Here is a 41,191-nt window from a genome sequence, read left to right on the forward strand (position 1 = left end):
TCGGCTTCCAGTACAACCGCCAAACCGCGACCGACAGCGAATGGCTCGCCGCCGCGCCGACGCTGAATCTTTACAACCCGGTGTATACGCCCGTCACGATGGGCGTGTTCTCGGATCCGGACGCCACGAGCCGCACCAACACGTACACGACGATGAACACGTTCGGGCTGTACGCGCAGGACCAGATCAAGTGGAACCGCTGGACGCTGACGCTCGGCGGCCGCGAGGACTGGGTCAACATGCGGCAGGACGACCGCGCGGCGGGTACGTCGACGAAGGCGGACGTCACGGCGTTCACCGGCCGCGTCGGCCTCACGTACCAGGGCGATTACGGGCTGTCGCCGTACATCAGCTACGCGACGTCGTTCAATCCGCTGATCGGCGTGAACCTGCTCGGCGGCGGGCTGCCGCAACCGACGCGCGGCAAGCAGATCGAAGCCGGCCTGCGCTGGCAGCCGCCCGGCAAGAACCTGATGCTGAACGCGGCGATCTACCAGATCAACCAGACCAACGGGATCACGCCGGCGCTGCCGAGCCAGGATCCGGGCGGCACGAAGTCGGTGCAGTCGGGCGAGGTGCGCTCGCGCGGGATCGAGCTGAGCGCGACCGGCAAGGTCACGCCGAACCTGTCGGTGGTCGCGTCCTATGTCTACCAGGACGTGAAGGTCATCCAGGCCAACGACGTCTCGCTGAACAACTGGCCGGTCGACATTCCGCGGCCGCGCCAGATGGCGTCGCTGTGGACCGACTGGACCTGGCACACGGGGCCGCTCGCCGGCTTCGGCCTCGGCGGCGGCATTCGCTACCAGAGCGCGTCGGCCGGTGCGGCCGACAACTCGCTGACGGTATCGAGCGTCACGCTGTTCGACGCGGGCGTGCATTACGACACGCGTAACTGGCGCTTCGCGGTGAACGGGACGAACCTGTTCAATCGCCACTACATCAGCGGTTGCCAGTCGACGAACGTCTGCATTTTCGGGACCGACCGCACCGTGATCGCGACCGCGAAATACAACTGGTGACGTCGCGCGCCGCGGCGCGCCGGCCGGCCTCGCGGCCGGTGCAGGTGGGCCGCGGCGCCGTCGTCCGCTTTTTCCACGACGCATCCATGCCGAAGAAAAATCTCGTCTACATCCAGTCGCTGCGCAACGGCGCGGCCGATCGCGCCGGCCAGCCGGTCGCTTATCGCGGCGGCACGCGCTACATGAAGGCGCCGCTCGAATTCCTCGTCGAGCGCCTGAACGATTCGCCGCTCGGCGAACGCTACACGCTCCAGGGCGTGATCGTCGACGACGACGAAGGCTCGCCTGCCGACCGCGCGAAAGTGGCCGACTACGGGTTCGCACGCACGCCGGGCCGCCCGTGGATCCTGCCGGAAGGCCTGACGGTGCAGGGCCGGCCGGTCGACGCGCTGTTCTGTTCGATCCCGTCGACGTACCGGCGGCTGCCGCGCGACGCACGTGAGCGCGTGGCCGGCAAACAGGCGTTCGAGCGCCGCCTGCTCGAGCGCCTGCTGGAACTCGACGCCGACATCGTCGTGCTCGACGGGCTGCTCGTGATCCTCGACGAACTCGTGCGGCCGGGCGCGCGCTTTCACCGGCGCATCGCGAACATCCACCCGGGCATCACGGCCGACGGTTCGCCGTACCAGCGGCGCGGCGCATGGGCGACGCTCGACGCGCTGCACGGTGCGCGCGGCGAACGCGTCGACTGGGCCACCGGCGCGACGTCGTCGATCGAACCCGTGACGATGACGGGTGCGTCGTTCCACTACGTCGACAACGGTATCGATTCCGGCGAGGTGATCTGCGACGTGCTCGACACGCCGATCGCGCCGGACGACACGATTCTCGAGCTGCGCTGGAACAACTTCCAGCGCAGCCTGTTTCCGGCGCTCGAGCGCGGGCTGCACGTCCTCGCCGATCGCCATGACGCGGGAGCATGCTGATGCAAGACACGCTGACGAAACCGGCCGGCGCAACCGACGCCGTCGAAGGTGAAGTGGCCGCGGCGCTCGACAGCGCCGCGCACGGGCAGGCGGCGGCCATCGTCGAGCATGCGCTCGACGCGTGGCGGCCCGACGACGCGCCGGACGCGCTGCTCGCGACGTTCGTCGCGCTGTTCAACACCGACACGCGGCACGACGCGGCGACGATCTCGGTGCCGCTCGGCGGCGCCGATGCGACGGCCGTCGCATCGTACGTCGCGCGGGCGGTGCGCGAAGGCGTGATCGACGGCGCGCAGGTCGCGGGCGACACGCTGCGGCTCACCGTGTCGCGCACGACGTTCTGGCAGAACCCGCGGCCGTGGCTGAAGGCGCCCGCGTCGGGCGGAATGCCGCTGCGCTACGCGATCACGAACGGCCATCGGCATCCGGTGCGGCCGCCGTCGCCGGCCGGCGAGATCTATGCGCGCAGCATGCCGCAGGTCGGGATGACGTTCAGCCTGCGCACCGTCGACATCGACGCCCACGCGGACCTGTTCAGCGGCTGGATGAACCTCGACCGCGTCGCGCATTTCTGGGACCAGCGCGGCACGCGCGACGAGCACGCGGCGTATCTGGCCGAACGGCTGGCCGATCCGCACATGCACCCGATGATCGGCTATTTCGACGACACGCCGTTCGGCTATTTCGAGTTCTACTGGGCGAAGGAGGACCGCCTCGCGCCGTTCTACGACGCGCACGACTACGATCGCGGGCTGCACCTGCTGATCGGCGATTCGCGTTTCCAGAGCGCCGGCAAGCTGCACGCATGGTGGAGCGGGGTGTTGCACTACATGTTCGTCGACGAACCGCGTACGCAGCGGCTCGTCGGCGAGCCGCGCGTCGATCACGTGCGGCATATCGCGTACATGCACCGGCTCGGGTTCTACACGCTGAAGGAATTCGATTTCCCGCACAAGCGCGCGGCGCTCACGGTGATCGAGCGCGATACGTTCTTCGACACCTTCCGGTTGCCGTGACGGGGCGGGGCGCGCGGCGTCGATGCGACGGCGTGCGCGGCCTTGCAACGGGTGGCAACCATGAGTTGCCGCCGCGACGACTTTCCGTCTGCCCGGTTGCTGCCGAATCGACTATCGTTGCCTGCATGTTCCCCATCGCACATCAGGAGACGACACCGTGACGCACAGCGTGATCCCCGCAGGCCTCGCCGACGAAATGATCGAGATCCGGCATCGCATCCACGCCCATCCCGAGCTGGGTTTCGAGGAATTCGCGACGAGCGATCTCGTCGCGGGGCAGTTGCAGTCGTGGGGCTACACCGTGCATCGCGGGCTCGGCGGCACCGGCGTCGTCGCCCAGTTGAAAGTCGGTGACGGCAAGCGGCGCCTCGGCCTGCGCGCCGACATGGACGCGCTGCCGATCCACGAGACGACGGGCCTGCCGTACCAGAGCACGATCGCGGGCAAGATGCACGCATGCGGCCACGACGGCCATACGGCGATGCTGCTCGCGGCCGCGAAGCACCTCGCGCGCGAACGCCGCTTCTCGGGCACGCTGAACCTGATTTTCCAGCCGGCCGAGGAAGGGCTCGGCGGCGCCAAGAAGATGCTCGACGAAGGGCTGTTCGAGCAATTTCCGTGTGACGCGATCTTCGCGATGCACAACATGCCGGGCTTCCCGACCGGCAAATTCGGCTTCCTGCCGGGCTCGTTCATGGCGTCGTCGGATACCGTCGTCATCGACGTGCAGGGCCGCGGCGGTCACGGCGCGGTGCCGCATCGGGCGATCGATCCGGTCGTCGTGTGCGCGCAGATCGTGCTGGCGCTGCAGACGATCGTGTCGCGCAACGTGTCGCCGCTCGACATGGCGATCATCACGGTCGGCGCGATCCACGCGGGCGAAGCGCCGAACGTGATCCCCGATCGCGCGCAGATGCGCCTGTCGGTGCGCGCGCTGAAGCCCGACGTGCGCGACCTGCTCGAAACGCGCATCAAGGAGGTCGTGCATGCGCAGGCGGCCGTGTTCGGCGCGAGCGCGACGATCGACTACCAGCGCCGCTACCCGGTGCTCGTGAACGATGCGGAGATGACGGCGTTCGCGCGCGGCGTTGCCCGCGAATGGGTCGGCGAAGCCAACCTGATCGACGGCATGGTGCCGCTCACCGGCAGCGAGGATTTCGCGTTTCTGCTCGAGAAGCGGCCGGGGTGCTACTTGATCATCGGCAACGGCGACGGGGAGGGCGGCTGCATGGTGCACAACCCCGGCTATGACTTCAACGACGCGGCGTTGCCGACCGGTGCGTCGTACTGGGTGAAGCTGGCCGAGGCGTTTCTGGTGTGACTGAGGATGCGAGACATGCGGCACCGGGCCGACTATCGGCCCCGCTTTGGAGGAGCGGAACGAGAAATGTACCAAAAATTGGTATATGATGGCCGCATCTAAAGGAGGTGACTCATGTCGCGAAACACATCCGTTTCCCTTGGCGATCACTTTGCAGAATTTGTCGATGCGCAGGTGCGATCGGGACGATATGGTTCCGCAAGTGACGTCGTGCGAGCCGGGTTGCGGCTCCTCGAATCACACGAAACGCAAATGCGTGCATTGCAGGAAGCATTGAAGGCGGGTGAAGGGTCGGGGACGCCCAAGCCCTTCGACAGCGAGGCCTTCCTGGCCCGCATGCGGGCCACGCATGGCGGTTAAAGGCAGACAACTTCGGCTGACCCCGTTGGCTGAATGCGATCTTGAAGACATTTGGCGCTATACCGCCGAGCATTGGTCGCCTGAGCAGGCAGAGCACTATTACCGCGATCTGATTGGCACCATGGAAGCGCTGGCGCGCGGCAAAAAAGCGGGGCGGATTTGCGTTGTTCGCGACGGATATTTTCGCTACCCCGCTGGTTCTCACGTTGTGTTCTATCGCGAAACGGATGAAACCATCGACGTCATCCGTGTCCTGCATCAACGGATGGACATCGAACGACATCTGTAGCCTCGCACGTCGGATGCCGTAATCGCTGCAAAGCGCTGCTCGATACCGACAGCATTGCGCCACGTCGACGCGGACACGGCACCGATCAGTCTAGAACGCTTCCCCACTGAACAACGCCACGACCGCATCCGGATTCGACGGCCAGTACATGTGCATGTACGTCGCGACGATCGCGCCGCTGCGATAGACGGCTTCGCCGCTGCCGGCCTTGCCATCGGGGCGGGCGGCGGTCGCGACCGGCACCAGCCGCGTTTCCAGCCGCGAATAGTGAAACGTATGTCCGCGCATCGGTCCGGTGCGCGTATCGAGTTGCTGCATGCCGAGCGCCGCGAACCGGCGCTGCATCGTCGCATGGCCCCGAAGCACGCCGAGCATCGGCGTCGTCAAGCCGTCCACGTCGGTCAGCGATTCGCACAGATACACCATCCCCCCGCATTCCGCGACGATCGGCCGGCCGGCTGCCGCATGCGCGCGAATCGTCCGTGCGGTCGCGGCATTCACGGCCAGCGTCGCCGCATGCAGTTCCGGATAGCCGCCCGGCAAAAACAGCGCGTCGCAATCGTCAGGCACGGGTTCGTCGGCAAGCGGCGAGAAGAACCGCAGCACCGCACCGAGCGCATCGAGCAGCACAAGGTTCGCCGGATAGATGAACGAAAACGCCGCATCGCGCGCCACCGCGATCCGCTTGCCGGCCAGCGCACGCGGCAGCGGCGCGGCCACGTCCGGCTCCGCGAACGCGACGGCCGGCGGTAACTCGGCCAGCGCCGTCTGCGCGAGCACATCGGCCGCGCGCTCGAGCCGCGCGTCGAGATCGTCGATGTCGGCCGGCTGATGCAGGCCGAGATGGCGCTCCGGCAGCGCGATGCCCGCATCGGCCGGCACGTGGCCGAGCCAGCGCAGATCCGCGGGTAGCGCCTGTTGCAGCAGCTCCGCGTGCCGCGCCGAGCCGACGCGGTTGGCCAGCACGCCGTGAAACGGCAGCCCGGGCCGGAACCGTGCGAGCCCGAACGCGATTGCCGCGAACGTCTGCGCCATCGCCTTCGCCGAAATCACCGCGACGACCGGCACGCCGAACGCGGCCGCGAGATCGGCGCTGCTCGGCGTGCCGTCGAACAAGCCCATCACGCCTTCGATCAGGATCAGGTCCGCGTCGCGCGCGGCGTCGGCGAGCAGCGCCCGGCAACCGGCCTCGCCGACCATCCCGAGGTCGAGCGCATGCACCGGCGCGCCGCTTGCCCGTTCGAGCAGCATCGGATCGAGGAAATCGGGCCCGGTCTTGAACACGCGTACGCGACGGCCGAGCCGGCGGTGCAGCCGCGCGAGGCCGGCCGTCACCGACGTCTTGCCCTGGCCGGACGCGGGCGCGCTGACGAACAGCGCGGGGCAGGCCGGCATGCTCAGAACTCCACGCCGCGCTGCGCCTTCACGCCTTGCTCCTTGTACGGATGCTTGACGAGCCGCATTTCGGTGACGAGGTCGGCCGCATCGATCAGCGCATCGGGCGCGTGCCGCCCGGTGACGACGACGTGCACCGACTCCGGACGCGCGACGAGCGTGGCGAGCACTTCGTCGAGCGGCAGGTATTCGTACTTGAGCACGGTGTTCAGCTCGTCGAGGATCACCATCCGGTAGTCGCCGCTTTCGATCATCCGGCGCGCCTCGTCCCAGCCCTTGCGCGCGGTCGCGATGTCGGCGTCGCGGTTCTGCGTGTTCCACGTATAGCCGTCGCCCATCGTCACGAAATCGCATTCCGCGACCGCGCCGAGGAAGTCGCGCTCGGACGTATGCAGCGCCCCCTTGATGAACTGCACGACACCCAGCCGCATGCCGTGGCCGAGCACGCGCACGGCCATCCCGAACGCGGCCGTGCTCTTGCCCTTGCCGTTGCCGGTGTGGACGATCAGCAGGCCTTTCTCCTGGGTGGCGGCGGCCTGCTTTTTCTCGTGGCCGGCGCGGCGGCGTTCGGCCATCCGCTGATGGGATTCGGAATCGGTCTTCATCGGGAATCGTCCTGTCGAAAGCGAAACAAGGGTTTTCAGAGCGGGCCGGCGAGCGCGACCGTCACGCCGTCCCGGATGGATTTGGGGCCGAGCAGCCGGCCATGCGGCGCGGCGAGCTGCGCGCACGGCTCGGCCACGCCCGCGATGCCGAAGCGGGCCAGCGCGGCGTCCGACGGGCCGCTCGCGGCCAGTTCCGGACGACTCGCGAGTTGCGCCGCGTCGAACGCGACGAGCGGCCAGCCGCGGCGCGCGCACAGCGTGCGCAGCGCACGGGCGCGAGCCTTGTCGACGAGCGTCGCGACGAGCGCCGGTTCGGCGGCCGGATAGCGCGCGAGCGCGGCGCGGATCGCGGCATCGAGTTGCGCGACCGTGACGCCGGCGCGAAAACCGACACCGAGCGCGACGCGCATCATGCGTGGCCGCCGAGCGCCGCACGCACCGCCGGATCGTCGGCGAGCGCCGCGACGCGGCCGATCACGACGATCGCCGGCGATCCGATGCCGGTTTCGCCGACGCGCGCGACGAGCGTATCGAGCGTCGCGTGGACGTGGCGCTGTTCGGGCCGCGTGGCGTTCTCGATCGCCGCGCACGGCGTGTCGCCGGGCAGGCCGCCGTCGCGCAACGCCGCGGCAATCGCGTCGAGCCGGCGGATGCCCATGTAGACCACGATCGTCATGCGTGTGGCCGCGAGCGCGCGCCAGTCGGGCTCGTCGGCCCCCGCGCCGTGGCCCGTGACGAAGATCACGCCCTGCGCGTCGCCGCGGTGCGTGACCGGGATGCCGAGCGCGGCCGGCGCGGCGATGCCCGCGGTGATGCCGTTGACGACCTCCACCGGAAAGCCCGCCGCGCCGAGCGCGATCAGCTCCTCGCCGCCGCGGCCGAACACGAACGGATCGCCGCCCTTGAGCCGTGCGACGCTGCGGCCCGCGCGCAGGTGCGCGAGCATCGCGGCGACGATCGCTTCCTGCGGCGTCGACGCATGGCCGCCACGCTTGCCGACGTGCTCGATCAGCGCATCGGCGCGCGCATGGCGCAGCACGTCGGGGTTCACGAGATCGTCGACGAGCAGCACGTCGGCCGCGCCGATCGCGCGCACGGCCCTGAGCGTCAGCAGATCGGCGTCGCCGGGGCCGGCGCCGACGAGCCAGGCGCGGCTCATCGCGCGCGGCACGGCGCGCACCGTGTCGAAACAGTGGAACAGGGAAGGCGGGCGGCGCATCGGCGGCCGGCGGACAGGCAGTGCATGGCGGATCGGGCGAAACCCGCGCGAACGCGGGGGAATGCGCACCCGGTCCGTCCCCCGCGGATCGGGCGTTCGGCGAGCAGCGCGCTCGCCCCTTGCGTCGGCCGGTATCCGGGCTGGCCGCTTGCCAGACCGCAGCCTTCCCGCCCGGTCGAAGGGCAGTGGCATCGCGGGCGGCCTGGGCGCACGCGCGAGGAAGCGCGCGGCGCGGGCGGCGTACCGTTGCGGGGACAGCACAGGCCGGGCGGATGTCCGCCTCCTGTTTCCCGTTTAACTGCATGCACCGAATGCGCATGCGAGCACCGAACGCGGCGCATACGATAGCACAGGCCTGCAACGCGCAAGCCGCCCGGCGGAGCGGCTGCGCGGGGCGCCGGCGCCGCCCGCGAGGTCAGAACTTGTATGCCGCCGTCAGCGTGAACGTGCGTGGCGCGCCGGGCACGATCTGCGCGAGGCCCGTCGCATTCGCGTAGTAGTCGCGATCGGCCAGGTTGACGGCCGCCAGCGTCACCTCGAGGTCGCGCGTGCGATAGCCGGCCTTGCCGTCCCAGCGAAGGTACGCGGGCAGTTCGAGCAGGTTGTCGCGATCGGCGTAACGCGCGCCCTCGTACACGACCCCGAGTTCGGCGAAAAACCCGCGCAGCGGCGCATGGCTGACGAACAGGCTGCCGTTCGACGCCGACACGCCCGCCGAGCGCTTGCCCGCATACTTCGGCTCGGCGTCGACCACCCGCGCGTGTTGCCAGCCGATGCCGCCGCGGACGAACCAGTCGCCCGTGAGCCGGCCGGCGACGCCCAGTTCCAGGCCACGATTGCGTTCGAGGCCGGTGAGGTCGAAAAAACCCGGGCGAACCGGGTCGGCGATGCGGCGGTTGTACAGGTCGAGCTGAAACAGCGCGAGCGTCGTGCTCAGCGCGCCATCGCGCCAGTCGCTTTTCACGCCGATCTCGTATTGGCGCGTGTATTGCGGGCCGAGATCGTTGGCGTTGCCGCGCGCGTCGGGCGTGATGCCGATCAGGTCGCCGCCGACCGGCGCGAAGTTCTTGCTGTACGACGCATACAGGCTGTGCGCGCCGACCGGCGACCATACGACGCCGAGCCGCGGGCTCCATGCCGTCGTCGTGCGCCGCGCATGCAGACCGTTCAGCGCGTTGGTCGAATCGACGTCGAAACGTTCCGCGCGCAGGCCGCCGAGCAGCTTCCACGCTCGCCCGAGGTCGACGCGATCCTGCGCGAACAGCGCGTAGTCGCTGACACGGTGGCGGTTCATCGCGTACGGGCGCGGCGTCGAGCCGACGAGGGCGAAGCGATCCGGTCCGGTCACCGGAACCGGCGCCGCGTCGGCCTGCCAGAGCGCCGGCGTGCGCTTCTGCCACCCGTATTCGATGCCGAACAGCAGGTGATGCAGCGCCGGACCGGTCGCGACCTTGCCGCCCAGTTCGACGCCGGTCTGCACGTTGAGCTGCGTCATGTCCTGCAGGTAGCGTGCGCGTTGCACGTGCCGGTAGTCGCGCGGCTTCGCGACGTAGCTTTGCGTGACGTAGGTATTGTCGAAGGTGCTGCGCAAATCCAGCACGCCGAGCGTATGGCGCAATTCCCAGTCGCCGTCGAGCGCATGCGTGAAGACCGAGCGCCAGTTCATGGTCTCGTCGCGGATCGTGTCGCGGCCCGCCGCGCCGAAGAAGGTTGCGCGTGGCGCGGACGGCAGCGAGAACGCGAGCGGCTTGCCGGCCGCATCGACGGCGGCGACCGGCGCCGGCATGCCGCGATCGGGCACGCGTCGGTACGTGTCGTATTCGAACTGCAGCAGCCAGCTTCGCCGCGCGTCGTGCCACTTGATCGACGGCGCGACGAACTGACGCGTACCGTCGACGTGGTCGCGGAAGCTGCCGGCGTGTTCGTGTCCCGCATTGAGCCGCATGCTCCACGCGCTGGACAGCATCCGGTTGAGATCGACCGACGCGCCGAGCCGTCCGTAGCTGCCGGTCGTCGCCGACACATGTCCGAAGTTTTCCGGCAACGGCTGCTTGGTGATCCGGTTGATGACGCCGCCGCCGCTGCCGCGCCCGTACAGCGCGGCAGCCGGCCCCTTCAGCACCTCGACGCGTTCGATGTTGCCGAGGCTGCGTACGTATTGCGCATCGTCGCGCATGCCGTCGAGCAGCAAGTCGCCCGCGCTGGAAAAGCCGCGAATGCGGAACGAATCGAAGCGCGTGTCCGACGTATTCGACACACCGGGCACGCCGGCCAGTGCGTCGGCAAGCGTGCGGCCGCCATAGGACAGCGTTTCCTCGACCGAGACGCTGTCGATGGTTTGCGGTACGTCGCGCGGATCGCTCGCGGTGCGGGTCGCCGTGCTCACGCTTTCCGCACGCGGATCATTCGGATGACGGCGGCTGCGCACCTCGACCGCGGGCAGTTCGTCGTCGAACTCGGCCGCCGCGGCGGGGCAGGAAGCAACGCCGGCAATCGAGCACAGCGACAGGGCCAGCACAGGAAAACGCCGCCCGGATATCTGTCGTTTCGACATGGAAATTTGAGGATGACTGAGTGATTGCCTCACATGGCCGTTGCGCGGTGGTTCGTGTTGTTCTCGGGTGAAGTTTATCTCGTGTGATTGAAAACGACAATCATTCGCGTTCGTCGCCCGTCGCTCGCCTTGACGCTCCCCGCACCGCCGCCTACACTCGCACGCGTTTTGGTGCTCGCGCGCGCCGCTCCGGCGTGCGCAGTTAAACGGGAAACAGGGAGCCTGCCTGCGCCGCAGTCGAGCCAACCTGTGCTGCCCCCGCAACGGTAAGCGAACGCGTCGCGCGCAAGCGCCACGCAGCGCCGCTTCGCCGCATGCCGCGCGCATGCGGACGACCGCCACTGGATGCCGCGCGTATCCGGGAAGGCGAAGCGGCGTGTTCGTCAGCCCGGATACCGGCCTAAACGTTGGGGTTCAGCGCCGCGGGGAGGCGGCGCATCGTCCACGGCCGCCGCAGGCCCGACGCCCGGTGTTTCCCGCTGTTTGCCCCGATCCGCCCGCCGCGCGAACGCGCCCGGGCCGGCACGGCGAACGGCAGGCGACACGGGCTACGCACGCGGCAGCCGTGTTGGCATTCACGATGTCGACCGTTCGCAAGGAAGCACCATGTCCGATTCGTTGTCCCGCCCGCCGCGCGGCTGTCCGCGCGGATCACGCGGCGAGCTTCCCGCGCACCGCCCGCTGAATTGCCGCGTCGCCGCCGACGCGACGATCCCGTCCTGATTCCCTCTTCGACACCGGACCTACCATGACCCTACGCAAGCTGCCCGTCACGATCGTCACGGGCTTTCTCGGCAGCGGCAAGACGACGCTGATGCGCCACATCCTGCAGCACGCCGAAGGCCGCCGCATCGCGGTGATCGTCAACGAATTCGGCGAGCTCGGCATCGACGGCGAAATCCTCAAGGGCTGCGGGATCGGCTGCGACGATGCCGACGGCGCGCAGGGCGAGGCAACGGGCCAGCTGTACGAACTCGCGAACGGCTGCCTGTGCTGCACCGTGCAGGAAGAGTTCTATCCGGTGATGGAAGCGCTCGTCGAGCGCCGCACGGACATCGATCACGTGCTGATCGAGACGTCGGGCCTCGCGCTGCCGAAGCCGCTCGTGCAGGCGTTCAACTGGCCGACGATCCGCAACAGCTTCACGGTCGACGCGGTCGTGACCGTCGTCGACGGGCCGGCCGCCGCGAGCGGCCAGTTCGCGGAAAACCCGCAGGCCGTCGACGCACAGCGCCGCGCCGATCCGAACCTCGACCACGAATCGCCGCTGCACGAACTGTTCGCCGATCAACTGTCGTCCGCCGATCTCGTGATCGTGAACAAGGCCGACCTCGTCGGCGACGCCGAGTTCGCGCAGATCGAAACCGCGATCCGCGACGAAATCCCGCCGCAGGTCAAGATCGTGCGCGCGACGCGCGGCGAGCTCGACCTCGCGCTGCTGCTCGGCCTCGAATCGGCGTCGGAGGAAACGATCCACCTGCGTCACGACCATCACGGCTCGGCCGACGACGGCGATCACGATCACCATCACGACGATTTCGATTCGGTGGTGGTATCGGGCGACGCCGGCACGCGCGAAGCGACCATCGCCGCGCTGCAACGTGTCGTCGAAGCGCACACGATTTACCGCGCGAAGGGCTTCGCCGCGCTGCCCGGCGCGCCGATGCGGCTCGTGATCCAGGGCGTCGGCCGCCGCTTCGACAGCTATTTCGACCGCCGCTGGCAGGACGGCGAAACCCGCGCGAGCCGCTTCGTGCTGATCGGCGAGGATCTCGACGCGGCCGCGCTGCAACGCGCGTTCGACGCCGCGTGCGCGGCCGAGCCGCAACAGGCGTAACGCACGATGCATCTGCTGCGTACCACGCCGGGCGGCTTCGTCGACGATACGCAGGGCGTCGTCCGGATCGACCAGCAGCCGGCCGACATCGTGATCCTGAGTTCGGCCGACACGACGCTGTCGCTGCTCGCGAGCGTCGTGCCGCACTTGCCCGAAGGGTTCCCGAGCGTGCGGCTCGCGAACGTCACGTTCCTGCGCCAGCCGGCGTCGGTCGATTTCTACGTCGACGACGTGCTGCGGCACGCGAAGACGGTCGTGATCGATCATCTCGGCGGCGAAGCGTACTGGCCGTACGGGATCGAGCAGGCCGTGTCGCTCGCGTCGAAGCGCGGGCAGCAGCTCGCGATGTTCTCGGGCGACCTGCAGGAGGACCCGAACCTCGTCGCGAAGAGCACGGTCAGGCCCGAGCTGTGCCGGCTGTGGTGGCGCTATCTGCGCGAAGGCGGCGTGCACAACGCCGACGCGCTGTTGCGCAGCATCGCGTTTCACACGTTCGGCTTCGGCGACGAACCCGAACCGCCGCGGCCGCTGCCCGCCGCCGCGCTGTATCACCCGGCGCGCGACCGCGCGAGCGTCGACGACTGGCGATCGCGCTGGACGCCCGGCGCGCCGGTCGTCGCGATCCTGTTCTATCGCGCGCACTGGCAGGCCGCCAACACGGCGGTGTTCGACGCGCTGGCCGACGCACTGATCGACCACGGGCTGAATCCGCTGCCGATCGCGGTGACGTCGCTGAAGGACGCGGTGAGCCGCGAGGTCATCACGCAGCTCTGCGACACGCACGGCGTCGCGCTCGTGCTGAATACCACCGCGTTCGCGGCCGGCGCGATCGACAGCCCCGAGCCCGACGTGCTGGCCGGCGACGCGCCGGTGCTGCAGGTGATCCTGTCCGGCGGCAATCGCGACGCGTGGGTGGCCGACAACCAGGGCCTGCACGCACGCGACATCGCGATGCACATCGCGCTGCCCGAAGTCGACGGGCGCATCGTCACGCGCGCGGTGAGCTTCAAGGGGCTCGCGTATCGCTGCCCGCATACCGAGGTCGACGTCGTGCGCTACCAGCCGGATGCGGAACGGATCGCGTTCGTCGCGGCGCTCGCGCGCGGCTGGTGCCGGCTGCGCACGCTCGATAACGCCGACAAGCGCATCGCGCTGATCCTCGCGAACTATCCGCAAAGCGAAGGGCGGATCGGCAACGGCGTCGGGCTCGATACGCCGGCCTCCGCGCTGCGCGTGCTCGCGGCGCTGCGCGACGCGGGCTACACGGTGGCCGACCTGCCGCCCGACGGCGACGCGCTGATCGCGCAACTCACCGAAGGCGTGACCAACGATCCCGCCGTGCGCACGCTGCGTCCCGCGTTTCAGAGTTACGCGCTGGCCGACTACGTCGCGCGTTTCGCGCGGCTGCCGGCCACCGTGCGGGATGCGCTAAACGCACGCTGGGGGCCGCCTGAAGCCGATCCGACGCTGAGGCAGCAGCGCTTCACGATCGCCGGCTGGCGCGCGGGCAACGTGTTCGTCGGCATCCAGCCGTCGCGCTCGCGCGGCGAGAACGACTACGCGAGCTACCACGATGCGGATCTCGTGCCGCCGCATGCGTATCTCGCGTTCTATTTCTGGCTGCGCGATGCGTATCGCGTCGACGCGGTCATCCATCTCGGCAAGCACGGCAATCTCGAATGGCTGCCGGGCAAGAGCGTCGCGCTGTCCGACGCGTGCTGGCCCGACCTGACGCTCGGGCCGCTGCCGCACCTGTATCCGTTCATCGTCAACGATCCGGGCGAGGGCAGCCAGGCGAAGCGCCGTGCGCAGGCCGTGATCGTCGATCACCTGATGCCGCCGCTCACGCGCGCGGAAAACTACGGCCCGCTGCAGGATCTCGAACGGCAGGTCGACGAATACTACGAAGCGCTGATGGTCGATGCGCGGCGCGCGAAGCTGTTGCGCAAGACGATCCTCGCGACGATCGCCGAGCATCGCCTGCACGACGAACTGAGCGTATCGCCGCCGCGCGATGCGGGCGACGAGGATGCACTGCTCACGCGGGTCGACGCGTGGCTGTGCGAGTTGAAGGAAGCGCAGATTCGCGACGGGCTGCACGTGTTCGGCGCGTCGCCGGTCGCGCGCCAGCGGCGCGACACGCTGCTCGCGCTCGCACGCTTTCCGGTCGGCGACGGCAAGGGCGAACGCGCCGGGCTGATCGGCGCACTCGCGCGCGATCTCGCGCTCGGCGACGCTTTCGATCCGCTCGCGGCCGACTGGGCCGCGCCGTGGACCGGGCCGCGGCCGGCCGTCCTGCAAACGCTCGACGCGTCGCCGTGGCGGCATGCGGGCGATACGCGCGAGCGGCTCGAACGGCTTGCGCAGCATTGGCTCGACGCCGTGTGCGGAGCCGCGTCCGACGAACCCGGTATCGACATGCCGCCGCCCGGCGCATGGCGGCATACGCTCGCGGTGCTCGAACGCGTGCGCACGATGCTGCTGCCCGCCCTCGACGCGTGCGGCGGCGAGGAAATGCGTCAGCTGCTGCGCGGGCTCGACGGCCGCTTCGTGCCGCCGGGGCCGAGCGGTTCACCGTCGCGTGGCCGTCCCGACGTGCTGCCCACCGGCCGCAACTTCTACTCGGTCGATACGCGCGCGGTGCCGACGCAGGCCGCGTGGTCGCTCGGGTTGAAATCCGCGCAGCAGCTGATCGAGCGTCATCTGCAGGATCACGGCGACTATCCGCGCGCGATCGGGCTGTCGGTGTGGGGGACGGCGACGATGCGCACCGGCGGCGACGACATCGCGCAGGCGTTCGCGCTGATCGGCGTGCGCCCGAAATGGGCGCACGGCAGCCATCGCGTGACCGACTTCGAGATCCTGCCGATCGAGATCTTCGACCGGCCGCGCATCGACGTGACGCTGCGCGTGTCGGGCTTCTTCCGCGACGCGTTCCCGAACCTGATGCACCTGTTCGACGCGGCCGTGCAGGCCGTTGCCGCGCTCGACGAACCCGAAGCGTTGAACCCGATTCGCGCACGCATCGAGCGCGAACGCGGGAAGTGGATCGCGCAGGGCGTGGCGCCCGACGAAGCGCGCCGGCGCGCCGGCTGGCGCGTGTTCGGCGCGCGGCCGGGCAGCTACGGCGCGGGCCTGCAGGACCTGATCGACCAGCGCCGCTGGCAGACCGACGCCGATCTCGCGGACGCCTATCGTCAATGGGGCGGCCATGCGTACGCGCAAAACAGCGCGGGCGACGCCGCGGCCGACGTGTTCGGCGAGCGGCTGGCGACGATCGACGTCGTCGTGCAGAACCAGGACAGCCGCGAGCACGACATCCTCGATTCGAACGACTACTACCAGTTCCAGGGCGGGATGACGGCGGCCGTGCGGCACCTGTCCGGGCAGCAGCCGAGCATCTACCACGGCGACCATGCGAACCCGGTCGCGCCGAAGATGCGCACGCTGCGCGAGGAGATCGCCCGCGTGATCCGCTCGCGCGTCGTCAACCCGAAATGGCTCGACGGCGTGAAGCGTCACGGCTACAAGGGCGCGGCCGAACTCGCGGCGACCGTCGACTACCTGTACGGCTATGACGCGACCGCGCGCGTGCTGTCCGATCACCAGTACGCGCTCGTCGCCGACGCGTACCTGTTCGACGACGCCACCCGCGCGTTCCTCGAACGGCACAACCCGAAGGCGCTGCACGGCATCTGCGAACGCTTCGTCGAAGCGATGCAGCGCGGGCTGTGGCAGCAGCCGGGCCCCTATCGCGAGCGGATCGAAGCGGTCTGGCTCGCCAGCGAACAACGCCAGGAAGGAGGGCGGCGATGACCGATCCGACGACGCCCCGCGCCCGCGCGGTTTTTCCGTTTGCGGCGCTCGTCGCGCAGGACGCGTTGCAGCAGGCGCTGCTGCTGGCCGCGATCGACCCGTCGCTCGGCGGCGTGCTCGTCAGCGGCCCGCGCGGCACCGCGAAATCAACGGCCGCGCGCGGCCTCGCCGAGTTGCTGCCGGAAGGGCAGTTCGTCACGCTGCCGCTGTCGGCGAGCGACGAGCAGGTGACGGGCACGCTCGATCTCGCGCATGCGCTGGCCGAAAACGGCGTGCGCTTCCGGCCCGGCCTGCTGGCGCGCGCGCATCTCGGCGTGCTGTACGTCGACGAAGTGAACCTGCTCGCCGACGGGCTCGTCGATACGCTGCTCGACGTCGCCGCGAGCGGCGTGAACATCGTCGAGCGCGATGGCGTGTCGCACGCGCACGATGCGCGTTTCGTGCTGGTCGGCACGATGAATCCCGAGGAGGGCGAGCTGCGCCCGCAGTTGCTCGACCGCTTCGGGCTGATGGTCGAGCTCGAGAACTGCTTCGACGCCGCCCAGCGCGAGCGGATCGTGAAGGCGCGGCTTGCGTTCGATCTCGATCCGGATGCGTTTCGCGCGCGTCATGCGGCGGCCCAGCGGGCGCTCGCGGACCGGATTCATGCGGCGCGCGGGCGGCTGCCGGCGCTGGATTTCGACGATGCGGTCCATGCGCGCGTCAGCGCGCTGTGCATCGACGCGGCCGTCGACGGGTTGCGGGCCGATCTCGTGATGCTGCGCGCCGCGCGCGCGCTGGCCGCGCTGGAGCAGGCCGACGCGGTGACGGTGTCGCATGTGGCGCGCGTGGCCGAAGCCGTGCTGCGGCACCGGCGCCATGCGGGGCCGCCGTCGTCGCAGCAGTCGTCGCAGCACGATGACGAACGCGACGATCGTTCGCCGCCGAACCCGCGCCAGCGGCCCGACGACCGGCCGGGCGAGACCGGCGACACGAAAGGCGATGCGTCCGCATCGCAGGGCGACTGGGGCTACCTGCCGCCCGAACCGGCCGGGCTGCGCGACGTGAAAAGCGTGGTGCCGCTGCCGCTAAAAAAACGCTGAGCCATCGAGCCGGCGCCGCCGCGAACGCGATTCGCGGTCCTCGATGGCAGTCAGGCGCAGCCGCACGCGTGCCGGGCGCGGTGCGCGCCGGCACGGCCGTCGCGTGGCCGGCGACGCTCGCCGCGAAACGCGGCGGCCCGCTGCATCGCGAGCATCTGCGCTTCGGGAAACGCGCGGGCACGCCGCGTGCGCTGCATTGCTTCGTGCTCGACTGTTCGGCGTCGATGTTGTCGCACGAGCGGCTCGCGCTCGCGAAGGGGCTGATCGTCGCGTATTTCGATCAGGCCGCGCGTGCGCGGGTCGAAACCGCGCTGATCTGCTTCGGCGGTCAAGGCGCCGCGCGACGCTTCGGCCCGGCCGTGCCGCGCTGGTGGAACGCGCGCTGGCTCGAGCCGGTCGACGGCGGCGGCGGCACGCCGCTCGCGGACGGCATCGCGGCCGCCGCACGCTTGCTGGCCAGCGCTGCGCGCCGCGAGCCCGGCAAGCAGCGCTGGCTGTGGGTGCTGTCCGACGGGCGCACGCGCGAGATGCCGGCCAGGCCGGCGGCGGCCGATCACGTCGTGTTCGTCGACTTCGACGACGCGGCCGTGCGGATCGGGCAGGGCGCGCGGCTCGCCGCGGCGTGGGGCGCGCAGTGGGTGACGGTCGACGCGCTTGGCACGGATCGCGCCGGCTGATGGCCGGCACGGCGGTGCGCTATGATCGCCGCTTCTGCTTTTGCCCACTGGAAACCCCCGCCATGCAAGTACTGGTCGATGCCGACGCGTGTCCCGCCGTCATCAAGGACATGCTGTTCCGCGCCGCGCGTCGTGCCGAGATCTGCGTGACGCTGGTCGCGAACCAGTTTCTACGCACGCCGCCGTCGCCGTTCATCAAGGCCGTGCAGGTGCCGGCCGGCTTCGACGTGGCCGACGCGCGCATCGTCGAGCTGGCGGAACCCGGCGATCTCGTGATCACCGCCGACATCCCGCTGGCCGCCGCCGTGCTCGACAAGGGCGCGCATGCGCTCGACCCGCGCGGCAACTGGTTCAGCCGCGAAAACATCGAGGAGCGCCTGTCGACGCGCGCGATGATGGACCAGTTGCGCAGCGCCGGCATCGACACGGGCGGGCCGGCGCCGTTCAGCGCGCGCGACGGCAAGACGTTCGCGTCGCAGCTCGACCGGTTCCTGGCGCGGCACGGCAAGCCGTAACGGCACACGTCGGCGCCCGGCCAGGATGCAGGTTCGCGCCGACGCTGCTATCGTGGGGCGAGAACCCCAACACAGGAGCGCATGCGTGTCACCCACCCAACTTCTCGTTCCGACCTACACCCAGATGCTGCGCGCGCAGTCCGCGTGGCTCGACAAGGCCGTCGCACACCGGCAGGCCGCTGGCGACGACCCCGACGCGGCGATGACGCTGAGGCTGGCGCCCGACATGTATCCGCTCGCCGCCCAGGTGCGCTTCTCGTGTTTCCAGGCGATGGAGCCGGTTCACCGGCTGCGCGGCGAACCGCTGCCGGCGGCGTTGCTGGCCTTGCGCGAGGCGGGCTGGAATGCGGATGCGCAACCCGGTTCGCCGGCCGATGCGCAGGCGATCATCGCCGGCACGCTCGCCTTTCTCGGCGAACTCGCCCCCGATGCGCTCGATGGCGGCGCAGCGCTGCCGATCGCGCTCGAACTGCCGAACGGGATCGCGTTCGACATGACGGGCGAACAGTACGCGCGCGACTGGGCGCTGCCGCAGTTCTACTTCCACGCGATCGCCGCGTACGCGATCCTGCGCCATCACGGTGTCGAGCTCGGCAAGGCCGATTACGTGCCGCACATGCTCGCGTACGTGCGGCCGGGCACGATTCCGCAAGGTTGAGCCCCCTCGGGCGCCGCGCAGCGACATGACACGGGCACTGTTCATCTGCAGCCGCAACCGGCTGCGCAGCCCGACGGCCGAAGCGGTGTTCGCCGCGTGGCCCGGCATCGACACCGACTCCGCGGGCCTCGCGCCCGATGCGGACGTGCGGCTCTCGGCCGAGCAACTCGATTGGGCGGACATCGTGTTCGTGATGGAGCGTGCGCACAAGGCGCGACTGTCGGCGCAATTCGGCGCGCATCTGAAGCACCGGAAGATCGTCTGCCTCGACATTCCCGATCGCTACGCGTTCATGCAGCCCGAACTCGTCGCGCTGCTCGAACGCAAGGCCGGCCCGTTCCTGCGCGCGTAGTCGCCGCAATCGGAGCCCGAGCCGGCGTCGACCTCAGCGAAGCGGCCCGCTCGCGAACGCCGAAAAACAGTCGAGCCGCAGCAGCTCGATGATCTTGCGCGTCGGCACGCTCGCCCGCAGCGTGTCGAGCCGGTCGATGGTGAACCACTTGCAGCGGGCGATCTCGTTGCTCGCCCGCGGCGTCAGGTGTGCCGGCACGTCGGCCACGAACACGTGATGCAGCTTCGTCAGCCCGCCGAACTGCACCGCGTAGTCGAGCACGAGCCCCTCCAGCCGCGTCTCCTCCGCGAGTTCCCGCCGCGCGGCCTCGAGCGGTGTCTCGCCGCGCCGGATCGTGCCGCCGGGCAGCGACCAGCGCGCCGCGGTGCGGGCGACCAGCAGCACGCTGCTGCGCTGGCGGCACACGATCGTGGCGCGTTCCTTGATGACGGCGACGGTATCCGGCCCGGTGCTCATGTTCGGCAAAACAGGTACTGAATCGTGGAGAAAAATGCGCGTCGGCCGCGCGAGGGTCGGCGGCCGGCTGCCACGGCATGCACGCCGCCGCGCCGATGTTACCGGCCGTTCGTGACAGTTGCGTGCACCGCGGTCGCGCCACGGGCGACGGCTCACGCGTGCGTATGGATCCCGCTGCGCGCAGGCCCCGCGTGGCGCGAATGACGGCGCATGTGAACGGCACGCCGGTGATGCGGCGACGGCGCGGTGACGTGCCGGCGTGCGGGCGCGGGCCGGGCCACCGGCGCGGCAGCATGCGACGCGGCGCCCGATACCCCGGTTTGTCCCTCGCCGAAGTGGAAAGTCTGGTTTTGCGCGTGCGCGATGTCCAGCGTCGATGCGAGCAGGAAGGCCGCCAGCCACAACCGTTTCATGAATATTCCGCCTCGTTACTGATGGGGGTGAACGTTGCCCGCCAGCTTAGCGAACGGCGGGGCGCCCCCGCAACCGCCCGCGTTCGGTGTCGTCCCCCCTTGCGCGCGACGACGTTCTCCGCGCGGCAGCCGGGTCCCATCCGGGCTTGACAACATAATTCCTGAGTGTGAATATAAATTCACATACAAGAATTATTCGCCGAATCCGGAGAAGCCCCGCGCCAGTGCCGGGCCGCCGGAACCGGCCGTCCGATCAACCGGAAACCAGGAGCGAGACGCATGGCGGAACACGAGCAGCAGGGCGCGCTGGCGGGATTGCGCATCATCGATCTGTCGCGGGTGCTAGGCGGCCCGTACGCGACCCAGATCCTCGCCGATCACGGCGCGGAGGTGATCAAGGTCGAACCGCCGTCCGGCGACGAGACGCGCACGTGGGGCCCGCCGTTCGACGGCGACACCGCGTCGTACTTCCTCGGCGTGAACCGCAACAAGCTCGGCATCGCGCTCGACCTGACGCAGCCGGCGGATCGCGAGCGGCTGCTCGGGCTGCTCGAACACGCGGACGCGGTCGTCGAGAACTTCAAGATCGGCACGATGGAGCGCTGGGGGCTCGGCTTCGACGCGCTGCATGCGCGGTTTCCGCGCCTCGTCTATTGCCGCGTGTCGGGTTTCGGCGCGGACGGCCCGCTCGGCGGGCTGCCAGGCTACGACGCGGCCGTGCAAGCGCTCGCGGGGCTGATGAGCGTCAACGGCGAAGCCGGCGGCGCGCCGCTGCGAGTGGGCGTGCCGATCGTCGATCTCGTCACGGGGCTGAACGCGGCGCTCGGCGTGCTGATGGCGCTGCGCGAGCGCGACGCCAGCGGCCGCGGCCAGTTCGTCGAATCGACGCTGTTCGACTGCGCGCTGTCGATCCTGCACCCGCATACGCCGAACTTCTTTCATTCGGGCAAGGCGCCCGTGCGCACCGGCAACGCGCATCCGAACATCACGCCGTACGACAGCTTCCCGACGGCGGGCGTCGACATCTTCCTGGCAGTCGGCAACAACGGACAGTTCGCCGCGCTGTGCGATGTGCTCGGCACGCGCGACTGGCTCGACGATCCGCGTTTCGCGGACAACCGCGCGCGCAGCCAGCATCGCGCCGCACTGCGCACGCTGCTCGAAACGGCGCTGGCCGCGCACGACGGCGCCGCGCTCGCCGAACGACTGATGCGCCGCGGCGTGCCGTGCGCGCCCGTGCTCGGGCTCGACGCGGCGCTCGACCATCCGCATGTCGCGCATCGGCAGATGAAGGTCGAGCTGGGCCGGCATCGCGGCATCGCGTCGCCGATCAAGCTCGGCCGCACGCCGGCCACGTACCGGCGGCCGCCGCCCGCACTGAACGAACATGCGGCGCAGGTGTTCGCGGACGGCGACGATCACGACCACCGCCGGCGCTGACCGGCATCGCGGCGCACGGGCGCGCGCCGCACACCATCATTCGGACATCACGCCGGCCCGCGCATCGGCACGCCCTGCGCACCGGCTGCAGAGGAGACGCATCATGCTCGCATGGATCGGCGCGGTCGCCATCGTCGCGCTGTTCGGCCTGATCATCACGAAGCGGTTGTCGCCGCTCGTCGCGCTGATCGTCGTGCCGGTGGCCGCGTCGCTCGCGGCGGGTTTCGGGCTGCAGACCGGCAAGTTCGTCGTGCACGGCGTACAGAACATCGGCCCGATCGCCGGCATGTTCGTTTTTGCGATTCTATTTTTCGGAATCCTCACCGACGCGGGGATGCTCGATCCGATCATCGCGGGCGTGCTGCGCGTGATCGGCTGTCATCCGCCGCGCATCGTGATGGGCTCGGCGCTGCTCGCGCTGCTGATCCATCTCGACGGCTCGGGCGCCGTCACGTTTCTCGTCACGCTGCCCGCGATGATGCCGCTCTATACGCGGCTCGGGATGGATCGCCGCATCCTCGCGTGCGTCGCATCGATGGCGGCCGGCGTCAACTTCCTGCCGTGGGTCGGGCCGATGCTGCGCGCGTCGGCCGCGCTGCACATTCCCGGCTCGGCGATCTTCACGCCGATGATTCCGGTGCAGATCGTCGGGCTCGCGTTCGTGTTCGGCACCGCGTACGTGCTCGGCGCGCGCGAGGCGAAACGGCTCGGGCTCGACCGCGCCGGCGCGGCCTCGCTCGCGATCGCGCCGCGCGCGCTGACCGACGCCGAGCGCGCGTTGCGCCGGCCGGGCCGCTTCGGGATCAACGTCGCGCTGACGCTCGTCGTGCTCGTCACGCTGGTGTCGGGCATCGTCGACCCGATGGTGATGTTCATGCTCGGCACGGTCGCCGCGCTCGTGATCAATTACCCGGACGTGCAGGCGCAGCGCGAACGGATCGACGCGCATGCGAAGGCCGCGCTGATGATGGCGAGCGTGCTGCTCGCGGCCGGCGCGTTCACCGGCATCATGTCCGGCACCGGGATGCTGAAGGCGATGGCCGAGGTCGTCGTCGCGCACGTGCCCGTCGAGCATGCGCGCCACATGCCGTTCGTGCTCGGGCTGCTGTCGATGCCGCTCAGCCTGCTGTTCGATCCCGATTCGTTCTACTTCGGCGTGCTGCCGGTGCTCGCGGAAAGCGGCAAGCTGCTCGGCGTGCCGCCGATCCAGATGGCGCAGGCCGCGCTGCTCGGCCAGATGACCACCGGCTTTCCGGTGAGCCCGCTCACGCCCGCGACGTTCCTGATCGTCGGGCTGACCGGCGTCGAGCTCGCCGAGCACCAGAAATTCACGATTCCGTTCCTGTTCGCCGCCACCGTGCTGATGGTCTTCGCCGCGGTCGCGACGGGCGTGTTTCCATTGTGAGCGGCGCGGCCGTTCACGCTTCCCGGGAGAGCAGTCCATGCAGTTCGACCTGACCGACGACCAGCGCGCGATCGAAAGCGCGATCGAGAAAATCTGCGAGCGCTTCGGCGACGACTACTGGCTCGAACGCGATCGCGCGGGCGGATTTCCGGCCGATTTCCACGCGGCGCTCGCCGAGGCCGGCTGGCTCGGCATCGCAATGGACCCGGCCTACGGCGGCGCCGGGCTCGGGATGACCGAGGCGGCGCTGATGATGCGCACGATCAGCGCGTCGGGCGCCGGCCTGTCCGGCGCGTCGGCCGTTCACATGAACATCTTCGGGCTGAACCCGGTGCAGGTGTTCGGCAACGACGCGCAGAAGACGCGCTTCCTGCCGCCGCTGATCGCCGGGCACGACAAGGCGTGCTTCGCGGTGACCGAACCCGACGCCGGGCTCGACACCACGCACCTGAGCACGCAGGCGCGCCGCGACGGCGATCACTACGTGCTGAGCGGGCGCAAGATCTGGATCTCGACCGCGCAGGTCGCGAACAAGATGCTGATCATCGCCCGCACGACGCCGCTCGACCAGGTCGCGAAGCCGACCGACGGGCTGAGCCTGTTCTATACCGACCTCGACCGTTCGCGCGTCGAAGTGCGCGAGATCGAGAAGATGGGCCGCAAGGCGGTCGATTCGAACATGCTGTTCATCGACAACCTGCGCGTGTCGCGCGACGACCTGATCGGCAACGAAGGCGACGGCTTTCGCTATCTGCTGCACGGGCTGAACCCGGAACGCATCCTGATCGCCGCGGAGGCGATCGGGCTCGGGCAGGCCGCGCTGCGCCGCGCGACGCAGTATGCGTGCGAGCGCGTGGTGTTCGGTCGGCCGATCGGGCAGAACCAGTCGATCCAGCATCCGCTCGCGCAGGCGTGGATGCAGCTCGAGGCCGCGTGGCTGATGGTGATGAAGGCCGCGACGCGCTACGACGCGGGCCAGGCGTGCGGCGCGGAGGCGAACGCGGCGAAATACCTCGGCGCGGAAGCCGCGTTCCAGGCCTGCCAGACGGCAATCGCGACGCACGGCGGGATGGGGTACGCGAAGGAATACCATGTCGAGCGCTACCTGCGCGAGTGTATGATTCCGAGGCTCGCGCCCGTGAGTCCGCAACTGATCCTGTGCTACATCGCGGAGAAGGTGCTCGGGCTGCCGAAGTCGTACTGACCGTAGCGACCCGGCGGCCCGCCCGGCGCGCGGTTTCCCGTTCCGAATCAAACGCTCGTCATGGACGTCAAACTCGTTGCCCGCACGCTCGACCTGTTCGAGCTGTTCGCCGCCGAACGGCGGCCGCTGCCGCTCACCGAACTCGCGCGCCTGCTCAACGTGCCGGCGTCGAGCTGCCTCGCGATGGCGCGCACGCTCGTGAGCCGCGGCTACCTGTACGAAGTGCGCAAGCGCGGTGGCTACTATCCGACGCGGCGCCTGCAGACGATCGCCGCGGCGATCGACGCGCCCGATCCGGTCGTCGACATCGTGCATCCGCACCTCGTCGCACTGCGCGACGCGAGCCGCGAAACCGCCGTGCTCGGCAAGATCCAGGGCGCGTCGGTCACGTATCTCGACGTCGTCGAATCGGAGCAGGCGATCCGCTATACGCGCCAGCCGGGCGAGCTGCGGCCGCTGCACGCGAACTCGATCGGCAAGGCGATCTTCGCGGAACTCGCGGGCGACGCGCAGCAGGCGCTCGGCGGGCAACTGCCGTTCGAGCGCTTCACCGACGCGACGGTGGCCGACCTGCCGGCGCTCGTCGCGCAGACCGCGCGGTTTCGCGAACTCGGCTGGGCCGAGAACTTCGGCGAGAGCGCGCCCGAACTGTCGGCGATCGCGGTGGCGCTGATGCTCGACGGCGACTGGTACGGGCTGTCGGTCGTCGGGCCGACCGAGCGGATTCGCCAGCATCGCGACACGCATGCGGCGCTGCTCGTCGACGCGAAGGCGCGGCTGCTGGCCGAGCACGCGCGCGGGTAGGGCCGCGGCGCGCGACGGCGCAGGCAGCGGGCCGTCGCCGGCGTTCGGTGCTGACACGCCGGAAACGGCCCGCCGCGCGTCACGCGCGAGCGCGTCGCAGCGTCACGACTTCACCCACACGCCGCCCGCGCTCGGGTTGTCGCCCTGCGTCCACCATTTCGCGCAATACTTCGCGCCTTGGTACGTCACGCACGTGCCGCCCTGGTAGGCGGTCGTCGCCGACCACGCGGGCGTGCCGCCGCCGATCGGCTTCCACACGGCCGCCTGGCCGGGCACGTCGCCCTGCGTCCACCACTGCGCCTGATACGTCGTGCCCTGGTAGGTGACCGTCGCGCCGGCCGTATAGACCTGGCCGGCCGCCCACGGTGCGCCCGGCTGCGGCGTGCCGCCGTCCGAACCGCCGCCGTAGTTCGGGTCCTGCGTGACGCCCGCGCCCCACTTGCCGTCGAGCTTCTTGAAGATCGTCGCGAACGCGTACGGTTGCTGCGCGACGCCCGAGCAGGTCGGCGACGCATACGTGCCGCCGGACGGGCACGCCTGATCGCGGCCGACCGACCAGTTGCCGAAGAAGCCGTAGCCGTTCGCGATTGCCGCGTTCAGCACGGTCTGCGCATTCGCGAGCGTGAACGTTTCGCCTTGCACGTCATTCACGCCGATCATCGGCGTCACGCCGACCATCTGCCACAGCTGCGCATTGGTCTTCGGCTGCCCGGCCGACTTGAACGCCGTGTCGAGCTGCGAGTAGAGCGCCTGCGCGGCGCTGATCGCGGCGGCACCCATGTCGAGGTTCGCGGGGCCGTAATCCATCGCCATCACGTTGACCGCATCGAACGTGGCCTTGTTCGCGATGGCCGCGTTGACGACGTTCACGCCGTCCTGCGTGAGCCCGGTCGGCATCGTCGGCAGCGTCAGCGTCACGTGCAGCGGCTTGCCCTTCGCCGCGTAGTCGGCCTGCAGTTGCGCGACCGCCTGGAAGTTGCGCGCGACCGCAGCCGTGTCCTGCTGCGACGCGCCCTCGATGTCGAAGTCGATGTGCGTGAGGCCGTACGTGTCGATCACCGTCTGGTACGCGTTCTTCAGCGCGGGGACCGTCGAGCATGCCTGCATCAGCGGCGTGCCGTTCGCGCCGCCGAACGACACGGCGACTTCGCCGCCTTTCGCGCGATAGCTCGCGATCGACGTGGACAGCGCGGTCAGCAGGCCGCCGCTCGCGCCGTTGCCGATCGGCTGGACACCGCCCCACGACGGCACGCAGCCGTTGCCCGCGACCACGAATGCGAGCGTGAACTGCTGGATGCCCTGGCGCACGCCGATCTGGTCGACCAGCGGTGTCGGATAGAGCGTCACGTCGACATAGGGTGCATAGACGCCGGCACCGTGCGACACGCTCGCCATCGCGAGCAGACAACCTGCGGCAAACGCACGCGGAACGAAACGCGGCAACACATTGTTGTTCATTCTGTGTTCTCCAAGTGGAAGAGGGATACGCTGGCCTGCGTATCGCCGCCGGCGGGACAGGCACGTGTCCCGTCGGCGGCGTGCCTATCTTGGAGGATTCACGTCGAATAGGGAATTTAGGTGTTCTTCTTTTTGTTATTCGATTCCCGATACGTAACGATCTTGCCGATTCGGTCGCATTGCGAAACGCGGAGCGGGCACTTTTTCCGGCTGACCGGGAGGCAGCGCGTGCATGGACCGGTTCCAGCGAACCGGCGACGCGCCGGCGTGCCGGTCAGCGGCTCGCAGGCATGCGCATTCACGCGAGCGCCGCCGGATTCGGTACGCGCGCGCCGCGACGTTCAGCGATACCAGCGCGGCGTGTAGACCCATTCGCGTGCGTTGCCGATCGCGAAGCGCCGCGTCGTCGACGAGCCGACGATCACCATCGTGCGCATGTCGACCTGGTCGCAGCGCAGTGCGCCGAGGGTCGTCGTCGCAAGCGTCGCGCCCGGCCGCCCGATGTCGCGGCCGAGCACGACCACCGTATCGGCCGCGCGATGCGCACGCACGATGTCGAGCGCACGGTCGAGCTGCCACGGCCGCGCGCGCGAAATCGGGTTGTAGAACGCCATCACGAGATCGGCTTGCGCCGCGTGTTGCAGGCGCGTCTCGATCACGTCCCACGGCTTCAGGTTGTCCGACAGCGAGATCGCGCAGAAGTCGTGGCCGAGCGGTGCGCCGGCCTGCGCGGCCGTCGCGAGCGACGCCGAGATGCCGGGCTCCACGCGCAGGTCGACCGCGGCCCATTGCGGGTCGCGCGCTTCGTCGAGCGCTTCGAGCACGGCCGCGGCCATCGCGAACACGCCCGGGTCGCCCGACGACACGACTGCGACGCGCCGGCCCTCGGCCGCCAGTTCGAACGCATGGCGCGCGCGCTGCATTTCCTCGCGATTGTCGGTGCCGTGCACGCGCTGGTCCGCCCGAAACGGGCCGGCCATGTTCACGTAGGTCGTATAGCCGAGAATGTCGGTCGCGTCCGCGAGCGCCGCGCGCGCGGCCGGCGTGAGCCACGCGGCGGCGCCCGGGCCGAGGCCGAGCACCGTCAGGCGGCCGCGTGCGCGGCCGAGCGTGGCCGGGTCGACCGGCTGCGATGCGACCGCGCACGCGAGACCGTGCGATTCGCCACGAAGCGTATGCGCGACGCGCAACGCACGACCGAGCAGCGTGGCGGCGTCGGCTGCCGCGTCGCCGTCGCGATCGCTATCGACGAAACGCAGCGGCACGTCGAGCGTGCTCGCCGCGGCTTCCAGCGCGGCGTCGCCGATCGCCGACACCGGCGCGACGATGGCCGCGAGCGCCAGCCGCGCGAGGCCCTGTGCGTCGAGCATGGCGTCGATGCGCGCAGCAAGCGCTTCGCCTGCATGCACGGCATCCGCGGCAACACCGATCACCACGCTGCGCGGATGAATCACAAGCTCGTCGCGCGCGCCGCGCCACGCATCGGGCGTCACGCGAATCGCGTGCGCGGCCGCGGCATCACGGGGCAGCGCGACGTCGTCGAGCCACGGCGCCGCGCCGTCGATGCGCGTCGACGCGCCCGCGAGCAGGTCGGACACGAAGCGCTTGCCCTGCGCGAGATCGGCGAGCGCATAGCCTTCCGGCGGATTGAGCACGCACGCGCCGAAGCGCAGCTCGCCGCTCGTCGTGATCGCCGGCGCGACACCGACGCATTCGGCGATCTCGCGCGCGATCACGTTGACGCCCGTCAGCCCGCCGAGCAGCGGCACGACGGCCGAGCCGTCCTCCGCGACCGCGAGCACCGGCGGCTCGACGCCCTTGTCGGCAAGCGCGGGCGCGAGGCAGCGGATCACGATGCCGGCCGCGCACAGCGCGACGATCGGCAAGCCGCGTGCATAGAGTTCGCGCAGGTGCGCGCCGAGCTCGTCGAACGGCACGTCGGCGTCGACGCGCGACGCGAGACCGTGCACACGGGCGCCCGGGTAACGCGCCTGGATCCGCCGCGCGGTATCGAGCGCGCCCGCGCCGAGGATCACGATCGCGGGCGGCGTCATCATCCTTGCCATTTTTCCCCCGGCACGACGAGCAGCGAGAAATACGGCGACGCCATCGGATCGACCTCGTCGAGCGGTACGATGCGCTGGTTGGCCATCGTCGCGCGCTCGACGTACCGCGCGCGCTTCGCAAGCCCGAGTTCGTCGAGCACGCGTCGCACCTTGTCGAAATTGCGGCCGAGCTTCATCACGACGGCCGCGTCGGCCCGCGCGAGCCGCTCGCGCAGTTCATGCTCGGGCAGCACGCCCGACAGCACCGACAGGCTCTGGTTGCGATACACGAGTGGCTGGCCGAGCACGGCCGTGCCGCCGAGCATCGCGCACACGCCGGGGATCACCTCGGTGTCGTAACGCGGCGCGAGGCGGTCGTGCAGGTACATGTACGAGCCGTAGAAGAACGGGTCGCCTTCGCAGATCACCGCGACGTCGCGGCCCGCATCGAGGTGCGCCGCGACGATCTCGGCCGCGGTGTCGTAGAAATCGGCGATCACCGTCTCGTAGCAGAGCGGCGGCGGCAGCGCCTCGGTCGTCACCGGGTAGACCAGCGGCAGTTGCGTCTGCCCATCGAGCAGGTGCGCTTCGACGATGCCGTACGCGTTGCCTTTCTTGCCCTTCGCGACGAAATACGCGACCACGGGCGCGGCCTGCAGCACGCGCAGCGCCTTGATCGTCATCAGCTCGGGATCGCCGGGGCCGACGCCCACCCCGAACAGCCGTCCGCGCGCGGTCGTCATTCGACCTCCGTTGCAAGCGCATTGACCGCGGCGGCCGCCATCGCGCTGCCGCCGCGCCGGCCGAGCAGCGCGACGTACGGCACGCCGCGGCTGTCGGCGTCGAGCATCGCCTTCGATTCGGCCGCGCCGATGAAGCCGACCGGGAAACCGAGGATCAGCGCGGGGCGCGGCGCGCCGGCGTCGATCATGTCGAGCAGGTGGAACAGCGCGGTCGGCGCATTGCCGATCACGACGACGCTGCCCGCGAGATGCGGGCGCCACAGTTCGAGCGCGGCGGCCGAACGCGTGTTGCCGAGCCGGCGCGCGAGCTCGGGCACCTCCGGCTCGCCGAGCGTGCAGATCACGCGGTTGGCCGCGGGCAGCCGCGCGCGCGTGATGCCTTCGGCAACCATCCTCGCGTCGCACAGGATCGGCGCACCGGCCGCGAGCGCCGTGCGGCCGGCCGTGCCGGCGCCGGCCGAGAAGCGCAGGTCGTACACGACGTCGACCATCCCGCACGCGTGGATCACGCGCACCGCGAGTTTCTCGAGATCGGGCGGAACCTGCGACAGGTCGGCCTCGGCGCGGATCGTCGCGAACGACTGGCGGTAGATTTCCTGCCCGTCGCGAATATAGTCAAGCATCGGTGGTGTCCTGGCTGTGCCGCGCGTCCATGAGTCGGACCGCGGCCTGGTCAATCGTCAGATGGCGCGCGAGCAGGGCGCCGAGGCCCGTGGTCGCGTCGCGCCGGTAAAGGTCGTAGTGTGCGGGCGCCACCGCGACGAGCGTATGCGTCGCGGGATGCGGCAGCGCGCAGTGGCGCGCGCAGCCGGTCAGGTGCACGTCGAGCGGCCGGCCGATGCGGGCGGCGAGCGCGAGTGCGTCGTGTTTCGTGTCGGCGTGCGCTTTCGCGCAGCCCGCGCTGCCGGTACAGGCGACGAGCGCCGCCAGCGGCTCGGACGCCGCGCCTACGAGGCCGAGCGACTTGAGTGCTTCGCGCATCGCCACCGCACGTTCGTTCGGCACGCCGTGCATGAACACGCCTTGCCACGGCGTCATCGACAGCGTGCCGTCGCCGTCGGCTTCGGCCAGCGCGGCGAGCCGTTCCAGTTGCGCCGCGTCGAGCCGCCCGAGCGCGAATTGCGCGCCGACGCTGCAGCGGGCCGCGGCGCGCGACGGCTGCGCGCCGAAACGCAACGCCGGGTCGGCATGCGTGCGCCGCCAGCCGGCAAGCGCCGGATCGGCCGCGAGCGGAAAGGGCAGGTAGCGCCGGGCGCGTTCGAACAGCGTGCGTTCGCCGCACGTCGCGAGCAACGCGCGCATCCGCGTGACGTCGGCCGGCGCGAGATCGAGGAACGCGCGCAGCAGCGCCCGCACCAGCGCGACGCCCTGATCGGGCGACACGTCGACCGACGCGGGCCGGTCGCCGGGCGCCACCGGCGGACAGCCGGCCAGCCCCGCCGCAAGACGTACCGCGCCGTCGGCGCGGCGCCACGCGGCGAGCCAGATGTCGTGCGGATGATCGAGCGCCGCGACCGCTTCGCCGCCATCGAGCTGGATCGAGAATTTCGGCGACAGTTCGCCGCGGCGCGGCTCGTTCGCCAGCATGTCGAGCAGCGGCACGGCGAGCGCGTGGCTATCGACGAGCGCGGTCGGGTCGTGCCCGGCGAGCGGGCTGAGCAGCACGTTGCGGACGTCGTCGCTCGCCGCGAGCGCGGCCGCCTCGGCGGCGGTGTCGCCGGCGCTTGCGCGCGGGCCGAGCCCCGCGTCGAGCAACGCGTGGGTCAACGCATCGGTCGCGCCGTCGCGAATGCCGCGCAACTGGAGATTCGCACGATTGGTCGCATCGATCGCGCCGGAACCGTACCGGCGCGCGGCGGCGGCGATCGCACGCGCCTGGCGCGCGTCGAGCCGGCCGCCCGGCAGCTTGATCCGGCACAACCCGCCGTCGGCGGCCGCGACCACGCGCACGAGCCCCGGGCAGGCCGACGGGCGCACGACGGGCGACGCAGGAATCGAATCGGGGGCGGAACTCAACGGGATACCGGAACAGTGTGGCGCCGCGGCCAACGCATCGGTACACCCCGCCCGACGCCGACTGGCACGCACGCACTTTCTGGCCGGCAGGTCTCCTGGCTGACAGGTCGGCGCCGACTCCCGGCCTTCCCGGTGAAACCAGTGGCATGAGGAGGGAGATCGGCTCGCTGTCTACAGTTGCGGGGGCAGCCACAGCGGCGCGCGGGGCGCCCTGTGTTCCCTCTTCGGCCCCGAAGGGCACCGGCGAACGAACGGCCGTAGGATACCCGATTTCGGTCGCGATTCGCGACCGGCTGGCGGTTCGCGGCGAGCGAAGCGGGCAACGGCCGCGCGCGGGCGGGCGGGCGGGCGGGCAGATGAAACGCGGGGTGGAACACGGTACCATGCCGTTTTTTGCAACGCGGACGGCTGCACCGGCGCTTTCACGGCCGCGCGGCGACACGATGAAATCGAACGATGGGGAAGGGTGCATGACGGCGTGGCTGACGGTAGTGGGCATCGGCGACGACGGTTACGCGGGGCTCGGACGCCACGCGCGGCGCGCGCTGCTCGATGCGGCGCACGTGGTCGGCGCGAAGCGGCAGCTCGACATGCTGCCCGCGCGACTGCGCGCGACGCGCGAAGCATGGCCGTCGCCGTTCGACCTGTCGGGGCTGCTCGCGCGCCGCGGCGCGCCGGTGTGCGTGCTCGCGAGCGGCGACCCGATGCTGTTCGGCGTCGGCGCGACGCTCGCCCGCCAGCTTTCTCCCGACGAATGGCGCGTGCTGCCCGCGCCGTCGTCGCTGTCGCTCGCCGCGGCGCGCCTCGGCTGGGCGCTGCAGGACGTCGGCGCGGTCTCGCTGGTCGGGCGTCCGCTCGCGACGCTGGCCCGCCACCTGCTGCCGGGCCGGCGCCTGTTCGTGCTGAGCGCCGACGGCCGCACGCCGGCCGCCGTCGCGGCCGAACTCGCCGCGCGCGGCTTCGGGCCGACGCGCATCAGCGTGTTCGAACACCTCGGCGGCCCGCTCGAGCGACGGATCGATGGCCTCGCGCAAGACTGGCACGTCGACGAAACCGCCGCGCTCAATCTCGTCGCACTCGACTGCCAGGCGGGCCCCGACGCACCGCGCCGCGCGCTCACGCCCGGCCTGCCCGACGATGCGTACCGCCACGACGGCCAGCTCACCAAGCGCGACCTGCGCGCGATGACGCTCGGCCGCCTCGCGCCCGCGCCCGGCGAACTGCTGTGGGACGTCGGCGCCGGCAGCGGCTCGATCGGCATCGAATGGATGCGCGCGCATCCATCCTGCCAGGCGATCGCGATCGAAGCGCATGCCGAGCGTCAACGCTTCATCGAACACAACCGCGATACGCTCGGCGTGCCGGGCCTGCAACTCGTCGCGAGCCGTGCGCCTGCAGCGCTTGCGGGGCTCGCCGCGCCCGATGCGATCTTCATCGGCGGCGGCGCGACGGCGCCCGGCGTGCTCGACGCGTGCTGGGCGTCGCTGAAACCCGGCGGGCGGCTGGTCGCGAACGCGGTCACGCTGCAGGGCGAGATGGCGCTCGCCGCCTGGCGCGATGTGCACGGCGGCACGCTTACGCGCGTATCGTTCGCGCATGCCGAACCGCTCGGCCGCTTCGACACGTGGCGGCAGCCGCTGCCGGTCACGCTGTACGACGCGCGCAAGCCCGATGCCGCGGATGCGGCTGCCGTGGCCGGCGCGTCGCATCCGTCGAACCCAATGGACGCGTGATGCGCGACGAAACCCCCGAACAGCCCGCGCCGCTGCGCTTCGGCTACACGACCGGCAGTTGCGCGACCGCGACGTCGCTCGCGGCCGCGCGGCTGCTGCTCACGGGTCACGCGGACGACGCGGTCGAGATCGTGCTGCCGAAGGGGCAGCGCGTGATGATGCGGCTCGAGTTCTGCCGCACGACCGCCGACGGCGCCGAAGCCGGCACGATCAAGGATGCCGGCGACGATCCGGACGTCACGCATGGCGCGCTGATCTTCGCGCGCGTCGCGCTCGCGGCGGCGCCCGGCGTGCGCTTTCATGCCGGGCCGGGCGTCGGCACGGTCACGCGCGCGGGGCTGACGCTGCCGGTCGGCGAACCGGCGATCAATCCGGTGCCGCGCCAGATGATGACCACGCACCTGGAGGCGCTTGCGGCCGAGCACGGCTACGCGGGCGGCTTCGACGTGACGATCGGCGTCGAAGGCGGCGAGGCGCTCGCGCTGAAGACGATGAACCCGCGGCTGGGCATCGTCGGCGGGCTGTCGATCCTCGGCACGACCGGCATCGTGCGGCCGTTCTCGTGTTCGGCCTATATCGCGTCGATTCATCAGGGCATCGACGTCGCGCGTGCGAACGGCATCGCGCACATCGCGGCCTGCACGGGCAACGCGAGCGAGGACGCGATGCGCGCGCACTACCAGCTTCCCGACATGGCTTTGATCGAGATGGGCGATTTCGCGGGCGCGGTGCTCAAGCATCTGCGGCGCGCGCCGGTCGCGCGCCTGTCGATGTGCGGCGGCTTCGGCAAGCTGAGCAAGCTCGCGGCCGGCCATCTCGATCTGCACAGCCGCCATTCGAGCATCGACCTGCCGCTGCTCGCGCAGTGGGCGGCCGAAGCCGGTGCGAGCGACGCGCTGCAGGCCGCAATGCGCGCGGCGAACACGAGCCAGGAAGCGTTGAAACTCGCGCAGGCCGACGGCGTGCCGCTCGGCGATCTGGTCTGCGCGCATGCGTTGCAGGTGGCGCGCGACATCGTGCCGCCGTCGGTCGCGGTCGAGATGTTCGCGATCGACCGGCAGGGCCGCTTCGTCGGGGCGGCGCGATGAGCGCGCGCATCCTGCTGCTCGGCGGCACCGGCGACGCGCTGAAAATCGCGCGCGCGCTCGGCCCGCATCATGTCTACAGTCTCGCCGGCCTCGGCAAGACGCCCGACGATCTGCGCTGCGACGTGCGCGTCGGCGGGTTCGGCGGCGCAGCCGGGCTCACCGCGTATCTGCGCGACGCCGGCATCGGCCTCGTGATCGACGCCACGCATCCGTATGCCGCGCAAATCAGCGCGAACGCCGCGGCGGCGACGCGCGACGCGGGCGTGCCGCTGTGGGCGCTGCGCCGCGCGCCGTGGACGCCGCAGCCGGGCGACGACTGGCGAATGGTCGACGACTGGGCCGGCATCGAGGCCGCGCTCGCGCCGTTCCGGCGCCCGCTGTTCACGCTCGGCCGCGAACCGCTCGCGCATCTCGATGCGATCCCGCCACACCAGTTCTGGCTCGTCCGCTGCCTCGACACGCATCCCGGCAACGCCCGTGCGCAGGTCGTCGCCGCGCGCGGGCCGTTCACGCTCGACGGCGAGCGCGCGCTGTTCGCGCTGGCGGGCATCGACGTCGTCGTCAGCAAGAACAGCGGCGGCGCGGCCACCGAGGCCAAGCTCGACGTCGCGCGCGAACGCGGGCTGCCGGTCGTGATGCTGCGCCGGCCGCCGCTGCCCGATGCCGACCGCGCGTTCGACTCGGTCCGAGCGCTCATCGACGCGCTCGATCCGGCCGCGCGCGCGTGACGCGACGCAGCGGCCACTCAACGAATTGACGGAGAAATTTCGATGACGGTGTATTTCATCGGCGCGGGCCCCGGCGACCCGGAGCTGATCACGGTGAAGGGCCAGCGCCTCGTGCGCACGTGCCCGGTGATCCTGTACGCGGGCTCGCTCGTGCCGGCTGCCGTGCTCGACGGTCATCGCGCGGAGCAGGTCGTCAACACGGCCGAGCTCGACCTCGACGCGATCGTCGCGCTGCTCGCCGCCGCGCACGCGAACGGGCAGGACGTCGCGCGCGTGCATTCGGGCGACCCGTCGCTGTACGGCGCGATCGGCGAGCAGATCCGCCGCCTGAAAGCGCTCGGGATTCCGTACGAAATCGTGCCGGGCGTGACGGCCACGGCCGCGTGCGCGGCGACGCTCGGCGTCGAGCTGACGCTGCCCGGCGTCGCACAGACGGTGATCCTCACGCGCTTCGCGGGCAAGACGACGATGCCGGAAGGCGAGGCGCTCGGCGGGCTGGCCGCGCACCGCGCGACGCTCGCGATCCATCTCGGCGTGCGCCATCTCGCGCGCATCGTCGACGAAGTGCTGCCGCATTACGGCGCCGATTGCCCGGTGGCGGTGATCTATCGCGCGAGCTGGCCCGACGAGGCGCGCGTGACGGGCACGCTGGCCGACATCGTCGGCAAGGTGCAGGGCACGCAGATCGAGCGCACCGCGCTGATCCTGATCGGGCGCGTGCTCGACGCCGAAGGGTTCGCGGATTCGACGCTGTACGCGAGCGCAGGCTGAACACGCCAGCGCCGTGGAGCCGAGTATCTGGACGGGCCGCGAGGATATTGCCGGTGCGCGAGCGAGCATGACCGGGACGGCACCGGGCATACAGACGCCCGCGCCGCTGGTCCGCGATGTCGCTCAGGCTCGCGCCATCTGCCGCACCCGTTTCGGCGCGAACCCGGCCGCGAGCACGAACAGCACGACACAGAGGCACGCCATCGCGATCCATGCGGGTGTCAGGTCGGCGAGATGCTGGCGCACGATGCCGGCCGCGAACGGGAACAAGCCGGCGATCAAGTAACCGATACCCTGCACGAACCCCGTCAGCGACGCGGCATCGGCCGGCGTCGCCGCATGGTCGACCGTGACGATCAGCGACAGCGGAAACAGCGCGCCGATTCCCGCGCCGACGAGCAGCGCGGCCGGCAATGCGAGCGCTTCCGGTGCGGCCAGCATCACCAGCAACCCGACGAACAGCGACGCGATCGCCGCATGCAGCGCGGGCCGGCGATCGGGCAGACGGTCGATCGTCGCGGAAATCGTCAGCCCCGCGACGACTTCCGCGAGCGTCACGCCGCCGAGCAGGCTGCCGGCCGCGGTCGGCGACCAGCCGAGCCGCATGTAGTACGGCGGCAGCCACGCGAGCACCAGCGTGTATGCGCCGGTCGCGATGCCGAAGAACAGCGCGAGCCGCCATGCGCGCGGCGAACGCGACGGCCGCGCATTCGATACCGACGCCGGCCCGGCGGCAAGCGCGTCGCCATCGCGGCTGGCCAGCGGCCAGGCCAGCGCGGCGAGCGCCGCCGGCAACGCCCAGCCTGCAAGCGCGGCGAGCCAGCCCCAGCGCGCCGCGGCAAATGGTGCGATGACGCTCGCGAGCACCGCACCGCCCATGATCGACGTCGAGTAGACACCCATCGCCCCGCCGATACGGGTTGCGAAATGCGCCTTCACGAAGCCGGGCAACAGCGCCTGCACCATCGCGATCCCGACGCCCGCGCAGCACGCACTCGCGAGCAGCAGCCAAGCATGCTGCGCACCGACGCGCGACGCGCAAGCCAGCCCGATCAACGCGACACCGAGCCACACGCCGCCCGCGATCCCGGTGAGGCGCTGCAGGCGCCGCGCGCTCAGTGCGCCGAGCCCCATCAGCAGGATCGGGATCGTCGTCAGCAGGCTGGCCGCGCCGTCGCCGATCCCCGTCGCGCGCTGGATCATGTCGAGCAACGGGCCGACCGCGGCGAGCGCCGGCCGCAGGTTCAGCCCGACGAGCACGATCGCGGCGAGCCGCCATCCGGGGGAAGTGAAGCGATTCATTGCAAGGCCCTCTCTATCGGTACGCGGCTGCCAGCGAGGCGCCGCGCGTTTTTCAGGTAAAGTATCTCGACATCAAGATAAACGCCGATTTATCTCGACGTCAAGATAACTGGCAAGCCGAGGAGGGTTAATGGATCGAGCCGAGCATGCGCTCGCGCAATGGCGCGCCGAGCGTCCGGACCTCGACGCAACGTCGATGGTGGTGATGGGGCGGTTGCAGGAAGCCGCGCTCGTGATCGCGCGCGACCGTCTCAATCCGCTGTTCGCGCGCTACGGCATGCAGCCGGGCGAATTCGACGTGCTCGCGACGCTGCGGCGCAGCGGTGCGCCGTTCGCGCTGACGCCGACCGCGCTGTACGACGCGCTGATGATGTCGTCGGGCGGGATGACCGCGCGCATCGATCGGCTGCAGAAGGCGGGGTGGGTCGAGCGCCGGCCGAACCCGGCCGACGGGCGCGGCACGCTCGTCGCGCTGACGGATGCCGGGCGGGCGCTGATCGATGAAGCGGTCGTTGCGCACATCGACAATCAGCGTGCGCTGCTGGCGGCGCTGTCGGAGGCGGAACAGGTGCAGTTGTCGAAACTGCTGGGGAAGTTGCTGGCGGGGCTGGAAGATAGGGCGCCGGAAGGGGAAGAAGGGAACTTGCGTTGAAGAATACGTGATGCAAACGTACACGGCAGGCAGAAGAGCTCTTCGTGAATTTTCGTGGACGTCGCTTGCCGACCCACAACAGCCTGCCGTGGTTTCCGAAAGCGGCCGTTAGGGGCGTCTGTCTCTCTCAAGCAGGTTAGAGCTTGCGCGCACAAAAACCATAGTCCATCGACGTAAATGCCGAGAATCCGAGTTCGACCAGCACAGACTGCAGTCGGTTGGTAAGCGGTATCCCATAGACCTCCAGGATCGAATAGCCAGGATCGCCAGAGCGAGAATTGTGGTGATCGTCGACAGAATCCAGAATTGCGTCGCACCAGTTTTCCCGATCCACCCCGTATTGAATGAACGTGGTAACGCCGCCTTCCATGTTGAGTCCCGGCGAGTTCGGCGATGCTCTCCAGATTTGCTCGGCAACGGCAACGTTCGCAGGAGTAGCAACGACCCAAGCGTGTCGGACTCTTGCGATCACTTCTTGAATACGAGCGCCGAAATCAGGATCTACGATAAGTGCGACCGTGTCTTTCATCGGTATTCGCCCTCTCTCGTTGCTGGAATCCATCCCATCAGGGACAGGCGAATTGAAGGAGTCCGATTGCGATCCTCGACCATCTATCCAGCGATGTCGAATGTCAGAAACTGGCCGAACACCGACAATCTTCCCGAGGCTCCGCAAAAATTCGCGATGACCCCAAAAACCCGCCGCCCAATGCGGCGGGCGTCACAGTCGCGGGCCGCACGTGGCGCACCCGCGTAACCGATTAGCCGCGCGCCGGAATATTGAGCCCGCGCTCCACTGCCGGCCGCGCAACGAACGCGTCGAGCACCCGCTTGACGTGCCGGAATTCACTGAACCCAACCAGATCGCCCGCTTCGTAGAAGCCGACCAGATTGCGCACCCACGGGAAGATCGCGATGTCGGCGATCGTGTAGGTATCGCCCATCACCCACTGGCGGGTCGCGAGATGCGCGTCGAGCACGCCGAGCAGGCGCTTCGACTCGTCGACGTAGCGCTGGCGCGGACGCTTGTCCTCATAATCGCGGCCGGCGAACTTGTGGAAGAAGCCGACCTGGCCGAACATCGGCCCGATGCCGCCCATCTGGAACATCACCCACTGGATCGTCTCGTAGCGGCCCGCGAGATCCTTCGGGATCAGCTGACCCGTCTTGTCCGCCAGATAGATCAGGATCGCGCCCGATTCGAACAGCGGCAGCGGCTGGCCGTCGGGGCCGTTCGGATCGATGATCGCGGGGATCTTGTTGTTCGGGTTCAGCGACAGGAATTCGGGCGAGAACTGGTCGTTCGTGTCGAAGCGCACGAGGTGCGGCTCGTACGGCAGGCCGGTTTCCTCGAGCATGATCGACACCTTGACGCCGTTCGGCGTCGGCAGCGAATAGAGCTGGAGACGGTCGGGATGCTGGGCCGGCCATTTTTTCGTGATCGGGAAGACGGACAGGTCGGGCATGAAAGTTCGCTCGTCGAAGTGGATGATCCGCGCAGCGTTGCGCTGCCGCGCCCGAACACGTTCCACGGCGCGGCGGCGGGCCGGAGCGCGCCGAAAAACGCCCACTGTAGCCGATCCGCGGAATCGATGCAGGGCTCGACCACGCGCGCCCGGTGCCGCCTCGCCCGGCGCCGTCAGAAGTTGTGCCGCAGCCCGACCATCGCGGCCGTGGTGCCGACGCCCGGTGCGACCGGCTGCCCGTACACGAGCATCTGGTCCATCGTGCCGCGATTGTTCACGTGGCCGACCTGCGCATAGACCATCGTCCGTTTCGACAAGCTGTAGTCGGCCGCGAGCACGACCGCCGTCGAGCGGTTTTCGGAACGGTTGCGATCCTTCAGGTAGTACACGGCGGACGTGACCTGCAACGCGGGCGTGAAGCGGTAGCCGACGCCGGCCGACAGCATGTCGAGGTTCACCTTGTCCGCATGCGACGGATTCCTGCCGTTGCCGTACGACGCCGACACCGAGAAATCGCGGATCGTGTATTTCGCGCCGGCGTAGACGAAGCGATTGTTGTCGACGCCGGTCGGCGCGACGCCCGGCGCCGGATTCGCGTCGTGACCGTTGTAGTAGACGGCCGACAGGTTCAGCCCGTCGTTCGCATACCTGAGCACGACCGATTCGCGCGTGCCGCCCTGAAACTGCCCGGCGACGCCGCCCGGCGCGTATTCGAGCGCGATCGACGCACCCGCGAACGTCGGCGACTGGTAGACGAGCGCATTGCTGTCGTACAGCGCGCCGATCGCGCCGTTGGTGCTCGTGCCCGGCCAGCCGGCGGCCGTGTTCAGGCCGAGCCACGCGGTCAGCACGCTGCCGAAGAACTGCGCATTGCGCACGTCGGTGTCGGCCATCGCGTAGATCATCGGCACGATCTGGCGGCCGGCCGTGAACGTGCCGAACGGGCCCGACACGCCGAGCGACGCGACCTGGTTGAAGATCGCGACGGCGCCCGGCGTGTCGCTCAGCTGCAGCTTGCCGGTACTGCTGTCGAACGAACCCTGCAGCTTGAAGTTGATCTTGTAGCCGCCGCCGATGTCCTCGCTGCCCCGGATGCCCCAGAAGCTCGAATAGATGCCGCCGTCCTTCATGCGGAACACCTTGCCGGTGTTCGGCGCGCTCGGGCTGAACGACGCGGCCGACGTGCTCTGGTACAGCAGGCCCGTGTCGATCACGCCGTACAGCGTGACGGAGGATTGCGCGTGCGCGAGCGCCGAACAGCCGGCAAGCGCCGCGAGCGCGGCCAGTTTCGTCTTCATCGAAGTCTCCAGAATCGTCATGGACCGGACGGGATCGAGCCCGGCCGGGTGAAGCGGGGAAGCAGCGGGGCAGGCGGGAACGCGCGACATGCGCGCCGCCGCGAGCCGTGCGGAAAGACTACGCAACGACGGGCGGCCGCTCCCCCCCATGCGCGGGGGGCAGGGTTGCGGAGAATCGAAACGGGGATGGACAGGCGACTGCGCAGCCGCGGGCGACGGGTTCAGGCCGGCATCAGGGCGCGCTTTCGAGCAGCCCGAGCACCAGCGCGCGGCGCACCGCATGCTTGCGCGAGCTGGCGTCCAGCTTGCCGAACAGGTTCTTCAGGTGCCATTTCACGGTTTCCTCGCCGACGGCGAGCGCGACCGCGATCTCCTTGTTCGACAGGTTGCGCGCGAGCAGCTCGAGGATCGCGCGCTCCTTCGGCGTCAGCACGACGCTCGGCACCGCGCGCGGGCTCGCCGCGCCGCGCGGGGCCGGCGGCACGATGCGCGGCTGCGGCAGCGCGTGCCGCGCGGGGCCGTCGC

39 protein-coding genes and 3 riboswitches (1 of these 42 running past the window's edge) are annotated in these 41,191 nt (G+C 69.9%); of the genes, 22 read left to right on the plus strand and 17 right to left on the minus strand.

Annotation, left to right across the window (positions count from 1 at the left end; all coding sequences use genetic code 11):
- The 6 genes from MMB92_RS19645 to MMB92_RS19670 form a co-directional block, all read left to right on the plus strand.
- Positions 1-1,022 carry the final stretch of a TonB-dependent siderophore receptor gene (locus MMB92_RS19645; protein ID WP_059723575.1) on the plus strand. Its footprint begins 1,246 nt before the window's first position, so the window shows 1,022 of its 2,268 coding nt (coding positions 1,247-2,268); its start codon lies beyond the left edge, outside the window; its stop codon occupies positions 1,020-1,022.
- A gap of 86 nt (positions 1,023-1,108) precedes the next feature.
- On the plus strand, positions 1,109-1,948 hold the full coding sequence (locus tag MMB92_RS19650; protein WP_034201792.1) for a N(5)-hydroxyornithine transformylase PvdF: 840 nt from the start codon (positions 1,109-1,111) through the stop codon (positions 1,946-1,948).
- Entirely contained in the window at positions 1,948-2,964 is a 1,017-nt protein-coding gene (locus tag MMB92_RS19655; protein WP_062911432.1) for a GNAT family N-acetyltransferase, read from the plus strand. The genes MMB92_RS19650 and MMB92_RS19655 overlap by 1 nt, the downstream gene beginning before the upstream one ends.
- 157 nt (positions 2,965-3,121) lie before the next feature.
- Positions 3,122-4,285: a M20 aminoacylase family protein gene (locus MMB92_RS19660; RefSeq protein WP_077190866.1), complete on the plus strand. Its 1,164-nt coding sequence runs from the start codon at positions 3,122-3,124 to the stop codon at positions 4,283-4,285.
- A gap of 114 nt (positions 4,286-4,399) precedes the next feature.
- The gene (locus tag MMB92_RS19665; RefSeq protein WP_021033199.1) at positions 4,400-4,645 is read left to right on the plus strand and encodes a type II toxin-antitoxin system ParD family antitoxin; all 246 of its coding nucleotides are present in this window, start codon (positions 4,400-4,402) and stop codon (positions 4,643-4,645) included.
- A complete protein-coding gene (locus tag MMB92_RS19670; RefSeq protein ID WP_021033200.1) occupies positions 4,635-4,934 on the plus strand; it encodes a type II toxin-antitoxin system RelE/ParE family toxin in 300 nt (99 codons plus the stop codon). Before MMB92_RS19665 ends, MMB92_RS19670 begins: the two co-directional genes overlap by 11 nt.
- 90 nt (positions 4,935-5,024) lie before the next feature.
- Here MMB92_RS19670 and MMB92_RS19675 read toward each other — a convergent pair whose 3' ends face one another.
- The 5 genes from MMB92_RS19675 to MMB92_RS19695 form a co-directional block, all read right to left on the minus strand.
- Complete coding sequence (locus MMB92_RS19675; RefSeq protein WP_200063501.1) at positions 5,025-6,329, minus strand: cobyrinate a,c-diamide synthase; 1,305 nt, start codon at positions 6,327-6,329, stop codon at positions 5,025-5,027.
- A gap of 2 nt (positions 6,330-6,331) precedes the next feature.
- Positions 6,332-6,934, minus strand: a complete 603-nt coding sequence (gene cobO, locus MMB92_RS19680) for a cob(I)yrinic acid a,c-diamide adenosyltransferase (RefSeq protein ID WP_006476035.1) — start codon at positions 6,932-6,934, stop codon at positions 6,332-6,334.
- A 35-nt stretch (positions 6,935-6,969) separates the two neighbouring features.
- Positions 6,970-7,347, minus strand: coding sequence for a cobalamin biosynthesis protein (locus MMB92_RS19685; protein WP_048986553.1), 378 nt, complete (start codon positions 7,345-7,347; stop codon positions 6,970-6,972).
- Positions 7,344-8,093 (minus strand): uroporphyrinogen-III C-methyltransferase, encoded by a 750-nt coding sequence (cobA, locus tag MMB92_RS19690; RefSeq protein WP_200063504.1) that lies wholly within the window; start codon positions 8,091-8,093, stop codon positions 7,344-7,346. The genes MMB92_RS19685 and cobA overlap by 4 nt, the downstream gene beginning before the upstream one ends.
- Positions 8,094-8,261: 168 nt before the next feature.
- Positions 8,262-8,499, minus strand: a riboswitch (cobalamin riboswitch).
- A 69-nt stretch (positions 8,500-8,568) separates the two neighbouring features.
- A complete protein-coding gene (locus MMB92_RS19695; protein ID WP_077190196.1) occupies positions 8,569-10,707 on the minus strand; it encodes a TonB-dependent siderophore receptor in 2,139 nt (712 codons plus the stop codon).
- Positions 10,708-10,859: 152 nt separating this feature from the next.
- Positions 10,860-11,126: riboswitch (cobalamin riboswitch) on the plus strand.
- A gap of 329 nt (positions 11,127-11,455) precedes the next feature.
- On the opposite strand from MMB92_RS19695, the gene cobW reads away from it, so the two are divergent.
- The 7 genes from cobW (at position 11,456) to MMB92_RS19730 (ending at position 19,644) form a co-directional block, all read left to right on the plus strand.
- Positions 11,456-12,544: a cobalamin biosynthesis protein CobW gene (gene cobW, locus MMB92_RS19700; RefSeq protein ID WP_077190195.1), complete on the plus strand. Its 1,089-nt coding sequence runs from the start codon at positions 11,456-11,458 to the stop codon at positions 12,542-12,544.
- Between the two features lie 6 nt (positions 12,545-12,550).
- On the plus strand, positions 12,551-16,360 hold the full coding sequence (cobN, locus tag MMB92_RS19705) for a cobaltochelatase subunit CobN (RefSeq protein ID WP_077190193.1): 3,810 nt from the start codon (positions 12,551-12,553) through the stop codon (positions 16,358-16,360).
- Entirely contained in the window at positions 16,357-17,442 is a 1,086-nt protein-coding gene (locus MMB92_RS19710; protein ID WP_006484023.1) for an ATP-binding protein, read from the plus strand. The genes cobN and MMB92_RS19710 overlap by 4 nt, the downstream gene beginning before the upstream one ends.
- 68 nt (positions 17,443-17,510) lie before the next feature.
- Positions 17,511-18,119, plus strand: coding sequence for a VWA domain-containing protein (locus MMB92_RS19715; protein WP_277562868.1), 609 nt, complete (start codon positions 17,511-17,513; stop codon positions 18,117-18,119).
- Between the two features lie 62 nt (positions 18,120-18,181).
- Positions 18,182-18,634, plus strand: a complete 453-nt coding sequence (locus MMB92_RS19720) for a YaiI/YqxD family protein (protein ID WP_006492939.1) — start codon at positions 18,182-18,184, stop codon at positions 18,632-18,634.
- Between the two features lie 25 nt (positions 18,635-18,659).
- A complete protein-coding gene (locus MMB92_RS19725; RefSeq protein WP_020979853.1) occupies positions 18,660-19,292 on the plus strand; it encodes a DUF1993 domain-containing protein in 633 nt (210 codons plus the stop codon).
- A 25-nt stretch (positions 19,293-19,317) separates the two neighbouring features.
- Positions 19,318-19,644, plus strand: coding sequence for a low molecular weight protein tyrosine phosphatase family protein (locus MMB92_RS19730; RefSeq protein WP_006496440.1), 327 nt, complete (start codon positions 19,318-19,320; stop codon positions 19,642-19,644).
- Positions 19,645-19,677: 33 nt separating this feature from the next.
- Here MMB92_RS19730 and MMB92_RS19735 read toward each other — a convergent pair whose 3' ends face one another.
- Both MMB92_RS19735 and MMB92_RS19740 read right to left on the minus strand, forming a co-directional pair.
- Entirely contained in the window at positions 19,678-20,100 is a 423-nt protein-coding gene (locus MMB92_RS19735; protein ID WP_277562869.1) for an NUDIX hydrolase, read from the minus strand.
- Between the two features lie 152 nt (positions 20,101-20,252).
- Positions 20,253-20,513 (minus strand): hypothetical protein, encoded by a 261-nt coding sequence (locus MMB92_RS19740; RefSeq protein WP_277562870.1) that lies wholly within the window; start codon positions 20,511-20,513, stop codon positions 20,253-20,255.
- Positions 20,514-20,792: 279 nt separating this feature from the next.
- Here MMB92_RS19740 and MMB92_RS19745 point away from each other — a divergent pair, with 279 nt between their 5' ends.
- The 4 genes from MMB92_RS19745 (at position 20,793) to MMB92_RS19760 (ending at position 25,366) form a co-directional block, all read left to right on the plus strand.
- Positions 20,793-21,953, plus strand: a complete 1,161-nt coding sequence (locus MMB92_RS19745; RefSeq protein ID WP_034201784.1) for a CoA transferase — start codon at positions 20,793-20,795, stop codon at positions 21,951-21,953.
- 103 nt (positions 21,954-22,056) lie between these two features.
- Positions 22,057-23,358 (plus strand): citrate:proton symporter, encoded by a 1,302-nt coding sequence (locus MMB92_RS19750; protein ID WP_062884530.1) that lies wholly within the window; start codon positions 22,057-22,059, stop codon positions 23,356-23,358.
- Positions 23,359-23,395: 37 nt separating this feature from the next.
- Positions 23,396-24,562: an acyl-CoA dehydrogenase family protein gene (locus tag MMB92_RS19755; protein ID WP_006482987.1), complete on the plus strand. Its 1,167-nt coding sequence runs from the start codon at positions 23,396-23,398 to the stop codon at positions 24,560-24,562.
- A gap of 60 nt (positions 24,563-24,622) precedes the next feature.
- On the plus strand, positions 24,623-25,366 hold the full coding sequence (locus MMB92_RS19760; protein ID WP_006496436.1) for an IclR family transcriptional regulator: 744 nt from the start codon (positions 24,623-24,625) through the stop codon (positions 25,364-25,366).
- 102 nt (positions 25,367-25,468) lie between these two features.
- On the opposite strand, the gene MMB92_RS19765 is transcribed toward MMB92_RS19760, so the two are convergent.
- The 5 genes from MMB92_RS19765 to cobG all read right to left on the minus strand — a co-directional run bounded on the left by MMB92_RS19765 (position 25,469) and on the right by cobG (position 31,589).
- On the minus strand, positions 25,469-26,824 hold the full coding sequence (locus tag MMB92_RS19765; RefSeq protein WP_277562871.1) for a chitinase: 1,356 nt from the start codon (positions 26,822-26,824) through the stop codon (positions 25,469-25,471).
- 341 nt (positions 26,825-27,165) lie between these two features.
- Entirely contained in the window at positions 27,166-28,881 is a 1,716-nt protein-coding gene (cobJ, locus tag MMB92_RS19770; RefSeq protein ID WP_277562872.1) for a precorrin-3B C(17)-methyltransferase, read from the minus strand.
- Entirely contained in the window at positions 28,878-29,612 is a 735-nt protein-coding gene (locus MMB92_RS19775) for a precorrin-2 C(20)-methyltransferase (RefSeq protein WP_048986541.1), read from the minus strand. Before MMB92_RS19775 ends, cobJ begins: the two co-directional genes overlap by 4 nt.
- A complete protein-coding gene (locus MMB92_RS19780) occupies positions 29,609-30,235 on the minus strand; it encodes a precorrin-8X methylmutase (RefSeq protein WP_006491059.1) in 627 nt (208 codons plus the stop codon). Before MMB92_RS19780 ends, MMB92_RS19775 begins: the two co-directional genes overlap by 4 nt.
- A complete protein-coding gene (gene cobG / locus MMB92_RS19785; RefSeq protein WP_171983999.1) occupies positions 30,228-31,589 on the minus strand; it encodes a precorrin-3B synthase in 1,362 nt (453 codons plus the stop codon). Before cobG ends, MMB92_RS19780 begins: the two co-directional genes overlap by 8 nt.
- Positions 31,590-31,695: 106 nt before the next feature.
- Positions 31,696-31,888: riboswitch (cobalamin riboswitch) on the minus strand.
- Between the two features lie 210 nt (positions 31,889-32,098).
- Between cobG and cbiE the strand changes: the two genes are divergently transcribed.
- From cbiE to cobM, 4 genes are read left to right on the plus strand one after another with little or no spacing between them, the layout of a single operon-like run.
- On the plus strand, positions 32,099-33,361 hold the full coding sequence (gene cbiE / locus MMB92_RS19790) for a precorrin-6y C5,15-methyltransferase (decarboxylating) subunit CbiE (protein ID WP_277562876.1): 1,263 nt from the start codon (positions 32,099-32,101) through the stop codon (positions 33,359-33,361).
- Positions 33,361-34,449, plus strand: coding sequence for a cobalt-precorrin-5B (C(1))-methyltransferase (locus tag MMB92_RS19795; protein ID WP_060211479.1), 1,089 nt, complete (start codon positions 33,361-33,363; stop codon positions 34,447-34,449). Before cbiE ends, MMB92_RS19795 begins: the two co-directional genes overlap by 1 nt.
- Positions 34,446-35,177 (plus strand): cobalt-precorrin-6A reductase, encoded by a 732-nt coding sequence (locus MMB92_RS19800; RefSeq protein ID WP_200063520.1) that lies wholly within the window; start codon positions 34,446-34,448, stop codon positions 35,175-35,177. The genes MMB92_RS19795 and MMB92_RS19800 overlap by 4 nt, the downstream gene beginning before the upstream one ends.
- 42 nt (positions 35,178-35,219) lie before the next feature.
- Positions 35,220-35,948, plus strand: coding sequence for a precorrin-4 C(11)-methyltransferase (cobM, locus tag MMB92_RS19805; protein ID WP_006496427.1), 729 nt, complete (start codon positions 35,220-35,222; stop codon positions 35,946-35,948).
- 123 nt (positions 35,949-36,071) lie between these two features.
- On the opposite strand, the gene MMB92_RS19810 is transcribed toward cobM, so the two are convergent.
- The gene (locus MMB92_RS19810; RefSeq protein ID WP_034201776.1) at positions 36,072-37,250 is read right to left on the minus strand and encodes an MFS transporter; all 1,179 of its coding nucleotides are present in this window, start codon (positions 37,248-37,250) and stop codon (positions 36,072-36,074) included.
- 130 nt (positions 37,251-37,380) lie between these two features.
- On the opposite strand from MMB92_RS19810, the gene MMB92_RS19815 reads away from it, so the two are divergent.
- The gene (locus MMB92_RS19815) at positions 37,381-37,902 is read left to right on the plus strand and encodes a MarR family transcriptional regulator (RefSeq protein WP_212126479.1); all 522 of its coding nucleotides are present in this window, start codon (positions 37,381-37,383) and stop codon (positions 37,900-37,902) included.
- Positions 37,903-38,038: 136 nt separating this feature from the next.
- Here the strand turns inward: MMB92_RS19815 and MMB92_RS19820 are convergent, their stop codons facing one another.
- From MMB92_RS19820 to MMB92_RS19835, 4 genes are all read right to left on the minus strand, one after another.
- Positions 38,039-38,431: a hypothetical protein gene (locus MMB92_RS19820; RefSeq protein WP_212126478.1), complete on the minus strand. Its 393-nt coding sequence runs from the start codon at positions 38,429-38,431 to the stop codon at positions 38,039-38,041.
- Positions 38,432-38,663: 232 nt separating this feature from the next.
- Positions 38,664-39,368 (minus strand): glutathione binding-like protein, encoded by a 705-nt coding sequence (locus tag MMB92_RS19825; RefSeq protein ID WP_277562873.1) that lies wholly within the window; start codon positions 39,366-39,368, stop codon positions 38,664-38,666.
- A gap of 173 nt (positions 39,369-39,541) precedes the next feature.
- Positions 39,542-40,666 (minus strand): porin, encoded by a 1,125-nt coding sequence (locus tag MMB92_RS19830; protein ID WP_277562874.1) that lies wholly within the window; start codon positions 40,664-40,666, stop codon positions 39,542-39,544.
- A 232-nt stretch (positions 40,667-40,898) separates the two neighbouring features.
- The coding region (locus MMB92_RS19835) for a helix-turn-helix transcriptional regulator (protein WP_249179251.1) at positions 40,899-41,191 on the minus strand (293 nt) is incomplete at its 5' end.

The sequence above is a fragment of the Burkholderia sp. IO2 genome, assembly GCF_029522185.1.
GTDB classification, from domain to species: domain Bacteria; phylum Pseudomonadota; class Gammaproteobacteria; order Burkholderiales; family Burkholderiaceae; genus Burkholderia; species Burkholderia cenocepacia.

Coding starts and splice junctions, on each gene's coding strand:
- MMB92_RS19650 (WP_034201792.1), top strand. CDS start 1,109: ATGCCGAAGAAAAATCTCGTCTACATCCAGTCGCTGCGCAACGGCGCG.
- MMB92_RS19655 (WP_062911432.1), top strand. CDS start 1,948: ATGCAAGACACGCTGACGAAACCGGCCGGCGCAACCGACGCCGTCGAA.
- MMB92_RS19665 (WP_021033199.1), top strand. CDS start 4,400: ATGTCGCGAAACACATCCGTTTCCCTTGGCGATCACTTTGCAGAATTT.
- MMB92_RS19670 (WP_021033200.1), top strand. CDS start 4,635: ATGGCGGTTAAAGGCAGACAACTTCGGCTGACCCCGTTGGCTGAATGC.
- MMB92_RS19675 (WP_200063501.1), bottom strand. CDS start 6,329: ATGCCGGCCTGCCCCGCGCTGTTCGTCAGCGCGCCCGCGTCCGGCCAG.
- cobO (WP_006476035.1), bottom strand. CDS start 6,934: ATGAAGACCGATTCCGAATCCCATCAGCGGATGGCCGAACGCCGCCGC.
- MMB92_RS19685 (WP_048986553.1), bottom strand. CDS start 7,347: ATGATGCGCGTCGCGCTCGGTGTCGGTTTTCGCGCCGGCGTCACGGTC.
- cobA (WP_200063504.1), bottom strand. CDS start 8,093: ATGAGCCGCGCCTGGCTCGTCGGCGCCGGCCCCGGCGACGCCGATCTG.
- MMB92_RS19695 (WP_077190196.1), bottom strand. CDS start 10,707: ATGTCGAAACGACAGATATCCGGGCGGCGTTTTCCTGTGCTGGCCCTG.
- cobW (WP_077190195.1), top strand. CDS start 11,456: ATGACCCTACGCAAGCTGCCCGTCACGATCGTCACGGGCTTTCTCGGC.
- cobN (WP_077190193.1), top strand. CDS start 12,551: ATGCATCTGCTGCGTACCACGCCGGGCGGCTTCGTCGACGATACGCAG.
- MMB92_RS19710 (WP_006484023.1), top strand. CDS start 16,357: ATGACCGATCCGACGACGCCCCGCGCCCGCGCGGTTTTTCCGTTTGCG.
- MMB92_RS19720 (WP_006492939.1), top strand. CDS start 18,182: ATGCAAGTACTGGTCGATGCCGACGCGTGTCCCGCCGTCATCAAGGAC.
- MMB92_RS19725 (WP_020979853.1), top strand. CDS start 18,660: ATGCAGGTTCGCGCCGACGCTGCTATCGTGGGGCGAGAACCCCAACAC.
- MMB92_RS19730 (WP_006496440.1), top strand. CDS start 19,318: ATGACACGGGCACTGTTCATCTGCAGCCGCAACCGGCTGCGCAGCCCG.
- MMB92_RS19735 (WP_277562869.1), bottom strand. CDS start 20,100: ATGAGCACCGGGCCGGATACCGTCGCCGTCATCAAGGAACGCGCCACG.
- MMB92_RS19740 (WP_277562870.1), bottom strand. CDS start 20,513: ATGAAACGGTTGTGGCTGGCGGCCTTCCTGCTCGCATCGACGCTGGAC.
- MMB92_RS19745 (WP_034201784.1), top strand. CDS start 20,793: ATGGCGGAACACGAGCAGCAGGGCGCGCTGGCGGGATTGCGCATCATC.
- MMB92_RS19750 (WP_062884530.1), top strand. CDS start 22,057: ATGCTCGCATGGATCGGCGCGGTCGCCATCGTCGCGCTGTTCGGCCTG.
- MMB92_RS19755 (WP_006482987.1), top strand. CDS start 23,396: ATGCAGTTCGACCTGACCGACGACCAGCGCGCGATCGAAAGCGCGATC.
- MMB92_RS19760 (WP_006496436.1), top strand. CDS start 24,623: ATGGACGTCAAACTCGTTGCCCGCACGCTCGACCTGTTCGAGCTGTTC.
- MMB92_RS19765 (WP_277562871.1), bottom strand. CDS start 26,824: ATGAACAACAATGTGTTGCCGCGTTTCGTTCCGCGTGCGTTTGCCGCA.
- cobJ (WP_277562872.1), bottom strand. CDS start 28,881: ATGATGACGCCGCCCGCGATCGTGATCCTCGGCGCGGGCGCGCTCGAT.
- MMB92_RS19775 (WP_048986541.1), bottom strand. CDS start 29,612: ATGACGACCGCGCGCGGACGGCTGTTCGGGGTGGGCGTCGGCCCCGGC.
- MMB92_RS19780 (WP_006491059.1), bottom strand. CDS start 30,235: ATGCTTGACTATATTCGCGACGGGCAGGAAATCTACCGCCAGTCGTTC.
- cbiE (WP_277562876.1), top strand. CDS start 32,099: ATGACGGCGTGGCTGACGGTAGTGGGCATCGGCGACGACGGTTACGCG.
- MMB92_RS19795 (WP_060211479.1), top strand. CDS start 33,361: ATGCGCGACGAAACCCCCGAACAGCCCGCGCCGCTGCGCTTCGGCTAC.
- MMB92_RS19800 (WP_200063520.1), top strand. CDS start 34,446: ATGAGCGCGCGCATCCTGCTGCTCGGCGGCACCGGCGACGCGCTGAAA.
- cobM (WP_006496427.1), top strand. CDS start 35,220: ATGACGGTGTATTTCATCGGCGCGGGCCCCGGCGACCCGGAGCTGATC.
- MMB92_RS19810 (WP_034201776.1), bottom strand. CDS start 37,250: ATGAATCGCTTCACTTCCCCCGGATGGCGGCTCGCCGCGATCGTGCTC.
- MMB92_RS19815 (WP_212126479.1), top strand. CDS start 37,381: ATGGATCGAGCCGAGCATGCGCTCGCGCAATGGCGCGCCGAGCGTCCG.
- MMB92_RS19820 (WP_212126478.1), bottom strand. CDS start 38,431: ATGAAAGACACGGTCGCACTTATCGTAGATCCTGATTTCGGCGCTCGT.
- MMB92_RS19825 (WP_277562873.1), bottom strand. CDS start 39,368: ATGCCCGACCTGTCCGTCTTCCCGATCACGAAAAAATGGCCGGCCCAG.
- MMB92_RS19830 (WP_277562874.1), bottom strand. CDS start 40,666: ATGAAGACGAAACTGGCCGCGCTCGCGGCGCTTGCCGGCTGTTCGGCG.